A 56,724-nucleotide genomic window follows, 5' to 3' on the forward strand; every position below is an offset into this window, starting at 1 on the left:
ACCAGTGTCAACGGTGTCACCGCTTTCTTCAATGAATTGATGAAGCGGGGGAAAGATATTCGGGACTTGGCCGGAGTTGAAATCGTAGCCATCGGACCGGCTACCAAAGAGGCTTTGGAGCAGAGAAGCCTGCGGATAGCCTTTATGCCGGATGAGTACCGGGCGGAGAAGATTATCGAGGGGCTGGCCAGCCGGGTTTTAGCGGGGCAAAGTGTGCTCTTGGCACGGGCCGAAGAGGCCAGGGATGTTTTGCCGGAAGCTTTGAAAGCGCTGGGCGCGGATGTCTGGGATGTGCCGGTTTATAAAACGGTGTTAGGGGAGAGCAACCGGGAGGATTTGCTGGAACTGCTCGGCGATGGCAAGGTGAGTGCCGTGACTTTTACCAGTTCTTCCACCGTGCGCAATTTCATAAAGCTAATCGAGGGCAATATTTCATTACTGGATGGGGTAAAAGTATTTTCCATCGGTCCGATTACAAGCCAGACCGCGCGGGAATTAGGAATAGAGGTGCACCGGGAGGCTAAGCAATACACGATTGAGGGGCTGACCGAGGCCTTGGTTGAGGGGGTAAAAGCATGATCAGCGTAACCAAGCTTCTATTTGATACGGAGTATTTCGGGGATTCCCTGCGCTATGCCAAGGGTTCGCGGGGAGCGCTGCACGGAACTACGGTCAATTCCGGGCCGGTGGTGGTCTGGAACTCAACCCGTACCTGCAACCTTAAGTGTGTGCATTGCTATATGGATTCAGATTCCCAAAAGTATCAAGGGGAGCTGACCACTCAGGAAGCAAAAGAGTTTATCGACGACTTGGCAGAGTTTAGAGTGCCGGTGCTTCTGTTTTCCGGGGGTGAGCCTTTAATTCGTCCGGATTTCTTTGAATTAGCAGATTATGCAATCAGCAAAGGAATCCGGGTGACGCTGTCCACCAATGGAACCCTGATCACTCCGGAGGTTGCCCGGAGGATTAAGGAGATTGGGGTAGGATATGTAGGGATTTCCCTGGATGGTTTAATGGAAGTGAATGATAAGTTCCGGGGCAAGGAAGGCGCCTTCAAGGCGGCCATGGCCGGGATTCAGAACTGTGTTAAAGTCGGACAGCGCGTGGGCTTGCGCTTTACGATTAACCGCCATAATTTTGAAGAGTTAGATAAAATCTTTGACTTCATCGAGGAGGAAAATATTGACCGGGTCTGTTTTTACCACCTGGTTTATTCCGGACGCGGGAACAAGATGATGGATCAGGACGTGTCTCCGGAAGAATCGCGGGCGGCTATGGATACAATTATCCGGCGCACCCTGGATTATGAAGCCAGAGGATTGAAAAAAGAGATTCTGACAGTGGACAATCACTGTGACGGGGTTTATCTCTACCTTAAGGCTCTGGCTGATGATCCGGAAAAAGCGGAACGTATCAAAGGATTAATCTCTTTAAATGGGGGCAATCGTTCCGGGATCGCCTTCGCCGAGGTGGATCCCTTTGGCAATGTGCATCCGGACCAGTTCAGCCAGCACATTACCTTCGGCAATGTGCGCGAGCGCAAGTTCGGTGAGATCTGGACGGATGTAAGTCACCCGATTCTGGCAGGACTTAAAGACCGCAAGCCTTTGCTTAAAGGGCGCTGCGCCTCCTGCCGCTATCTGGAAATCTGCAACGGGAATTTCCGTACCCGGGCCCAAGCGGCCACCGGAGATTTCTGGGCTTCTGACCCGGCTTGTTATCTGACCGATGAGGAAATCGGATTGAAGGGGGTTAGAGAATGGATTTAATCAGGCGTCCCCGGCGCTTGCGCGCGAATGAAGCGATCCGGAGCATGGTGCGGGAAAACCATGTGCATGTGAAGGACTTAATCTATCCTATGTTTGTCATGCCTGGACAAAATATGCGGGTTGAAGTGTCTTCGATGCCGGGTGTATATCAATATTCCCTTGATGAATTTGTCAGGGCTTTGCAGGAAGTGGTGGATTTGGGCGTACCGGCCATCCTCCTCTTTGGCATACCTGAAAGCAAAGACCCGGTTGGCACGGGAGCCTATCATGATGACGGGATCGTTCAGAAAGCCGTGCGTTTAGCCAAGGAAAAGTTTCCTCAGCTTTATGTGATCACGGATGTTTGCCTGTGCGAATATACGGATCATGGCCATTGCGGGTTGGTGCATGAGGGGAAAATTCTCAATGATCCTTCCCTGGAACTGCTGGCCCGGACAGCGGTGTCACACGCACAAGCCGGAGCGGATATGGTTGCTCCCTCCGACATGATGGACGGCAGGGTGGCGGCGATTCGGCGGGCGCTAGACCGGGAAGGATTTGAAGATATTCCGGTCATGGCTTACTCAGCTAAATTCGCCTCCGGATTTTACGGACCTTTCCGGGAGGCTGCCGGCTCCGCACCCCAATTCGGGGACCGGCGCACTTATCAAATGGATCCTCCGAACGGGAATGAGGCTATGCTGGAAACTGCCCTGGATGTTGAGGAGGGCGCAGACCTGATTATTGTCAAACCCGCCCTTTCGTATGGTGATATCATCTACCGCACAAAGGAGCGTTTTGGCTTGCCGGTTGCCGCCTATAATGTCAGCGGGGAGTATGCCATGATTAAGGCCGCGGCCAAGCAAGGCTGGATCGATGAACAACGGATCGTCATGGAAGCTTTGGTCGGGATGAAACGGGCCGGGGCCGATCTGATCATCACTTATTTTGCCCTTGATGTGGCGCGCTGGCTCAGATTGTAATGGGGGAAGTTAGTCATGATTGTTTCTTGGAATACAACCAATGCCTGTAATATGTATTGTGACCACTGTTACCGGGATGCGGGAGTCAAGGCCAGTGAAGAGTTAAGTACAGCCGAAGCCAAAACTTTGCTGGAGCAGATTGCGAAGGCCGGATTCAAAATTATGATTTTCAGCGGAGGAGAACCGCTTTTGCGTCCGGATATTGTCGAGCTGGTAGCGTATGCAAAATCTCTGGGTCTGCGTCCGGTGTTTGGGACAAACGGCACGTTGTTGACCCTTGACCTGGCCCAAAAGCTGAAAGATGCCGGGGCGATGGGTATGGGCATTTCCCTCGATTCCCTCGATCAAGAGAAGCATGACAGCTTTCGCAAGTATCCCGGCGCCTGGGAGGAAGCGGTCCGGGGCATGCGCAATTGCCGGGAAGTGGGGCTTCCGTTCCAGATTCATACCACCGTTATGGATTGGAACGCAAACGAGGTTGAAAACATCACAGATTTTGCGGTGGCGGAAGGTGCAGTGGCTCATCATTTCTTTTTCCTGGTTCCGACCGGAAGGGCGGTAAGCATCGAAGAGGAGTCCCTGCGTGCCGAGGCTTATGAGGATATACTTCGCCGCATCATGATGAAACAGCAGAGCGTGCCGATTGAACTTAAACCGACCTGTGCTCCTCAGTTTATGAGAATTGCCAAAGAAGTGGGAGTGGATGTGCGTTTCGGCCGGGGCTGCCTAGCGGGCACTCACTATTGCATTATCGGGCCCAAAGGCCAGGTTCAGCCTTGTGCTTATCTCAATATTCCGCTGGGAGATGTGCGGGAGACCCCGTTTGATGAAATCTGGCACAGCCACGAAGTGTTCCAAACCTTGCGTACACTTGATTACAAAGGCGGGTGCGGCTCCTGCCAGTATAAAAAGATTTGCGGCGGCTGCCGGGCACGGGCTGCTTATTATCATGAGGGTGATTATATGGCCGAAGAGCCGTGGTGTCTTTACCATGGCCGGAAGGGGGTTTAAGCTTGGACTCTGTTGATAAGGCCATCCTCAACTTGGTTCAACGCCGGTTTCCGGTGGTATCCCGTCCTTATTCGGCCATAGGGGCAAAGGTCGGGATTGCGGAAATTGAAGCCTATCATCGTCTCCGGGAGATGCGTACCCAAGGATATATCAGAAGATTGGGTGCTATTTTGGATTCCCACCGGCTGGGATATTATAGTACGTTATGTGCGGCCAAAGTTCCGGAAGAAAAGATTCCGGTTTTGACACGAATTTTAGCCGAGATTACCGGAGTGACGCACAATTACCTGCGCGCTCATACCTATAATATGTGGTTTACCTTGATTGCCCCATCTTTAGAAAAAGCGGAAGAAATTCTAAAGGCCGTAAAAGAAGAAAGCCGAGTTCGGGAAATCTATAGTCTTCCTGCCATTCGCTTATTTAAGATTAACGTAGACTTTAATTTTGGTGACTTTAATTCGAGTAATACCTATACCGGTAATTTTCATTCTATCGAGGGTGGTTGCCATGACAACCCAGGTACTTTTCTTAAGCAGCCTTATCCCGTAACGGAAGAAGATATTGCCCTCATCAGGCTTTTGCAGGAGGATCTTCCGCAGGACTTGGCTCCCTTTCAAACTCTGGCTGCAGAGTTGGGTGAGGGCGAAGAGGGGGTGCTGGAGCACACCTGTAAACTGCTCCAAGCCGGTGTGATCCGCCGCTTGGGGGCGGTCCTGCGCCATCAGAAGGCGGGGTTTGTCAGTAATGCCATGGGTGTCTGGCAAGTGGAGCCGGAAAGAGTCGAACAAGTCGGAGCGATCATGTCGGGTTTCCCGGAGGTGAGCCATTGTTATGAACGTCCCTCTTTGCCTGACTGGCCTTATAATGTTTTTACCATGATCCACGGGCAATCCGAGGAAGAATGCCGCCAAGTTATGGCTAAGATTGCGCGCGCGACCGGCGTTACCCGGTATGATGCCCTCTACAGTTTGAAAGAATTGAAGAAAAGCAGTATGAAGTACTTTATCGAGTAGTCAGAATTCAGAATTCAGAATTCGGAATGGGAGGTACATTTTATGTCTTATCATGATGATAAAAGTCGCCAAGCCTTTGCACAAGCTAAAGAGGTCATCCCCGGAGGGGTTAATTCTCCGGTACGGGCTTTCAAATCCGTTGGACGTGACCCGGTCTTTATCGAACGGGGAGCAGGCTCCCGCCTATGGGATATCGATGGCAACAGCTACATAGATTATATCGGCTCCTGGGGTCCTTTAATTGTGGGACATGCTCATCCGCAAGTGGTTGCAGCCATTCAGAAAGCGGCTGAGCGCGGAACCAGTTATGGAGCGCCGACTGAAATCGAGACTGAACTAGCCACGGAGGTCTTGAAAGCCTATCCCTCCATGGATATGATCCGGATGGTGAACTCGGGGACAGAAGCCACCATGAGCGCTTTACGCCTGGCACGGGCTGTGACCGGAAGGACAAAAATCGTAAAATTTGAAGGATGTTACCATGGGCATTCAGACGCTTTGTTAATTAAGGCAGGGAGTGGAGCCTTAACTCTGGGTGTTCCTGATTCGCCGGGGGTGCCTGCCCAGACGGCAGCCACCACGATTTCGGCCGCTTTTAATGATCTGGAAGGGTTGAGAGAGCTTTTCCGCAAAGAAGGGGAGGAAATTGCGGCCGTCATCTTGGAACCGGTGACCGGGAACATGGGGGTAGTCTTACCTGAACCCGGTTTTCTCGAAGGGATAAGGACTTTAACTACAGAGTATGGAGCGCTCTTAATATTTGACGAAGTCATGACCGGATTCCGGGTGAGCTACGGAGGAGCACAAGGCCGTTTTGGGATCGATCCGGATTTAACCTGTCTCGGAAAAGTGATTGGCGGAGGACTACCGGTCGCAGCGTATGGCGGAAAACGCCGCTTTATGGAACAGATTGCGCCCAGCGGTTCGGTATATCAGGCGGGAACCCTATCGGGCAACCCCTTGGCCATGACGGCCGGACTTGCTACCATTAAGCTTCTGCAAAAGCCCGGTACCTATGAAGCTCTAGAAGAGAATACCAACCGCTTGGCTGAGGGGCTTAAGGCGGTTGCAGCCGAAGCCGGGTTCCCGCTGTGGGTCAATGCGGCCGGGGCTATGTTCTCAGCATTTTTCACGGAAACCCCGGTAAAAGATTATGCCAGTGCCTGTACATCGGATACGGAGCGTTTTGGCCGTTATTTCCGCGGAATGCTTGAACGGGGCATCTATCTGGCCGCCAGTCAATATGAAGCCGTTTTCCTCTCGACCGCCCATACGGCCGATGACATTGACTTTACTCTCGAAAAGGCGCGTGAGGTTATGAAGAAACTTTAAGGAGGTTCGGGGCAATGGCGCGTAAACAGGTTTTGCGAAGTCTAATTACTCTCGCTCTGTTAGCGGCGCTGGCTGCTGTCATCATCTTGTCCCAGCAGCATGACCCAACCAACCCCCATAGTTCGATCCCACGTGAACAATGGCTCACAGGCAGCAATGGGCATACCTTTGCAGTCAAAAATAATCAGCAGCCGGCGAAACAGTGTTATCCGTGTCATGAAAAACAAGGTCTGGGTGGGGTAAATTATTGTACGGATTGCCACACAAAATCCGGAATAAGCGTGCAATTACCCAGTATATAAACGATTTATGCAAGGCATTTTACCCTAAAATTTATAAAGAAGTATGTTTTCGGCACTCCTTCCTGGTTTATGGAATAAACTGGAATATACATTTGACTGGGAGGGAATCGGGTGAATGCCGAGGACAGGTTTGCTTTACTCGAACGGTTAGAACAATTGCGCCACTCTAAGGTTTTAGTATACTTTTCTTATACCCCGCTCGATGACCGAATTCTGGTGCCGCTCTACCAACAGCTGAAAGAAATCGGCCCTACGCCTAAAATTGATTTAGTATTGCATAGCTTTGGAGGGGCAGTAGACACGCCGTTCAAAGTAGTATCCCTTATTCGAGAATTTTGCCAGGAATTTGCTGTGATTGTTCCTTTCGTAGCCAAATCGGCTGCATCCATGTTGGTTCTGGGGGCAGATGAGGTTGTTATGGGCCCACTGTCTGAGCTCGGTCCCATTGACCCTTTGGTAAAACACCCGGTTTATAAAGATTTGTGGGTTCCGGTTCAGGCGGTACGGTATTGTATAGAGTATTTGCAGCGCTCGATTAGCAACAGTCCGGACTCGGAAATTGCGACCTTCATTAGTACCCCGATATTAAACAAGCTGGATCCCTGGCTGATCGGGGATTATGAAAAGACCTTAAAAGCTTCGCGCCAGTATGCAGAAGCTTTACTTTCCCGTTATATGTTGAAAGATTCTCCGGAAAAGGTTCCGTTTGTGACAGAAGCTTTAACGGAGGGCTATTTTTCTCATGGTTATCCTATAGGGCGCAGGGAAGCCTATGAACTGGGACTGAAAGTAATTGAAGCGGAAGATGAGTTATGGACTGTAATCTGGCAATTGTATTTAGGGTATGAAGAACTGTTTGACAGCAATGAATAGAGGTTCAACTTGCTTGTACGGTGCCTACGTCCGATAGTTCCAGTGCCAGTGGATACTATCGCCGTAGGCGCTAACAATTGAGAAAATCTATTTTGCATTATTTGCCATTAATTAATTTTTGAAAAAGATATTGCAAGTTTGTCTTAGTTAAGCTAGCATAGAACTAGTGAATTCATGAACTAACTTAAGTCTTAGAAACGTTTTTCAATGGACAGTTAAGGAAAAAATATGTTATAGTGATGACATTGGAGGTGGACGAAAATGCTAGTAACTTTTGGATTTGTAACTCCTACAGTTGCAGTAATTTTACTTGTAATTGCCCTAGTGATTTTTGGACCGGGTAAATTGCCGGAATTGGGTAAGGCCTTGGGTAAAGGAATAAAAGAATTCAAATCCGCAACCGAAGGAGAAACCGGCGGTAAGGAAGAGGTTAAGACGGCAACTAAAGATACCACCAAAGAGTAATATTAGTAGAAACCCTGGGTACCTATGAAGGAATCATGCGACGGCTCTTTATCATGAAAGGGCCGTTTATTTTTTAGCAAAAGGTGGCTTTGCACATTGAAATTTTGCCTGGGGTTTGGATGATTAGCGGGCGATTTATAATGCAGTGACCGGGGAAAAAGGATCTGGTTTATGGAAAAGCCGGTGAGCGGTTTGGATTTCTGTTCTTAGTTTGCTATACTGGATGCAAGGCATAACTTTTCCTAAAGAAAACTTGGTTTGTCCCAAGAAAAGGGGGATACCTATGCGTGTCTTAATCAAACTGTTTGCGACCTTCCGGGAAGGTCGCTTCAAATCTGAGGAATGGGAGCTCGCACCGGGGGCCACGGTCGCGGAGGTTTTGTCCAGGCTTAAGATAAAGCCGGAGGAAGTATCAATCCAGCTCGTGAACGGAAAGGATGCTGCTCTTGGGCAAGTGCTTCAGGATGGAGATGTGATGGCACTCTTTCCTCCGGTAGGGGGTGGCTAAGATGAGCCGTTTTCCTGACCGTTACCGCCGCAATGCTCAAACCATTTCTCCTGAAAATCAGACTAAAATTCAAGCGTCTACGGTTGCTGTCATCGGCTGTGGAGGGCTGGGAGGATATATTGCGGAAGAATTAGCCCGGCTGGGGATTGGACGGTTAATTCTAATTGACGGGGATCGAATTGAAGAGAGCAACCTGAACCGTCAGCTTTTTGCCACCGAGAAGGTGGTTGGAACGCCAAAAGTTGAGTCTGCAGGCAAGCGCTTGCGCGAAGTGAACTCTGAGGTAAAACTGGAGCTTTTTCAGGACTGGTTTAAGGAAGAAAAAGCACAGACTTTGCTTACAGGAGCGGACGTGGTTTGTGATGCGCTTGACTCGATTCCTGCTCGTCTGGAATTGGAGCGCAGCTGCCATGCCCTGAACCTCCCTTTGGTTTTTGCCGGGATTGCAGGCTGGTACGGTTTGGTAGGGGTGAGCTTCCCCGGGGACCAAAGCGTGGCCCGCTTATTCGGACAAGGGGAGCGGGGAGTGGAAACCGTGCTGGGGAACCCGCCGTTTACCCCGGCAGTAGTAGCCAGCCTGGCCGTGGCCGAAGCGGTAAAAACTCTTCTGGGAAAAGAATCGGTATTAAGGCATGCCTGGCTTCAAGTCGACCTCCTTGCCATGGAATTTGAGAAGTTTTACTTGCAGATCTAGAAATATAGAAGGGGTTCATAGGATGGGACAGAAGGATGAGCTATTTGCCGTTAAAACCCTGGAAGAAGCGTTTAGCATGCTTAAGCCGTATGCCGAGCCTTTCTTTAACCGTCGTGAGACAGTGCCTTTGCTTGAGAGCCTGGGTCGTTTAATCAGTGTCGATATTCCTGCGCCTGCCCCCCTGCCGCATTTCCGGAAGTCCACGGTGGACGGTCTGGCGGTCAGAGCGGCCGATACCTTTGGCGCTGGGGAAAGCCTGCCGTCTCTGGTGCAGGTGCATGGGGAAATACATATGGGACAAGCTCCCGCCGGAGAAATCGCACGGGGTCAAGGGATGCTGATTCCGACGGGGGGGATGCTTCCGGACGGAGCCGATGCGGTCGTGATGGTTGAACATCTGGATGACTTCGGCGGGGGGTTGTATGGAGTAACCAGACCCGTAGCCCCGGGTGAAAATCTGATCGACATCGGGGAAGACCTGGAAGCCGGGGAGATCATTCTCAAGCGTTTTACAAAGATTCGCCCTCAGGAGATGGGGCTTTTGGCGGCGCTGGGAATTGCTGAGGTACCGGTGATTCAACGGCTCAAAGTTGGTATTCTTTCGACAGGGGATGAGATTATTTCACCTGAAAGCAATCCCTTGCCGGCCCAGACCAGGGATATTAACGGCTATACTCTCTACGGGCAGGCTCAGGCCGCCGGAGCCGTTGTTAAATATTATGGGATTGTTGGAGATGATGCCGCCGTGATGAGAGTCCGGTTGGAAACAATGCTTGAGGAAAATGACCTGGTATTGCTCTCAGGCGGTAGTTCAGTCGGGGCCCGTGATTTCACAGCCCAATTAATTGATGAATTGGGAGAGCCGGGTCTCTTGTTCCATGGACTGGCTTTGCGTCCCGGGAAGCCTACCATAGGGGGAGTGGTTCGCGGGAAGCTTATTTTCGGGCTTCCCGGGCACCCGGCCTCCGCTATGGTTGTTTTCGCCGGGATGATTGAACCCTGGCTCAGTGGGAGCTGGCTGCGCCAGGAGTCCAGACCTTGGCCGGAATCTGTCTTATCGCAAAACCTTCATTCCGGCAGCGGCAGGGATGAGTTTGTGCGGGTGCGTCTAAATGAGCGTGACGGAGAGTGGATTGCGGAACCGGTGCGCGGAAAATCAGGCTTAATCCGTACCATGGTTTTGGCGGACGCGCTGGTTCATGTGCCTTTGGAAGTTGAAGGGATACAGGCAGGGGAAAGGGTAAAGATTCAGCTTTTACGCTGGAATAGCTGAGGTGGGTGTGATGGACAAAGGGATATACTTGAATAACAAAGCTTGGCAGGAAGCGTTGGAGCTGATGTTTGAAAGCCTTCTGGATACATGCAAACCTCTAAATGAGACGGTGGATGTGCGTCAGGCTTTAGGGCGGATTACCGGTGAAACCGTGCATGCACGCCGGAGCTCTCCCCACTATCCCGCCGCAGCCATGGACGGGTACGCGATCCGGGCCCGGGATACTTTCGGCATTTCTGAACGGCAGCCGCGTTGGCTCAAGTTTGGCGGAGAAGCGGTTCAGGTTGACACCGGGGATGCAATGCCTTCCGGAATGGATGCCGTGATAATGATTGAAGAAATATTAGAAGAGAATAAAGACGGTATCCTGGTGCAAAGTCCGGTGGCCCCGGGGGACAATGTCCGTCCGGTAGGGGAGGATATTGTAGCCGGGGAAGTGATTCTTCCAATTAATCACCGGATCCGCCCACAGGACCAAGGCGCTTTGCTGGCCTCCGGGGTGCTTGAGGTAGAAGTGCGCAGAAAGCCGCGGGTGGGAATATTGCCGACCGGGGATGAGATCCGTTCACCTGAAAGTGATTTGGGGCCGGGGGATATCGCGGACAGCAATTCCACAGTCTTGGCTTCCCTAGTTGAAGAATGGGGAGGAACAAGCAAGATTTGGCCCATCACTCCGGATAGGCTGGAAGAGCTGGAAGCAGCCCTGTTGGAGATGGCAGAGTCCCAAGATATGCTGGTATTTATCGCCGGTTCCTCCCAGGGACGGGATGATTATACCGCCCGCATCATTGAAAAGTATGGAAAGCTTTTGGTTCATGGGGTTGCGATCAAACCGGGCAAGCCGGTGATTTTGGGAGCTATCAAGGGCAAGCCGGCCATTGGGATTCCGGGCTATCCCGTCTCAGCGTATGTAACCGCCCGCCTTTTTCTCGAACCGTGGGTGAAACACCTGCAGGGTCTGGATCCGGATTCTGCCTCCAGAGTAGAGGCGGTTTTAACCAAGAAACTGTATTCCAGTCTGGGCTCGGAAGAATTTGTACGGGTAAAAATCGGGCGAGTCGGCGGGCGCTGGATTGCGGCGCCGATCAGCCGGGGAGCCGGTGTCACCATGAGCCTGGTGCGCGCTGACGGCTTCATTCGCATCCCGCGCCTTGAAGAAGGGTATCATGATGGGGACAAAGTCCAGGTTGAACTTTTGCGTCCTCTTTCGGAGTTGGAGCATACTTTAATCGGGATTGGCTCCCATGACCTTACGCTCGACTTGCTGACAAGCCATTTGCGGCTCCACGGCCGGGGCGGAGCGGTTGCCTCAGCCCATGTGGGAAGTTTAGCGGGACTTTTGGCCCTGCGCAAGCAGGAGGCTCATTTTGCCGGAGTACACTTGCTTGACCCTGCCACCGGAGATTATAACCGCTCCTATCTTGCCCGCTTTCTCCCCGGGCAGGATGTCAGGCTTTTGAATTTGGTTTACCGCACGCAAGGCTTAATTGTACCGAAAGGAAACCCGCGTGGACTTAAGAATCTGAAAGACTTAGCCCGTGAGGACATCTGCTTTGTCAATCGCCAGGGAGGTTCAGGGACCCGGGTTTTGCTTGATTATCTCTTAGAGAAACAAGGGATTGCTAAGGACCAGATTAACGGGTATGACTGGGAAGAATTCACCCACTTAGGAGTCGCGGTCGCGGTTGCTTCCGGTTCAGCCGATGCAGGGCTTGGAATCCAAAGCGCTGCGGCCACGCTCGGTCTGGATTTCGTCCCCATTGGGGAAGAACGCTATGACTTGGCCATTCCAGGGGCCTACCTTGAGGATGAACGCCTTCAAAATATGCTGGCTGTGATCCGGAGTAAGGAGTTTCAGGAGGACGTCCTGGCTCTGGGAGGCTATGATGTGCGGGATACCGGCAAATTTATGGAGTAAATATTAAGAGCTTCCACAGATATTAATGAAGAATTCTATAGGGTGGCTATGCATAACGGGACTGTTCTGACCTCTGATCAAACAGTCCTTTCGCTTTATAAAGGAGCGATTTTATAATAAAAAAATTATTTACATTATAACTATATAGTGATATTATTTTGCCTGGGAGGAATATTCAGTAGGAAGGGGCTTAAGAATGGCTGATTTAGTTTATTTTATTACTTCAGACAAAATCGGGAGTCAGGATGAGGAATTAGGTCAAACGCTGATGAAGAATTTTTTGCTGAAATTAGTTCAAGCCTATCCCAAGCCCACGCATATTCTTTTCGTTGAACGCGGGGTTAAACTGCTTCTGCCGGATTATCCGGCTTTGGTCGCCTTGCAGAATCTCCAGGCTCAAGGGGTCAGGCTTTTGGCCTGTCAGACATGCCTGGATTATTACGGAATTAAGGATCAAATAGCGGTTGGTGAAGTCTCAAATATGTTGGAGATCGTGGAAACTATGACAGAATCGGAAAAGGTGATTACGATTTAATTCGTGAGTCAAAAAACTGTTAAATTAAATTCAAACGCTAGAAGGAAATCAAGACCGGATGTAGAATAATATCTTAATGTAAGCCAGAACTAAAATTTATAAAATAACAATGACCATGGAGGTCTGGCAGGGAAGTGCTGCCTGTTCCATGGCCATTTTTTATTTCAGCCTAATTCTCAATCGCTTATCTTTTCTTAGTTATTAGATTCCCTTGGCAGGGTCTAATATACCTTCTCTTTCACCGCCTGCCTTTTCTCTGAACAGGGTAGGCGGCTTTTTTGTTTTTGCACCGGTTAAAACTATACCTGCATCGGATTATATTTATCCTTTAATTGCTGGACTTCTTTAGCGGGTGCGTCACTGGGAGTATACCAACCTTTTTGGTTTATTACATTGTAAATATTCTCATGAATCATTTGTTCATCAGCCAGGATGTTTTTTAATTGCTGCCGTAAATTCGCACAAGTTGTTTCCGTAATAAAGGTGTTGTAGGCTGAGGTCATATGCTTTTCTGTCGCCAAAAGATCGGTGAGGATTTCTTGTTCGGTTAGAGGTTGGGCTTGAGTTTGCGCTGTTTGCTGCGCTTGTTGAGGTGCCAATATCATTCACCCTTTCATTCATCTTTTTTCATTGCATTTCCTAATGACGGTCCAGAATCTTCTTATTTGCATTTGCTCTTAGTAGACTTAACTAATTATCTTTGGTACTTTAGCGGTTATTGGTGCGAATTGAGGTAAGCCAGGAGTGTTTGATAGTGCTGGCGGTGCTGATCCGCTGCTGAGTTTAATTGGGATTGAACCGCAGGGTCAGTGACTCCCTGGGCCGCTTGAGTATATTTGTGTACGAGTAAGGCTTCGGCTCCCAGCTGATCGCTGAGAATCATCAGATTCTTGGTTGTAAGTTGGGGTGGTTGTTGTGTGTTCACACGAGATCCTCCTTTTTACGGTAAAGTTTGGGCGCATAGTTTTAGAGTGCGTAAAAAGGAGGGATGTCATACATCCGGTTTATATTTAGTTTTCCCATTGATAAGAAAACGTTTTTTCTTTGAAAACTTCAATGGCTTTTGTCTGCGCGGCTGTCGGCAAGCTAATCAGGACAAAGCGGCGGGTGCTGCGTTTACCTGTGATATTTAATCCTCTTAATTCCCCGGTAGCCAGTTCACGCTGGACAATCAGGCGGGATACCAGCGCAATCCCCAGACCGGCCGCTACCGTTTCTTTCACTCCCTGGCTGCTGCTAAAGACAAAAGTGCGTTTAACCCTCAATTGATAATCCCTAATGACTTCGTCACTGAACATGCGTGTCCCGGAACCTTGCTCTCTTAAAATCCACACCTGATCGTGCAAATGTTCCGGCTTCACTTCGAGTTGCCCGGCCAGAGGGTGCTTCGGAGGAACGACCAAAATCATCTCATCTTCCATAAACGGCTCGATCAAAACATCAGTCTGACTTACTTTCCCTTCTACCAGCCCTAGGTTTAATTGGTTGGCCCGCAAGGCCTGAATAACTTCTTCAGTATTTGCGATGATGACTTCAATTTCTACATAAGGGTATTGGGCGGCGAATTCTGCCATCAGGCGGGGAAGAAAATATTCTCCTATGGTAAAGCTGGCGCCGATTTTTAAAGTTCCTTTAACCACATGCCTCAGTTCATCAATCTCTTCTTTGACTTGATCATAAAGATGCAGGATCTGTTTGGACTGTTTGTAGAGAATATGTCCTGATTCAGTGGGCTCCACCTGTTTTGGGGAGCGATTTAAGAGTTTGGTGTTGAACTCTTTTTCCAGATTTCTGATATGAAGGCTGACACTCGGTTGAGAAATGAAGAGTTCATCGGCAGCCCGCGAGAAACTTTTTTTATCCACCACGGTGACATATACTCTGAGGGATTCAACCAATCTTCTTTCCTCCCGTCCACTTTACTCCTTATTTATTTTTCTTATTGGCACAATTAGTAATTTGTATTGTCTTACCTTGGGCTGGATCTATATAATCTGTTTATCAAAATGAAAGCGCGGAGCAAAACAGTGATCACGCTTAAAGTTCGAAGAGGTGGGTGAAGAAATGACTGGATTGAGAAATAAATGGTTAAGTCCGGATTTCCTGTTTGGTTTGCTGTTTACTCTCGTGATTGCAGGAATTGGGACAGGACTGGCCTATTTGCCGGTATTTAACCGCTTAGGGCCGATGTTGTCCGCGATTTTAATTGCAGTGATTTTTCGGAATACGATAGGTTATCCGGAGAGTATGCGTACGGGCATCCAGTTTTCCGGGCGTAGACTCTTACGCATCGCCATCATTCTCTATGGCTTTAAGCTGAATATTGATATTGTCATCCATAAAGGGGGTATGCTCTTAGTACACGGGTTTATTACCATTATTGCCGCCGTCATCCTAACCATGATTTTTGCCAGACTAGTGAAAGCAGAGCATAATTTGTCATTCCTTCTGGGAGTAGGCACCGGGGTTTGCGGGGCGGCAGCCATCGCCGCAGTTTCCCCGATTATTAAAGCCAGTGATGAAGATACTGCCATCGGTGTTGGAATTATAGCCCTAACTGGGACTGTTTTTGCGGTTGTTTATTCGTTTTTGCGTGCGTATCTTCCCCTGACGCCTGAGTTATATGGGGTGTGGAGCGGGATTAGCTTGCACGAAATCGCCCATGTCGCTGCCGCCGCCGCACCAGCCGGGCAGGATGCCCTGGCCCTTGGGCTTTTGGCTAAACTGGGCCGGGTATTTCTTTTGGTTCCTCTGAGCATTCTATTATCCTTATGGATGCGGCGCAAGGGAACGGCTGAAGGGGCACAAAGCGCGCCTTTTCCCTGGTTTTTGCTTGGATTCATTCTCACCAGTTTAATCGGCACTTACTTGCCCCTGCCAAAAACTCTGCTCAATGACATTTCCGTTGCGGCCTCCTTTTTATTAGCGGCAGCCATGGTCGCGCTCGGGTTTAATGTCCACTTGTCCAGCCTGCGCGCCCGGGCGCTTAAGCCGTTTGCCGCGATGTTCGGAGCTTCTGTTATCGTATCCTTAATTTCGTACTATACGCTCTGGTTTTAAGGCCGATTGTGTAATAATCTTAAACCTGGAAAGAATAAGCTATAATGATAAAGTAGTATTCAGGAGTCAGTAGTCAGAATTCAGTAGTCAGTTGTCTGCTGACTCTGGATGAAGGAGTACTTTCGTAACTAATACTCCAGAGTAATTGCGTCAGCCTAGATAAAGGAGCCTTCAAATGTCCGTGAGTGAAGAAAGGGTGGCCGGGGCAACCAGCAACCCCATCCTGATTTTTAGTTTTGTGAAAGAGATTTTGCCCCTGGTAAAAAAAGAACTCGCCCGCTGGCAACTGGCAGCGGAGAGTATACCGGAACAGCGGCTGCGTGAGCAGGCCTTGGCCAGCATTAAAATGAAAGCATTTCATTGTCAAGGCGGGAGCATCTATGCCCTTTACCCCGGAGTGAATTCTAAGAAAACGCTTGAGTTTATTGTTGCCTATCAGACGATCAGCGATTATCTGGACAATTTAGTAGACAGCCTGGAGGTTCGGGATGAGCAAGCATTTGCCCAGCTCCATCTGGCCATGACCGAGGCTTTGGATCCCCAAGCGGACTTATCGGATTATTATCTTTTCTACCCTTATCGGGAGGATGGTGGTTACTTAGCTTCGTTAGTGAGAACATGCCAAATCCACATGAGTTCCGTACCCGCATACAACCATATTAAAACGGAGATTATGTGGTTGGCAAGCCATTATGCCAAGCTTCAGACCTATAAACATTTAGACGATGCCGTGCGCGAGCAGAAAATGTGGGATTGGATTGAGCCGCACTTGCAGCGCTATCCGGAAATATCTATCTGGGAATTTGCAGCGGCAACCGGTTCAACCCTTGGGGTTTTCTGCCTGACGGCAGCCGCTTGTGATCAAAGTATTTCGGCATCTCAGATCCGCAAGATGAAGGATGGATACTTCCCTTGGATCTGCGGATTACATATTTTACTGGACTATTTTATCGACCTAACTGAAGATAGGGAAAGCAATCAGTTGAACTTTGTAGCCTATTATCAAAACCCTGATGAGATGAGGGATAGGCTGAAACTTTTCTTAGTCAATTCATTGGCAGAAGCGGAGCACTTAGGTTATCCCGGTTTTCATCGTACAGTCATTCAGGGCTTATTGGCACTCTATCTCTCTGATCCGAAAACCACGCAATTTGAGATACATAGTATCAGTAAAGCTTTGCTCAGTGCCAACGGCGCAGGAGTGCGGATTTTGCATCGAATGTGTCTGGAATTGCGCCGCCACCATATCATATAGATGCCAGTTCGCTGCAATCCGAATTTACTTTGCAGTCTTCCAACTCTATTTGAAGCTGATTAGTTTGAATCACTTGCTCTGCCAGCCATAGCAGAGCTTTTTTGGCATGCCCCTCCGGGATGGCGGCTAAGGATTCTTGGGCCCGCTTGATTGAATCGACGGCCAGACGGTAAGCCTGATGAAGGCTCCCGGATTGAAGGAGTGCCTGAACTAAGGTTTTGAGGGAAGCTTTATTAACTTTACGGCGGGCGATTAATTCCTGTACCCATGTATCGTACTGTGAATCCTGAAGCAAATAGATGACGGGCAAAGTAAGGTTGCCGCTAAGGAAGTCTTGCCCGATCGGTTTTCCAATGTCTATCGGGTTTCCGATAAAATCCATGATGTCATCTATAATTTGATAAGCCTGACCCAGATAAAGTCCATACACCCTAAGACTTTCTATTTGCTCCTTATTGGCCCCTGCAACGGCAGCTCCCGATTGACAGCAGGCAGAAAGAAGCATGCCGGTTTTTTGGGCGATGCGGCTAAAATATTTTTCGGGATCAGTGGTTTGAATAAACAGATCCGCCGCCTGATCGACTTCACCGTCACACATTTCTTTAATCGCGGTAACCAAAAAGCTCATGCTTGCTTGGAGTTTTGAAGCCGATAGGATTCGGAAAGCTTCGGCAAACAGGTAGTCCCCTGTGAGTACCGCAACTTTGTTGCCATGGAGGGCTTGGACCGTGGGTTTGCCCCTGCGGCTTAGGGAGTTGTCAATTATGTCGTCATGAATGAGAGAAGCCATATGAATTAGCTCTGCAGCGACCGCAGCCAGGATGGTTTCGTTCTTAATGCTGCCGAAACACATGGCGCTTAAAAGAGTGAGCATGGGCCGCACTCTCTTGCCCCCGGCATTGATTAAATTTGCGCAGGAATCCCGGATAACCCCCTGGGCGTTATGGGCAATCTCCTCAAGTTTTTGTTCAACCAGTGTTATTTCAACCACTTCCACCAGGGATTTACTGTGGACAAACTCGACACTTGATGATAGTACAGCCATTCAACTCTTCCTTTATGTTGGATTTTTTGCAGCTTGTAATATTATGCCATTTTAGGTAGGCCTGAATACTATCATTTTGAACACGAGTGCTCGGGATGACATAAACTGACAATGGAATTAAAGAACGGACCGCCTTCTAGACGCTCCGTCTTTATCTACGCAAGTTAAAGTTTGGCTGAAAGTTCTCTTAGATGCTCCGTTGTTTGGATCAAGGATGAAAGGGAAGAGCCGATTTCCTGAATGGCGGCTGAGACATCATTGGTATTACTGCTCAGTTGATCAAGATTAGTGACCATACCGCCGATTAGGTCTCTAATTCCTTGAATAATATTACGGATTTCTTTGGCAGAATCCGCACTGGATACGGCCATTTTCTGAATCTCATTGGCAACGACCCCGAAGCCACGGCCGACTTCCCCGGCCCGGGCTGCTTCAATGGAGGCATTAAGCCCCAGGAGTTTGGTGTTGGTAGCCACGGAGTCTATGTAGTGCACTACTTTTTCAGTTTCCTCTGCCTTGCGCTTGACATTTTGGGAAGAGTCCGAGAGTGTCCTCCCGGCACCGGCCAGATACTGAGAGGAAGAGGCGATTTCTTCGACCGAAGCTGAGATTTGCTGCATGGCTGCGGAAAGGGAAGCCGCGGTATTTTGCAGTTCCTCGCTGATATCTTTCATTTCGGTGGGTACTGCTGCAACCATGCCCCCGATGATTTCGCCGTTGACCACGATTGGATAAGCGGCCGCGAAATAAGGTATACCTAAAGCCTGGGCATTTACCTCCGCGACATAGGGTTTACCGGTCCGAATTACATTATAGGAGCTGGTACCGGGAGCGATCGGGTCTCCGGGTTTAAGTGGAATCTTTAATTTGGTTCCCTGGGTAACAATTAGGTATTTTTCCCGGTCATAGAGGCCAATTGATCCTTTGCCAAAAGTTGCCTGATCAAGTAATGGAACTATTTGTTCAAAGTACTCTAGCATATCAATACCCCCTTAGATTTTATTTTCTATCTGTAGTTAATACGAATTATATTATAATTACCAGTGAAAAGCTGTACAATATGGAAGAAAGTTTACAGGTTTCGGGTTACTTTCTCAACGACTCCGATCAGTTGAAAATTAATAGACTGAATGGGTTCAAAATCGTGATCTGCAGGCAAAAGAATTATGCCCACACCCGTGCGGAAATACCTTTTGCACAGTTCGACGCCATTCAGCCTGGCGATGACTGTTTGACCGTCTTCCGCACTTTCCGTCCTACGGACCAACACTAAGTCCCCATCATGAATTCCCGCATTCATCATGGCATCTCCAAAAATCTTGAGAAAGAAATAATCTGACCCCGAAAGCATACTGCGGGGCATGGTGACATACCCTTCACAGTTTTCGTCAATTTTACGGGGATAGGTAAATGGAATCTGAGCTAGGATAGGGATATTTATAACATCTCCCAATGGTTTACTTAACTTGGATTTCTGTGCCGGAGCATGGGTTATGGGCTCCTCATCATGATTTTCGCTGTTTGAGGCTTGTTCCTGGACCTCAGCGAGTTGCGCCTGGAGCATAAATAACTCCTGTTGGAGCTTTACAAAATCCGCTCGCAAATCTGTTAAATGGAAGAAATCTGCCAACCTCTGCCCGGTAATAGGGGAGATTAAATCATTTTTGCGGCCGTAATCCAGGATGCGGCTAAAATCTTCATAATTCGGTTGACGTTGACCGGTCCGATATTTTTGAATAGTAGTAGGGCTGGGGTGAAGCTCCCCATGGGTAAATTCTCCTAGCGCTTCGGCAAATTCTTTATCCGTCATACGGCCGCGAATCTCTGCGATTGCTGCCGCAATAATCGTTTTTTTATGCACCATCCTACCTATCCTCCAACAATCGCATTTTTTAACATTGTACGAATTGTCAGAATTGTTGTCAAAGAAATTGGTGCGAAAAGTCGTATATTAGGCTTGAAATACCTATTTGCCTTATTAAAAATTCAAAAAGGAATTAAGTTACTCCGTTAGGGGACGAATTCCGTACCGTTTGAACCGGCGCATAAGCAAAGACTGGGTGATACCCAATGCATTGGCGGTTTTGCGGGTGTTGCCGTGTATACGGTAGGCTTCTTCCAAGAGCTCCTTTTCAATCCGCCAGAGCATTTGGGTCATGGATTCCCCCTCAAGCATCTTGACTAATCTTTCTTCAGCGGGCTTCTGCTTGCGGATTCTTTCCGGCAGGTCGGTTACGGAGATTTCATTCATTTTAGCGGTGATGACCAGGCGTTCCACCAAGTTTTCAAGCTCCCGGATATTTCCCGGCCAATCATACATTTGCAGGAGATCAAGAACCTCCGTTGAGAAACGGCGGTTTTGACGGTGCTGCTTGTTAAATTTCGTCAGGAAGTGATAAAGCAGGGGAAATACATCTTCAGGGCGTTCCCTTAGAGGGGGAATGGCAATCGGCACGATATTCAGGCGGTAGTACAAATCCGGCCTGAAGCGCCCTGCGCTGACCATGTCACTGAGGTCGGAATTAGTGGCCGCAATAATGCGCACATCGGCTGTTTGAACTTGGGTATCACCGACGGGTATGAATTTTTTCTCCTGTAAGAACTGAAGCAGTTTAGATTGGAGATGAAGGGGCAGCTCCCCGATTTCATCCAAAAATAAAGTGCCGCCATCGGCTGATTTCACGAGTCCGATTTTGCCCGAGGTATTGGCTCCGGTAAAGGCTCCTTTCTTATACCCGAAGAGTTCTGATTCGATCAATGATTCAGCGATCGCCCCGCAATTAATATGAACAAACGGTTTGTCATGGCGGTCGCTGAGCTCATGAATGCGCTTGGCCAGGACGGTCTTGCCGACACCGGTCTCGCCCGTGATGAGGACGGTGGTGTCGATCATGCTTACTCTTTCGATCAGATCTAACACCGGGAGATATGACGAGCTGTGGCCGACAATTTGATCAATATAATCAACCTTATCCCGATTATTTTTTAGGTCGCGTATCTCTTGGCTGTACTGTCGTAATAGTGCCTCCGCTTCTTCAAGCTGTACAGTTGTCCGGATAGCTTCCGTTATATCGCGCGATTGGGCTACAACTAGGATGATTTTGCCCTGGTCATCACGAATCAGGTTCCCTGTTACCAGATATTTACGGCCGTTATCCATAGATTGGACGGTACTGATGGTTTTCCCTGCATCCAAAGTTAGACGGGTGACGGAAGGGTTAAATATTCCTTCGGCTTCTAAATCTCGAACATTACGTCCGACCACTTCAGCATTGGTTTTGCCAACGATATTTTCACTGATTCGATTGAGCCATAAGGTATTACCCGTTGCATCCGAGATATATACTCCGTCTGAGAGGGCATTTAATATTTTCTGAAATTGCTCAAAAGTGATTTTCTCAGGGAACATCCTTACCCTCCTTTGGTCTTTTTTTACTACCGTAGATGACAATAAGTCAATACTGACCATGGGATATAAGTATTATACAATATTTTATCTTATCGCGCTCATCAAAATAGTTTGAAACTTTTGTTTAGGTTCATCCCCGAATCGATGTCGATTCGAAAATTCAGCGAGCATTATTTTAGCCGGGATATACAATGAATCGAATTAGCTTCAACTCTTAAAATAACGATTCAAACGGGTGAAAAATTGTCTAAAAAGAAGTATTTTATCCCAAATTTTCTACAAAAAAAGATAAATGTCCGGAAAAAAGATGGCATCAAATTTGCAAATGTTCTGAATTGAAAAATTCTTGAGGAGGGATTGTGTTTGAAAAAGACAAAAACTAAAATCTTAGGGTCTGCTTTGGTACTATCGCTGTTAACAGGAACATTTTTAACAGGATGCGGATCCCAAGGCGCGCAAACAAGTGGTGGTACATCAGAAAGTAAAGTCACAGTTGGGGCAGTTTTCCCGTTAACAGGAGGCTCTGCTTATCAAGGGAAGAGTTTTCGCCAAGGAATTGAGCTTGCTCAAGAAGAAATCAATGCCAAAGGTCTGATGAATGGTAAGAAACTAGAAATATTATTCGAAGATGACAAAGGCATTCCGGCGGAAGGGGTTAATGCAGCCCAAAAATTGATTACCTCAAATAAAGTCTCTGCAATTCTTGGAGATTTTAACTCTTCGGTTACGCTGGCAGTGCGCGCTGTCACTGAGAGGGAAAAAGTAGTCCAAATAACCCCTGGATCAACTGCGGATAACATTACTGAACCGGGACATCCCTATATGTTTAGAAATCTTATGCCCAATAACTTCCAGGGTCCGGAACTTGCTAAATATGCAACCAACACCCTGAATCTGAAGAATGTAGCGATCTTGGCCGAAAACACAGACTACGGCCGGACCGGTGCGGATCAATATAAAAAGAAAGCGGAAGAACTGGGTGCCAAAATTATTGCTGTTGAGTTTTACAATCAAGGCGATAAAGATTTTTATCCCCAACTGACAAAGCTTAAAAACTTAAATGCCCAAGGTATTTTTATTTCCGGTTTAATCACAGAAGGCGCCCAAATACTCAAACAAGCGCGTGACCTGGGTATTAAAACCCAATGGTTAGGGCTAGGCGGTTTTACCAATGACGCGTTTCCTAAACTAGCTGAGGGTGCAGCTGAAGGAATGATTCATGTCAGCTACTTCGAAGCGGATGATAAATATTTCCCGCAAGCTAAAGAATTTGTTGCCAATTATAACAAGAAGTATGGCTCCAATCCGGATATGTATGCGGCGAATGCCTATGAGGCGGTGTATATTCTGGCCGAGGCTATCAATAAAGCCGGGGGCGGGGATAGGGAAAAGATTCGCGCGGCGATGACCCAGATTAAAGACCTGCCCGGGATTTGTGGCCCTACGACTTTCGATAGTAATGGACAGGCCGCTAAAGGGTTAGTATTCGTTAAAATTACAGATGGCAAACGCGTACCGATCGGTTCAGACAAAGATACCAAATAAACACTTGGCATGGCCCCTGGGGTCTAATCTATTCCAGGGGCCATTTGTTACCTTGAATATTAAATTTATATCCTTTTTAGATTGGGGTTGTTGCTATTGGTAGAGTTTTTACAGCAAACGATTAACGGCTTGGTTATGGGAAGCAGTTATGTCTTAACTGCTTTAGGCTTAACCCTGATATTTGGCATGCTTGATATGTTGAACTTTGCCCACGGGGAATTGTTAATGGCAGGAGCTTTTATAGCAACTACTCTTGTGGAAGTATTTCACGTATCCTATCTAGTCGCAATTCCCGTTTCCATGTTGGTGGTGGCCATACTTGGAGTAATCATGCATCGTCTGGCTTTCCATCCCTTGCGCAATTCCGAACGTGTGAATTTATTGGTCAGCTCGCTGGGAGTATCGATTATTCTGCAGAATGCCGTTCAGTTGATTTGGGGACCGGACCCGAGAAATTTACCTTCTCCGTTCACTAATTTGCAAATTAGTTTTGGTGGGCTTGGAATTAACCAGCAGCGCTTATTCGTGGTTCTTGTTTCTATTCTCTTAATTATTCTTCTTTATTACGTGATCCAGAAAAGTAAAATTGGGATTGCCATGAGAGCGTGTGCCTTTGATATGGATGTCGCTAAGCTTATGGGGATCAAGGCCAATAACATTATCATGTTCACTTTCGCTATAGGAGCCTCCCTTGCGGCTTCGGCCGGCACTCTGCTAGCCCCTATTTTTAGTGTATATCCCACAATGGGTGTCATGGCAACGGTAAAAGCATTTGTAGTTGTCTTAATGGGAGGGGTAGGGAATATCACCGGTGCCATTGCCGGAGGTTTTATTCTGGGGTTAGTTGAGACGTATGCGGCAGGATACTGGTCGTCTGAGTATAAAGATGTCATTGCCTTTGTCATTATGATTCTCGTCTTACTCTTAAAACCAGCTGGTCTATTCGGAAAACAAGTACAGGAGAAGGTGTAAGATGAAAAAGAATTTACTGTTAGCTTTGCTAGTACTTTTTAGTATTGGTTTTCCACTTTTCATGTCTAATGATTATCTGACCCACATTCTGATCATGGCAGGAATTAACGTGATTCTCGTCTTGAGTTTAAATATCATTTCAGGGTTTGCCGGTCAGATATCACTGGGACATGCCGCTTTTTTCGGAATAGGAGCCTATGCATCCGCTTTGCTTTCAATGCAGGGGCTGCCGGTTTGGATTGCAGGTATCATAGCTGCCGTGATCTCAGCGTTGGCAGGTTTATTAGTGGGTTATCCTGTTTTGCGTTTGCGAGGGCATTTTTTTGCGATAGCGACTCTTGGGTTTGGGGAAATAGTGCATCTTATCATTAACAACTGGGTTAAGGTAACCCGGGGTCCAATGGGCTTAAGCGGCATTCCGCGGCCAGAAAGTATACCGGGTCTCGATTTTAGTCAAAAAATTGATTACTATTTCCTGATCTTACTGCTGGTGATTTTGGTTATATATCTTTCCAATCGGATGCATAAATCTAAAATGGGCAGGGCCTTATCCGCTATTCGTGCCGACGAGATTACCGCCCGTACGATGGGAGTTCATGTTGCCTATTATAAAGTGACAGCCTTCGCTTGGAGCGCCGCGGTTGCGGCCATTGCTGGGGCGGCATATGCCCATTATGTCCTGTTTTTGAGTCCGGAGACTTTCAAGGGGGCAGCTTCTATTAATATTCTGTTGATGCTCTTGATTGGCGGGATTGGAAGCGTCTTGGGTTCAGTATTGGGTGGCTTGTTTATCACGGTCTTGTCTGAGTATTTAAGAGCGTTTGCCCAGTACCAGATGATTATTTACGGTGTCTTAATCGTGTTCGTGGTTATATTTGCGCCTAAAGGATTAAGCGGTTTACTGGCCAAAATGGCGGGTTTGTTTGGGAGGTGGAACAAGCGTGGCGCAACCAATATTAGCAACTGAAAACTTAGCTCTTCATTTTGGAGGGGTAGTGGCCGTGGACAAAGTCTCGATTTCGGTTAAACCCGGACAGATTTTTGGTTTAATCGGTCCGAACGGTGCAGGAAAAACTACGATGTTTAATCTATTGACCGGGATCTACAAACCTACTTCCGGCAAAATGTTTTTTAAAGGAAAAGACATTACGCATCTTCCGACCCATCAAATCACCGAGTTGGGAATTTCCCGGACGTTTCAAAACATCCGCCTCTTAAAAGGGCAAAGTGTATTTGAAAACATTCTGATTGCCACACACTATCATCTTAAATACAATTTTGTTTCTGCATTCTTTTCTACTCCTAAGTATCGTTCACAAGAACAAAAAGCTAAGCAAATGGTAAATGCTCTACTGGAGCAATACCATTTGACTCAATATAAAGATGAAATCGCATCGGATTTACCACAGGGCATCCAACGTAAAGTGGAAATCATCAGAGCGCTTGCCACCGGTGCCGAATTGGTTTTTTTAGATGAACCGGCGGCCGGGCTCAATCCGGTTGAAACCTCCGAGCTTATGGCTTTGATTAAACGCATCAGGGATGAAGGAAAAACCGTCCTTCTGATTGAGCATGATATGAAATTGGTCAAAGGGGTTTGTGATGAAATAGCCGTACTAAACTTTGGACAACTCATCGACCAGGGAACTTATGACCAAGTCACGAAGAATCCTCGTGTTGTTCAGGCATATTTGGGCAGGAGGTATGAGAATGCTCAAAGTCTCTAATTTACGTGTAGCTTATGGAAAAGTAAATGCCTTAAAAGGAATATCCCTAGAAGTTCATCGGGGGGAAGTTGTCACCCTGATCGGTTCAAACGGAGCCGGGAAATCAACTTTACTCAAAACTATTTCCGGACTTGTCCGCCCTAAAACAGGTTCGATTACTTTTGAAGGAGAAGAGATAACAAAAGCATCTCCGGATGCCATTGTAGGACGGGGAATCGCTCATGTTCCGGAGGGAAGGCGTATTTTTACCAATCTCACGGTGATGGAAAATCTCAAAGCCGGTGCGTACTTGCGTAAGGATAAAGAGCAGTTACAGACGGATTATGAAGAAATGTTTTCCCTGTTTCCGATTTTGAAGGAACGAAAAGAGCAGATGGCCGGCACCCTCTCCGGAGGAGAACAACAGATGCTGGCTTTATGCCGGGCCTTGCTCTCCAAACCGAAGTTAATTATTCTGGATGAGCCTTCCCTCGGCTTGGCACCTCTTATTGTAGATCTGGTATTTGATGTCATTGAAAAAGTACGTCAAACGGGGATCACGATTCTTTTAGTTGAGCAGAATGCTCATCTGGCTTTGGAAATCGCGCAAAGGGCTTATGTGCTGGAAACGGGGGAAATTAAGCTTTCAGGAACTTCAGAAAGTTTGTTAAAAGATGAGCGGGTGATCGAAGCTTATTTAGGGTAAAGTGTTTAATCAAAAAGTGAGGAAAGAAATGGGGGTAAAGGATTTTGGTTAAGGTTGCCGCGGTTCAAATGGATCCTAAAATTGGACAATTGGAGCTGAATCTTGAACAAACGCGGGCGTTTGTTCAAGAAGCGGCTCGAGAAGGAGCCAAGTTAGTTGTCTTTCCTGAGTGCTCCTTAACGGGATATTGTTTTGCCAGTGAGGAGGAAGCAAGGTCCAAGGCATTGGTCATAGGAGATCAATGGACAACCCAGCTTCATAAACTGGCCGCTCAATTGGACGTTTATGTTATCGTAGGTTTTGTAGAACTGCTTAGGGAGGATATTTATAATACCTTTTTAGTCGTTGGGCCTGAGGGAGTAAAAGGGCACTATCGGAAAGCGCACTTACCCACTCTGGGAGTGGATAATTTCACCAAGGCCGGAACTGAGACGTTCGAGTTAATCGAAACTTCGCTTGGTAAAATCGGACCGCTGGTATGCTATGATGCCCGTTTCCCGGAACAGTCGCGGATTCTTTCGCTGAAAGGAGCAGATATTTTGGTGCACATCACCAACTTGCCCCTTACAGCCTCAGCTCAAGTTGATTTTCTACTTCCGACACGGGCCAATGAAAACCGGGTTTTTGTTTTATCCTCTGACCGGGTGGGTGAAGAACGCGGATACAAGTTCCTCGGACGCAGCAGCATCTATGGTGTGGATGGAGAAGTGCTGGCCCAGGCCAATAATGTGGATGAAACCATTATTTACGCAGACCTTGATTTCTCCCTAGCGCGCCAAAAAGAAGTTTATTATCCGGCCAGTGAGGGAAAACCGGCGGATCATATAAACTATTTGTTTGGGGCGAGACGTCCGGATTTGTATAAAGATTTATCCGAAGGCTGAGTCAATCACGTAAATATCCAACATCTGTAATTGTCGGTAATCAATATAAATGTGGTAAGAAGAAAGGGATATTATGAAATGATTAAGTCGCTTAGAAGAGAAGATAGAAAAATAGATGAGGCTGTTGCAACTGTGATTTTGGAGCAAGGAGAATACGGTATCCTATCAATAGCTAGTCCAAGCGGAAATGCCTATGGAGTACCGTTAAGTTACGTATATATGAATGGTTCTATTTATTTACATGGTGCATCGGAGGGGCATAAGCACGAGATTATTGAGGAAAACAACGGAGTATCATTTTGTGTTGTTGGAGAGGCAGAACCCCTTCCCGAACAGTTCAGTATGAAGTATCAGAGTGTAATAGTATTTGGGAATATTGTAGAAGTTTATGGTGACGAGAAGCATGAAGCGCTTCTAGGGTTTGTAGAAAAATATGCCAGTCAGTATATAGAAAAAGGCAAGAAATATGTAGAAAGTAGTGAACACAAAGCAAAGGTCATCAAAATTAATATCGAGCACATGTCGGGTAAAGCTAGAAAATAGAACATATTCCCTTAGTTTCGATTGTTCGGAAAGGGATGTTTGCTAAAATCTTCTTTTAGTAGAGAGGAGAGACAATATATGGAACAAGCTTTAATGAAAGTAAACCGTAACCGGTTACAAGAGACAATTGAAACAAGTGCCCAAATTGGGGCTATACCAGGGAACGGCTTGTGCAGGCTGGCTTTAAGTGATGAAGATAAAGAAATACGCGATCTTTTTCGATCTTGGCTAAAAGACAGCGGGCTACAGGTCAGAGTGGATGACTTCGGCAATATTTATGGGCGGCGCGAAGGGAAAAAGAAAGACGCTCCTCCCATCCTTGTAGGGTCACACCTTGACACCCAGCCGATGGGTGGACGTTTTGACGGGATTTTAGGAGTCTTGGGAGCTTTAGAAGTTGTGCGAACGTTAAACGATTTAGAAATTGAAACGGAATTACCGATTGAAATCGTTTCCTTTACCAATGAAGAAGGGGCCAGGTTTGAGCCGCCGATGCTTGGTTCCGGCGGTATCACCGGGATTTTTGATAAAGAATTTATCTATAGTCAGAAAGATAAATCCGGTAAAAGTTTTGTGGATGAGCTAAAAAGGATAGGATATCTCGGGGATGAATCTAACCGGATTCGGAAGGTGCATTCCTATTTAGAATTCCATGTTGAACAGGGTCCGGTGCTTGAACAAGCAAATTCGGCCATCGGAGTGGTAGAGGCTATTCAAGGTATGACTTGGCTGGAAGTAAAGTTAACAGGAGAGGGCGACCACGCAGGACCGACACCGATGAACATGCGTAAAGATGCTTTGGTGGCTGCAGCCAAAATGATTGTGGCCATTCAGCATGCGGCCCGTGAAATCGATGAAATGACAACTACCACAGTAGGTAGGATGGCACTTGCCCCCAATGTGGTCAATTGTATCCCCGGAGAGGTTAGTTTCTCAGTGGATGTTCGTCATCCTGAAGATATCAAACGGCGTCTGGCTGTTGAGCTGGTACGGGAGAAGATTAGTACGATTGCGGCGGCAGAAGGAGTGGAAATCGAGATTAGAGATCTGTGGGAGATCGAAACTACCCCATTTGCTCCACAAATATTAAAACATATAACTGAAGGAGCCAAAGCTTACGGTTATAGTTCTAGACGAATTGTGAGCGGGGCCGGGCATGATGCCAAATACTTAAGTGATATTGCGCCCACGGCCATGATTTTTGTTCCGAGTGTCAATGGCAAAAGCCATTCACCAGAAGAACTCACATCCTGGGAGGATATTGAGCAGGGAGCAAATGTGTTGCTTTATGTGGTTGAGGCTTTGGCCAACGAAAGGTAATCCATGGATTCCTTATAGAAATTAGGAAAGGAGAGTAAGAGTGGGCGAGAAAGTAAATGAACAAATCTTAACGCAGGTACTGGCAAAAATTGATGCTCTATGGGAGGAAGAACTTTCATTCCTGCAAGCTATTGGGTGCTATCCGAGTACACTTGGCAATGAGAAGGCTGTGCAAAATTACGTGGCCAAGTATTTCCAAGAGGAGCTGGGACTTGAAGTAGATAAAATTTTTCCGGATCCTAAAGAAATAGCCGGGCATCCGGGATATTCTCCGGCGGAGTGGTCGTATGAAGGAAGACCGGTGGTAGTCGGACAATGGAAAACGGATAAACCGAAAATTGGAAAGAGTTTAATTCTCCAGGGGCATATTGATGTGGTAAGCCCCGAGCCTTTATGCTTCTGGAATTATGACCCATGGGATGCGACCATTGTTGGCAACAAGATTTACGGTCGCGGGATGCAGGATATGAAAAGTGGGATTGCGGCTATGGTTTTTGCCGTGAAAGCGATCAAAGAGTCTGGGCTTGAATTAGGGGCGGATATATTACTGGAGACGGTTATCGAAGAAGAGTGCACCGGGAATGGTGCTTTGGCTGCGCTGGAGCGTGGTTACGTTGCTGACGGAGCTTTGATTCCGGAACCTTTTGGCATGTCCGGACTAATTGCCCAAGTCGGAGTGATATGGGTGAGAGTAAGGGTAATTGGTGCGGGAAGCCATGTTGAAAGGGCAGACCGTGCTGTCAACGCTATTGAGAAGGCTTATATTCTGGTCAATGCCTTAAAAGACTATGAGAAGCACATCAACGCCAAACCGAAGCATAAGGATTTTGAACATCTTGAGCATCCGCTTAATGTTAATATTGGTCTTATTCGGGCGGGAGACTGGCCCTCGACCGTGGCATCTGAGTGTGTGTTTGAAGCCAGAGTGGGCTTATATCCTGGGCAAGACCCTTATCAGATTAAGGAAGAAGTTAAAGAATGGCTGCTACAGGCTGCCCAAGCTGATAAATGGCTCCGGCAATCTCCTCCGGAGATTACATTTTACGGTTTTCATGCAGAAGGAGCAGCTTTGGATCGAGGATTAGAGATTTTTAAGGAATTGGAGTGGGCTCATAAAACTACCACCGGGGAAGAATTTGAGTTTGGCGTTACCACCGCGACCTCGGATATGAGATTTTATAATTTGTATTATAATATCCCGGCGACCTGCTATGGCCCTTTAGGCGGGAACATGCACGGTGCGGATGAATGGGTCGATCTTGAAAGTGTCAAAGCAGTAACTAAAACTTATGCTGCTTTTATTCTGAGCTGGTGCGGAGTGCACCGCGGTTAAGTTAACAACTTATTCTTGCTGTTGTTCTACTAGGAAATAAAACATAGGCTTGACTTGTTAAGAAAGTTCTGCGGATGGTATAATATGCCATAGGAAACCATTCGATGATGGGTCCGATGGAGGTACTGTTATGAGCCGGCCACACCCTAATAAGATCACGCTTGAGGAGTTTTATCAACTGCGGGAAAAAGTCGATCAGACGTTAGAATTTATTGCCGGAATTGTTTATATGACTCCTTCTCCTTCAACCAAGCATCAAAGAGTTTCCGGAAGGTTACACGCTAAACTGTTTAATTTTCTCGAAGGTAAGGAATGCGAAGTATTTCACGCTCCTTTTGATATTGAATTAAGCCGTTGCTAAATAGTGTGCAAATCTATGTCTTAAATATTGAGGGACAGTATCAACAAGTAGACGCCCTCAAAGAAATCGGTTGGGCAGCTTCTGAAATCTTAGATAGTTTTAGTGTCAATCTTAAAGATCTATTCAAATAAGCAAGTATACAATGTTCTTTGTTTTTTCTACTAGAGATTTTCGGTAGGATGCAGTATAATAATTTCATTATTAAAAAAGGCAACGGTGCCGTAAATGTCTGGATTCCCAGATAATTTACGGCACTTTTTACTTTTTCAGTAGGAGGGCTTGTATGCCGGAACGTCTTCCAAATTACAGCAGTGATAAACCTTCATTGGAACGTGCTGCCCTAGCCTTAGCATTAACCGATACACGGGAAAAAGAGGATGAGTTAAAACAGTTGTTATTTGCTCAAGGCTTGCATTGTGCGGTTACGGAAATTGGCGGCACGGTAGCAACTCTGCAACCGACAGGAAAGCTAACTCACTCCATTATATCTGCCGCAATCAATACCGGTCTGGTTAAAAAAGATTCCAAAGAAATTCATGCTGTGGTTCACGCGGCTTTGGAAGCCAGCAATGGCATCTTTATTCATACCAACAGCAATGCAAGTTTTGCGCTCAAGATTGGGATGACGACCGACAGGAAATGGATTGCTATTGCAATGTTTGGACGATCGTCATTGCACGCACTTTCAGAACATTGCCGCGTAGGACTTGGGTATATGCATTTGTAGCATCAGGAGTCTTCCTAGAGTTATAAAGTGATAAAGTGATAAAGTTAAATGTCATTACAAACTTATGGTTAAGACCATAACATATTAAATGGGTGCCAAATCCGAAGGATTTGGAGTGTCACAGTGATAAAGAGAGAACCCTTATTTATTGCAACTTTAGGGGCTCTCTCTTTTTTCATACAGGAGGAGATAAGCAGTGAAGTAAGTTGATACAGGGATTTTGAAAAATTCATATCTTGGAAATGGACTTGGTGTTACCGTGGCCAGTAATTTGTGAATTAGACAGGAGGAACAACTATGAAGAGATTATGGTCCTTAGTAATCGCACTTATAAGCATGTTAGCACTTCCCGGAACCGTCATGGCGGCAGATACCCCGGCAATCGACACCGGCGATACCAGTTTTATAATCTTTTCCACAGCCTTGGTATTTTTGATGACTCCGGGGTTGGCGCTTTTCTATGGGGGGATGGTACGAAAAAAGAACGTACTCAGTACGATTATGCATAGTTTTATCATTATGGCCGTGGCTTCAATTCAGTGGGTCGTGATCGGCTACAGCTTAGCCTTTGGTCCGGATCATGGAGGACTGATTGGAGGCCTGAACTGGCTAGGACTTGCCGGAGTTGGCATAGATCCGAATCCGGATTACGCGGCCACGATTCCGGCTTTTGTCTTTATGGCTTTTCAGCTGATGTTTGCAATAATCACACCGGCCTTGATTACCGGTTCGATCGCTGAACGCATGAGGTTTTCAGCCTTTCTAGCTTTTATTCTCTTGTGGATGACAGTTGTCTATGCTCCCTTGGCTCACTGGGTTTGGGGTGTAGGTGGGTTTCTACGGACTATGGGAGCGCTTGATTTTGCAGGTGGAACGGTCGTGCATATCAGCTCCGGGGTTTCCGGCTTAGTAGCCGCGCTGGTCCTGGGTAAACGCAAAGGGCTTGGGAAAGAACCGATGGCCCCCCATCAGATTCCCATGACTGTATTAGGGGCAGGATTGCTTTGGTTCGGGTGGTTCGGATTTAATGCGGGAAGTGCGTTGGGAGCTAACGGCTTGGCCAGTGTAGCCCTTGTCACGACCAACACCTCGGCTGCGGCAGCCGCCTTGTCCTGGATGGCTGTGGAGTGGATTCACCGGGGCAAGCCAACTGTACTCGGTGCAGCGAGCGGTGCTGTGGCCGGTTTAGTAGCCATCACTCCGGCCGCCGGGTTTGTCACCCCGCTGTCTTCGATTGTGATTGGGCTAGTCGGAGGAGTGCTCTGTTACTTCGCTGTGAGTGTACTCAAAGGGAAGCTCGGTTATGACGATGCCTTGGACGCTTTCGGTTGCCATGGTGTAGGAGGAACTTGGGGTGCGCTGGCCACCGGAATATTTGCGACGAAGACCATAAATCCCTCCGGAGCGGATGGACTCATATACGGGAACGCTGCTCAACTCGGAATTCAAGCCACGAGTGTGGGGGTAACAATAGTCCTGGCCGTGATTGCAACATTTGTTATTCTGAAAGTTGTGGGAGCCTTTGTCAAACTGCGGGCAACTTCTGAGGAAGAAGAGGCCGGATTGGATTTGTCTATGCATGGTGAAGAAGCGTATCCGGACTTCTTAGGCGGTGGGTTTGTTCCCACACACATTACAGTGTCTAAACAAGTAAAATCAGCCGCTGTTAATCCGGTTACAAGCGGACATCCTGCTCATTAAGTATGAACGAAGTCCTAAAGCCCTTTTGCTCCGCGTTCACCTGTGCGTATACGAATAGCCTCCTCAATAGGAGAAACGAATATTTTTCCATCACCAACTTCACCGGTTTTGGCTGCTTGAATGACGGCCGAAATTATGTGCTCTACCTTTTCGTCCGAAGTCACAATCTCGAGTTTTACCTTGGGCAATAGTTGTGTCCGGATTTCTTGCCCCCGGTAAATTTGGGTATAGCCTTTCTGATTACCACACCCTAACACGTTGCTGACGGTTAATCCGTTAATCCCCAATTCAGACAAGGCATTTTTTACATTCTCGAGTTTTCCGGGTCGGATTATTGCCTCTATTTTTTTCATTGTGATACTCTCCCTCAGTTAGATGCTGTCTACTTTGAGTTTGAAAATACTGAACTTTGGTTTACCTATTATAAACTTAACAAAAACTCAGACATTAATAAAGAGGGGATAAGTATTTGAGCACGTTAAACCGTTGTTTCATCTTATGTATACAGTGTTCTTTTAAAAAATCACTAGCCAAATATCCTTACTTTAAGGTATAATCACTCCAAGAATTGAAGGGTAATTATTAGTAAATCATAAGCCTCTATGGCAATGACGCCATATAAAATCTGGTGTTCCCGGATTTTTATATGGTGTTTTTTATTGCAGAAATTAAACTCAGCGTAAAAGAGAATCCAGTGTTTTTTAATAGACAATACGTGGCCTAGGCCACAGCATATTTGCAGGCATCGAATCCTGGGGATTCGAAGCGCTAGAGTGCTAGAGAGAGCCTTTTCCTGAAATGAACGAGGTTCTCTCTATTTTTATTTTTGTTTCTATTGCTGAAAGGTGGTGGTCAGGTTCTTAAGAAGAGCGAACAACCAGAGAAGCCAGTTGGCGAGACTACTTATTAAAAGGAGGAGTTTAGAAATGAAGATGATTCGATCCATTATCAGGCCAGAGAAAGCGGAAGCTGTTGCTGAAGCGCTGGCGGATGCGGGGCTGACTTCCTTAACTAAGATGCACGTCTTCGGACGGGGGCGTACCAAAGGCATACGCATTGGGGACATCGTTTATGACGAGTTTCCGAAAACCTTATTGTTGATGGTGGTCGAGGATGAGAATCTGGATCAAGCGCTTGACATTATCCTTGAAAACTCGGTAACCGGTACCATGGGAGATGGAAAAATCTTCATCACTGAAGTCGAAGAGGCTTATACCATAAGTATAGGCATGAAGGGGTTGTAAATAATGAAGGAAATTATAGCCTTTATTCGGAGGCATCAAGTTCCTCCTACGAAAAAGGCGCTTGAAAATGCCGGCTTTCCGGCGCTAACTATTCAGAGTGTCGAAGGACGCGGCAAACAGTATGGGATCGGGGGTTGGGCTGCGGAAGTTGACCCCGAACTTAATAAGGTGCTTAAACCGCAACATGCCGATGAAACGCGGATTAACTGGATTCCAAAGCGGATGCTTTCCTTGATCGTCCAAGATGATGAGGTGGAACGTGTTGTCCAAACCATTACCCAAGTCAATCAAACGGGACATGTCGGAGACGGCAAAATCTTTGTTTGCCCGCTTGTGGAAGTGATACGGGTTCGGACCAAGGAAAAGGGCAAGGATGCGGTAAGCTAAATTCTGACTACCTTAAAAAAACAATAAAAGAGTGAGGAGATGTAGAAAATGCGCCAAGTTGCAATTTATGGCAAAGGCGGAATCGGAAAATCCACAACGACCCAGAACACGGTCGCTGCGCTTGCCGAAATGGGTAAAAAGGTAACCATTGTCGGCTGTGATCCGAAAGCAGATTCCACCCGCTTGATTCTCCATAGTAAAGCCCAAGCGACTGTTATGGATCTGGCCCGGGAAAGAGGGACGGTTGAAGACCTGGAACTGGATGAGGTTCTCATGGAAGGATATGCCGGAATCCGCTGTGCCGAGTCTGGGGGGCCTGAACCGGGAGTCGGGTGTGCAGGCCGGGGAGTTATTACCGCAATTAATTTTTTAGAAGAAAACGGGGCCTATACTACAGATACGGATTATGTTTTTTACGATGTTTTAGGGGATGTGGTCTGTGGCGGATTTGCGATGCCCATCCGTGAAAACAAAGCCCAGGAGATTTATATCGTAACCTCGGGCGAGATGATGGCCATGTATGCCGCCAATAACATTTCCAAAGGAATTTTAAAGTATGCGACCACCGGCAGTGTCCGCCTGGGCGGGTTGATCTGCAACAGCCGTAAAGTGGATAAAGAATATGAACTTATCGAAGAGCTGGCCAAGCGCTTAAATACCCAGATGATCCACTTCTTGCCCCGAGATAATCAAGTACAGCGCGCGGAATTGCGGAAAATGACCGTGATCGAATACAGTCCCGAGCATCCTCAGGCCGATGAATACCGGGCTTTGGGCAGGAAAATCGATCAAAATCAGAACCTTAGCATTCCTACCCCTCTGGCCATGGAGGAATTAGAAGAACTGCTCATGGAATACGGCATTTTAGAGGAATAGGAACCCTAGAAAGAAAAAGAGATGAGGAGGGGTCGGAATGAATTCGGTAAGCCAAATGAAAGAAACGGTGGAAGAGATACTCAAGCTTTACCCTGAAAAGGCTCACAAAAACCGGAGCGAACACCTCGCCGTTAAGGATGATGAGTGCAAAGGGTGCGCCCTTAAGTCAAATGTTAAGACAGTACCCGGTGTCATGACTGCCCGGGGGTGTGCCTTCGCGGGTTCTAAAGGGGTTGTGTATGGGCCGATTAAGGATATTATCCATCTTTCGCATGGACCGGTTGGGTGCGGGTATTACTCCTGGGCTACCCGGCGCAATCTCGCTGAGGGCACGCTGGGGGTGGATAATTTCGTACCTTTTCAATTTACTTCTGATTTCCAGGAAAACGATATCGTCTATGGAGGAGATAAAAAGCTAGAACGGATCTTGCGCGAAATTGTCCAGCTTTTTCCCAATGCCAAAGGGATTTCTATTCAATCGGAATGTCCGGTTGGGCTAATCGGGGACGATATCGAGAGTGTGGCGCGGCGATTAGCGGAAGAATTAAAACTTCCCATCATACCCGTTCGCTGTGAAGGGTTCCGGGGCATCAGCCAATCTCTGGGCCATCATATTGCCAATGACAGCATCCGGGATTACATTCTGGGTAAAGCATCCCGAACGGATGTGGGGCCCTACGATGTCGGTCTGATCGGGGATTACAACATCGGTGGTGACGCTTGGGCCACTAAGAAAATCCTGGAAGAGATCGGATTAAAGGTTCGGAATGTCTGGACAGGGGACTCAACTTTGGAAATGATTCAAACCGGTCATCAGGTCAAGCTAAATCTGATTCACTGCTACCGGAGCATGAATTATATTGCCCGCCATATGGAGGAAAAATATCAAATTCCCTGGATGGAGTTCAACTTCTTTGGCCCAACCAAGATTAAAGAATCCCTGATCAAGATCGCCGAGTTTTTTGATGACACCATCCTGGAGAATGCGCGCAAAGTGATTGCCAAGTATGAGCCGATGATGGCTAAAGTCATCGAAACCTACCGTCCCCGCTTGGAAGGGAAAAAAGTGATGCTCTATGTGGGCGGACTGCGACCGCGCCACGTTATTGGAGCCTATGAAGACCTGGGGATGGAGATCATCGGAACCGGGTACGAGTTCGCGCACAGTGACGACTATGAGAGAACCTTTGAAAAAGTTCAGGAAGGCACGTTGATTTATGATGATGTCTCAGCGTATGAACTTGAAGAATTTGCCAAACGCCTGGCGCCCGATCTTATCGGTGCTGGAATTAAAGAAAAATATGTGTTTGAAAAAATGGGACTACCATTTCGACAAATGCATTCCTGGGATTATTCCGGACCCTACCATGGCTATGAGGGATTTCCCATCTTTGCCCGGGATATGGATATGGCCATCAACAGTCCTACCTGGAAGCTGATTCCAAGTCCCTGGAAGAGTTCTATCAACAAGGAGGTGGCAGCAAGATGAGTCCGGCCAATACCGTAGCAGAATGGATCAATACCAAAGACTATCACACTTTGAATTTTGAACGCAAGGACTTAGTGATTAACCCGGCCAAAGCCTGTCAACCTCTGGGTGCCATGCTTTGTGCCCTGGGAGTGGAAGGGTGTCTTCCTTTTGTTCACGGATCCCAGGGCTGCGCTGCCTATTTCAGGAACAACTTATCACGCCATTACCGTGAGCCGGTTTCCGCCGTCTCTGATTCCATGACGGAAGACGGAGCAGTCTTTGGCGGACAACGGAATCTCATTGAAGGCTTGCAAAATGCCCATACACTTTATAAGCCGAAAATGATCGCTGTTTTTACGAGTTGTATGGCTGAAGTGATCGGGGATGATATCAGCGCTTATGTCGATAAAGCTCGCCAAGAAGAGGCGATCCCCATGGATTTCCCGGTGGCTCTGGCTCATACTCCCAGTTTCAAAGGCTCTCATATTACGGGGTATGACAATATGCTCAAAGGGTTCATTCAATCCTTGGCTAAGCCGCGGGATGAAAAAAACCTAAATAACCGTTTATATGTAGTGCCCGGTTTTGATCCCTATCCGGCCAACCTCAGGGAAATCAAGCGTTTGCTGGAGAAAATCGGGGTTCAGTACACGTTGCTCTCAGACTACAGTGATGTGGTCGATTCTCCCAATAACGGCACGTTCCAAATGTATCCCGGGGGAACACCTCTGCCTGAAGTAATTGAAGCCTTAAACGCTGCGGGCTTCTTATTCCTCCAGTCTTATTCCACCACGGCGACCCGCAAATATCTGCAAAATAAAGAAAAGATACCGACCGAATCCGTTCCGATGCCGATTGGGATTTCCAATACCGACCGCTTTTTAACCAAGGTGGCGGAGATGACAGGCAAACCCATTCCGGAGGACATCGAAGCTGAGCGCGGGCGGGCAGTCGATGCGGCGACCGATGCTCACCCCTATATCCATGGGAAGCGCTTTGCTCTCTTCGGCGATCCGGACGTCCTTTTAGGCGTCGTCAGTTTCCTGCTCGATATGGGTGGCGTCCCCGTACACATTATCTCAAGCAATGGCACTCCCATCTTTCGCAAAGAGATGGAAGGGTTGCTCAAAACCAGTCCCTATGGCCAGTCCGCAACCGTGCATGTGGGGAAAGACCTTTGGCATCTGCGCTCCTTGCTCATGAACGATCCCGTGGATTTGCTGATCGGGGATTCGCATGGTAAATATGCGGCTCGGGATGCCGGAATCCCTCTCGTCCGCATCGGTTTTCCGATCACCGACCGGGTAAACCTCCACCGCTCCCCGATCATTGGTTACGAAGGAACGCTCAATTTGATTACGATGATCGCCAACACGTTGTTGGAAGAGAAAGACCGGAACGCGGACACTGCTCACTTTGAGCTATTGAGATAGAGTTAGGGGGGACTCGTATGTTTGTCAAACTATCGAACCTTGATTTAAAAGATAACGGAGAGATCGCAGAGAAAGGTGCACCCAAGCTTTGCATGCGGGCCCTCCCGGGCGAAGGGGCTGAACGCAGTTGCGCTTTTGACGGAGCGCGCGTAGTCCTCATGCCGATTACAGATGCAGCGCACGTGATTCACGGGCCGATTGCCTGCGCAGGCAACTCATGGGACAACAGAGGAGCGCGCTCCTCTGGGTCTCAGCTCTTCCGGCGCGGTTTGACAACCGACCTGCGGGAAAATGATGTCATTTATGGAGGAGAAGAAAAACTACGGCAAGCACTGCACGAAATTGCCGGGAAACATAAGCCGAAGGCGATTTTCGTCTATAATACGTGCGTTTCTTCCCTGATTGGGGAAAACCTTGACCTTGTCTGCCGCCAAGCCCAAACGGCCTTAAGCATTCCGGTGATACCGGTCAACGCTCCGGGATTTCTGGGAGACAAAAACATCGGCAACCGGATCGCCGGAGACGTTCTGTTGCAGTATGTCATTGGCCGGGAATTGGAGCCAAGTATTCCCTATGCGAAAAACCTCCATGCCATTAATTTAATCGGAGAATACAACATTGCCGGAGATCTATGGGGAGTTCTGCCCGAACTCAAAAACCTTGGGATTATCTTACAAACAGCAATTACCGGAGATGCCAAATTTGATGATCTCAGGTCAGCCCACCGAGCCAGTCTAAATGTCCTGGTTTGTTCCAAGAGCTTGACAAATCTTGCGCGCCATATGCAACTCAGATGGGGCATTCCATTTATCGATGCCTCATTTTATGGGGTTGAAGAAACTTCCAATGCCCTCTTAAACATTGCCAAGGCATTGGGAGATCCAGAGTTGCTGCGGCGAACCCGGCAGTATGTCAAGGAGCGGGAGATTTTTACCAGGGCCCAGCTCGCCTCCCATAAAAAGAAACTTGCAGGGAAGACCGCCATTCTCTTTACCGGTGGCATAAAGACCTGGTCCATGGTTTCCACTTTAAAAGAATTAGGAATTCAGGTCCTGGCGGGGGGCACGCAAAATTCCACCCCCGAAGATTTTTTGCGGATGAAAGCGATGATGGATCCCGCGGCCCACATTATTGAAGATACCAGTGCAGACGGCTTTTTAAGACTCATCAAGGACAAGAAACCGGATTTGATTGTAGCCGGTGGTAAAACAAAATACCTGGCCTATAAAACGCGGACCCCATTTTTGGATATCAACCATGGGCGCAAGCTTCCTTATGCCGGATATCAGGGAATGATCACTTTTGCCCAAGCGGTGACCCGAACTGTCTTCAGTCCGGTCTGGGATCTCTTAAAGCATCCATTTGCCGGTGAAAGGGGGAGCAGCTATGAGTAATACGCGACATTACGGAGGAAATCCCCAAAAAAACAGTCCGGCTTTGGGGGCCACGCTCGCCTATATGGGAATCAACGGGCTGCTGGCCATGCTTCACGGTTCTCAAGGCTGTTCGACCTTTATCAGGCTGCAGCTTTCCCGGCATTTTAAGGAACCGATTCCGCTAAATTCGACTGCATTATTGGAGGACTCCGCTATCTTTGGCGGATGGGACCATCTCAAGCAAGGAATTGTCAAATCGATTGATAAATTCCGGCCGCAAATCATCGGAGTAATGAGTACAGGATTGACTGAGACCTATGGGGATGACATGGAAAGCGCCCTGGCGGAATTGCGCCTGGAACGGCCTGACTTGGAAGATTTCCCGGTTGTCTTAAGCCGGACCCCGGATTATACGGGCTCCATGCAGGAAGGGTATCAACAAACAGTCTCATCTCTCCTGGCCACTCTCCTTAAATCTTCTGCCGCCCGTACCATTCACTCATCAAGCCAAAGTACCCTACCGGCTATCGCCCTTTTTCCCGGCGTTCATCTAAGTCCTGGGGATGTCGCGGAATTAAAAGAGATCGTCAGCCTGTTCGGGTTTCAGCCGCTGGTTGTTCCGGACTTGTCCACTTCCCTGGATGGGCATACCGAACTTGAGCCCGTTCCTGTGGTCCAGGGGGGGACTACCCTCACTGAAATCCTGCAGCTTCCTTATTGTAAAGCAGCCTTCTCGTTCGGGCTCAGCATGAACAAAGTCGGACAATATTTTCAGGAAAAGTATCAGGTTCCCCATCTTAACCTCCCCTCCCTCACCGGAGTTGCAGCCACCGACACTTTGGTGCTGGCTTTAGCGGACTTGGCCGAGAAACCGGTTCCAGCCAAACTTCAACACCAAAGAAGTCAACTGCTTGATACCTATGCTGATTATCACGACCAAATCGGGGGCAAACAGATTGCGCTGGCTTTGGAAACAGACTTGCTCTACTCCTTGGCCACGGCTTTGTTGGAAGTGGGGGCGGAAATTACAACGGCATTAGGAGCCACCGAACAAGAAATGAAGCGCTTTCCCCCAACCATCCCGGTTCAGGTGGGGGATTTGGAAGACTTGGAAGAACAGGCAGATGGAAGTAACTTAATCATTGCCAACTCGAATGGGAGACAAGCGGCATCCGCTCTCCGCCTTCCCCATTTAAGAGCGGGGCTGCCCGTGTTTGACCGGGCAGGCGAAAATCTCAAAGTTTGGACCGGCTATCGTGGTACCCGGCAATTTTTAGTTGACGTCTTAAATACTATGGCAAGTTAGGAGGAAGAGTCATGATTAAAGTTGCTTTTTGCAGTGAGGACGAAATCCACATTGATGCCCATTTTGCTCAAAGTTCCAAGGTGATTATTTATGAATTTGATCTCTTAGCGTATTGGGAGGTAGCTGCGATTAGTTTTCCAAATGCAGAGAATAGAGGTTACCCAGACCAGGAAGAAGACAAAGTAAATCAAAGGCTTAAGGTAGTCAAGGACTGTTCTATTCTCTATTGTACAAATATTGGAGGGCCGGCTGCAGCACGGCTTATTCAAAAAAACATTTATCCGTTAAAGGCTGAAGCAGGCACCTTGATCGAAGATGCAGCCCAAAGGCTGCACTACTTGCTCCAAAAAAATCCACCCCGCTGGCTGCAGAAAAAAGGAGGAGGTCTTGGAAATGCACACCTGCATTCAGGAGTTAATTCCTAACTCGATAAGTCCCCGTCTTAACCAAGGCCATCCTTGCTTTAGTACAGGAAGGCATCTTAAGGCCGGCCGCATTCATTTACCAGTGGCACCCGCCTGCAACATCTCCTGCAATTACTGTGTGCGCAAGTTTGACTGTGCGAATGAATCCCGCCCCGGTGTCACAAGTAAACTTGTCACACCTGAAGAAGCATTGGGACTAGTTCGTGAGGCAAAGGAGTCTGCCATCGGGCCATATCTAAATGTCGTGGGCATTGCCGGGCCGGGGGATCCTTTGGCGAACCCAACCACCTTTGAAACCTTGGCTTTGGTGCGGGAGCATTTTCCTGACTTAGCCCTGTGCTTGAGTACCAACGGACTGCTACTCCCGGAAAAAATCAATGACTTGGTGAGCCTGGGTGTTTCCCATCTTACGGTAACGGTTAATGCCCTGAATGAAGACACCGCTTCAGCAATCTATCGTTATATTCACTGGCAAGGGCAGACGCTGATAGGCCATGATGCCGCGCGGGTTTTGTTGGAAAACCAACTGTTGGGCATTAAATTGGCGTCAGAAGCAGGGATGACGATTAAAGTAAATACCGTGGTAATTCCCGGCTTGAATGATTACGGACTGGAGGCTCTGGCTTGGGAAGTCAAGCGCAGAGGGGCACATCTTCTAAACCTCTTGCCTCTGATTCCTCAGGGAAAATTTAGACATCATACCTCCCCAACGCCTCCAGAAATGCTAAACCACCGGCAGCGCCTGGCCTCCATTTTGCCGCAGATGACTCATTGCCAACAATGCCGGGCTGATGCGATTGGCCTGGTTTAAGGGGGAATAACCCGTGTCAGATAATGTCTGGCTTTGTGATACCACGCTCAGAGACGGGGAACAGGCTCCGGGCGTAGCGTTCAGTTACAGGGAGAAAAAAATGATCGCAACCCGGTTGGCTGCTGCCGGAATTGATGAACTGGAAGTCGGAGTTCCCGCTCTCGGTTCAGATGAGCTTGATTTGATCACAAAACTTGCGCATTTGCGCCTGCCCACGCGCTTAAGCACCTGGAACCGGGCCGTTCTATCCGACCTTGAAGCAAGTTTTCGGACAGGGGTACAGGGAGTTGGAATTTCAATTCCCGTTTCAGATCAACATCTTCAACACAAACTAAGGAAAAGCCGCTCATGGGTGCTGGAGAAAATGGGGGAATGTGTCACCCTGGCTAAGAAAGAGGGTAAATATATTTCTTTGGGTCTGGAAGATGCGAGCAGGGCAGATCTTGACTTTCTCTTGGTGATAGCTGAAGAGGCTGAGCGCCTGGGAATTGACCGGATCAGGGTGGCAGATACCTTGGGCATTTTAGATCCACTAGAAGTTTACAATCGCTTTTCCCGGTTGACCGCTCAAATTTCCATCCCGTTTGAATTCCACGCCCACAACGATCTGGGCATGGCGACCGCGAATGCGGTTACAGCCGTTAAGGCAGGATTTAAAGCGGTAAGCGTCACGGTCGGAGGTTTGGGCGAAAGGGCAGGAAATGCACCTCTCGAAGAAGTTGCGGTAGTGCTCAAGCATATTCTTAACCGAACCATTGCCTTCGATATCAGTCAGATTGATGCGCTGTGCTCCCTTGTGAGTTCGATAACACATAGAGCAATACCAAGGGCCAAGCCTATAGTGGGCGCTGATGTCTTCACCCATACTTCATCGGTTCATCTCGATGGAATCCGTAAGGACATTGTCAATTATCAGGCATTTCCTCCTGAAAGCATCGTGCGCCAACATTCAATCGCCTTTGGCAAATACTCGGGAGCGAAAGAACTTGAAGAATTGCTCAACACTGAAGGAATATATTTGGATCAGTATCAGCTGAGGAAACTTCTTATCCGGATCAGGCTGTTCAGCCGACGCACAAGCTCTCCTTTGGGACCGGCAGATATTTTACGCTTAATATAACACTCTTACTGTGCTTGAACCTTAAGCTCCTGGGTGAAAATCCAGGTCTTCTCTTTTATATCCCTTCCTTTAATCACGACCTGATTTCCTTTGACTTCAACGTAGATTCCCCGGATCAAAGACTCTCTCGTGCTTCTGCCGGTGTTATTGGGGTCTGGGACGAAGGTGTAGTGGATAGCTCCGGTATGCACCGTGGTGAAAGGAAGATTTTGCTTGACACTGGTTTGATCCAATTGGCGGTGGGTGTGTGAAGTGAACAGGACAACTTCCGGGTAGGTTGAAAGAATAGTTTTTAACTCTTTGACTACAGAGGGGTCAACTCCAACCCAGCCGTTGGTGTTATCGATATGCTGATGAAGGAAGACGAAGATCGGCTTTCCTTTTTCCCTTTTTTGGGCAAGCGTATCTCTAAACCATTTGAGCTGTTCTTGCGACAGATAAGCTTTGGTTGAATTGGTGAGGTCGGAATTGCCGCTTTCCGAGCCTAAGGATATGAAATGATAACCGTTAACCAAGGTGTCATGGTAAACTTTTTCTTCTCCGGCAAAAGCAAGATATCTGTCAATAAACGCTTTCACGTCTGCACTAGTGTTGATGCGGCCTTGCTCGTAATCAAGATACTCATGGTTCCCGATATTCTTAATGATCGTTTGTGGCAGCCGTGACTTGTTTTTGTTAAGAACCTTGGTGATGGCATCATATTGTTTGGCAGTTCCTTGATCAACAGTGTCCCCGTTTAAAACGAGCGCATCCAGAGCGGGATTTACTTCATTAATATCCTGAATCGCTTTCTGGAAGCTGTCCGTGTTCCCGTGAATATCCCCGAAAACGGCAAAGGCCAGATCTACATCGGGAGGCGCCGGATTTAGGTGCCAAAGCCTTTGCGGGTTTGCGAAGGTGAAAGCGGCTGCTCCGAAAACCAGCAACAAAATTGATATGGGAAAAATGTGTATTAATCTAAGTCTCTTCATACCTTTGTATTCACCTTTTTGGTTTCTTTTTGTTGACGGGGGGTTATCTAAGATTATATCATGATGACATGGCTGGGGGAAAATCTTGTTCACTTCGGCTGCCCGCATGATTTCAATCATGATTTCAATAATTTTTTTTTGAATTTTATGGCGTAATTTTACAGCGTAATTTTAGAGAAAAGATCATCGTTACATGGGTTGACAAACTTATTAGGATTTCATATAATAAATTTTGTCACGCGGTCGTGGCGGAACTGGCAGACGCGCTAGATTCAGGTTCTAGTGGGGGCAACTCCGTGGAGGTTCAAGTCCTCTCGACCGCACCACATCGAGGTTTGAGGTTAGTTTAGCGTTGGTACACGCTGGACTAGCCTTTTTTTGTATGTGAGTGGATCAAAATTTTCACAATATTCAGGATAAAAGGGGCTTCTGTATGATAATCAAGTACTATATAATTTAAGAGGCCTATATATTTGGGTAACGGAATAATAGGGAAGGATGAACATAAATGATTCAAGAAATACCGGCTGCCAAATTAGATGAGGTTGTCGAGTTTATTAGAAAACATTGGACTGAGCTGAGCAAACGCCCGCAGGCCAAGCCGGAAGAGCTTGACTTGGCCTCTTGGAGAGAGCGTTGGCGGGAAAAGCGGGTTCTGGCATACCGGGGGTCCGATGCCAAGATTTATGCTTTATTAACCCTGGATAAGGTGGAACAGGAAATATGGCTTGACCATTTGTTTGTAGAGGAGGCATACAGGGGCCAAGGAATAGGGATAAGGTTTTTACAAATCGTAGAGACCTTTGCTAAGGCGTGGAATTCCAAACGCATTATCTTACGCGGGCGGGAAGAACAAGCGAACTACTTGCCGTATTTCGAACGCAGAGGGTATGTGTTCCATTGTCCCATGGAAGCTAAAGGACAGATTACGGTTGAAAAAAGGCTTTAGGGCTTTAGTTATCGCCGGTTTTGCGCTTGTGCCGTTCGAGCTCTGACGGCTCTAAGGTCATGCTCTGATGACCTAAGAGCTTGGCTACCCCGACAGGTTTTTGTTCGTTTTGGCAATACTCACACCGGCATTTTTCTTCTAAAACATTGGGCTCGTCATAAACTGTGCTGACTCCTTCATAGTTGCGCAGAACGACCCGGTGGGCCCCCATGGAAATAAGGTATTGCGGTGAGAGCGGGATTTTACCGCCTCCCCCGGGGGCATCGAGCACATAAGTCGGAATGGCGAGTCCACTGGTATGGCCGCGTAGGCTTTCCATAATTTCGATCCCTTTGGCGACAGAGGTTCGAAAATGTTCGATCCCGGTAGACAGATCACACTGGTATAAATAGTAGGGACGGACTCTGTTTTTGACTAATTCTTGGACGAGCTTCTTCATAATATTAGGGCAGTCATTAATTCCGCGCAGGAGGACGGATTGGTTCCCGAGCGGGATGCCGGCGTCCGCCAAGCGGGCTAAGGCAGCACGGGCTTCCGGAGTGAGTTCGCGGGGGTGATTAAAGTGAGTGTTAACCCAGAGAGGATGATATTTTTTCAGCATGTCTACAAGGGGCTGGGTAATACGCATAGGGAGCACAACCGGAACCCGGGTGCCGAGCCGGATAATTTCGACGTGGGGTATGGAGCGTAAAGAAGACAGGATATGTTCTACGCGTTCATCGGATAAGGTTAAGGGATCTCCCCCTGAAACCAGGACATCACGGACCTGAGGTGTTGCCCGGATGTAGGCTAATGCTTGTTCTAACTGTGCCTCCGGCAGAGGGTGGTCCGTCTGACCGGCCAGCCGTCTGCGGGTACAGTGGCGGCAGTACATGGAACACTGGTCTGTTACCAGGAGCAATACTCTATCCGGGTAGCGATGGGTTAGCCCGGGAACAGGAGCATCCATATCCTCATGTAAAGGGTCGTTTAAATCAAATTCTCCGACGTGCAGTTCAGCAGAAGTCGGTATAGCCTGTTTGCGGATAGGGCAATTTGGATCCGACGGGTCGATTAGAGACGCATAATAGGGAGTGATCGCCATCCGTAAGGACCGGAGGCAGTGATTAATTCCTGTTTCTTCTTCGGGGGTGAGCGGGATTATGTGCTTAAGTTGGTCTGATGTAGTGATCCGGTGAGCAATTTGCCATTGCCAGTTGTTCCAATCTGCCTCGGAGACACTTGACCATTCCGGGATTTCAGGATGCAGACGCATGCAGTCACCTCATTTCTTTTTACGTGGGAGAATAGCGAGAAAAAATTTTCTGAAGACTTATAGATTAATAGCAGGAAATATTGATTTTAAAGCGAATTAAGATTTAAAAGCGAATTAAGGAGTATACTTCGTCAAGATAAACCATAGATATTCAGTGAATATCATTTAATCATTTGATTATTATTTTTTGTACTTGTTTTAGGTATGTTCCATAATTTAATATGTTTGTCACCCTCATATATACTTGGTAATTGGGCCAAGAGTTTCTACCGGATGACCGCAAATTATCCGACTATGAGAGTATAACCTTTGTGTTTGCTTTCTGGTTGGTGCGGTTCTCCGGTTTTCTATTTTAGTGTATGATCTTTTGAAGCGGAGGTGTAAGAATGGATTATTTCCGGCCATTAAGTATCGAAGAAGCGCTTGGACTTGCCCAACAACCCGGCCGATTGTTTCTAGCCGGGGGAACCGATCTCAGCTTGCACATGAGAGAAGGTAGAATAAATCCTCTTGGCCTGATTGATTTAGGAAAAATTGCGGAACTTAAAGAAATACGGCTTGAAGGAGAATGGTTGGAAATAGGCAGTATGACTACGTTTTATGATTTGGGACAGAGTGACTTGATCCGGAAGCAGGCCAAGGCGTTATGGCAGGCCTGTCAAACCATGGGTTCCCCCCAGATTAGGCACCAAGCCACCATCGGCGGTAACTTGGGCAACTGCTCTCCGGCTGCGGACGGCTTGCCTCCTCTTTTAGCCTTGGGGGCTGAAGTTGAGCTTGTGTCTGCACGGGGAAGAGAGCGGGTGCTTCTGGCAGACTTGCTGAAGCGGACACCGCTGCTTGAATCCGGAACACTGATTAAGGGATTTTTGATTCCGCTTCAGGGTTGGGACAGCGGCTTTGCCAAGCTTGGCCGCCGCCAGGCTCTGGCTATAGCCCGCCTTAGCACTGCTTTTGCCTTAAAAAGGCAGGATGGGGTGGCGTTAGAGGTAAGAGCCGCTTTCGGTGCGGTCGGACGTAGGGCTTTTCTAAGTGAGCCGCTAGCCCAAAGTCTCAGTGGGCGTGTCCTAAACGAATCATGGCTGGAGGATGCCGTGAAGGGTTCACAGAATGCGGTGGCAGAGGCTTTGGGCTCAAGAGCATCTGCACCGTATAAACGGGTCGCGGTAGGCGGAGTGGTGCGTCAGGCCTTGAAAACCATGTTGGGAGGAGGGAATCATGATGGAGATTAAACTGGAAGTCAACCGGAAGCACTATATCCTGGATGTGACTGAAGATGAACGATTGCTTGATGTGTTGCGTAACCGGCTGGGACTGACGGGAACCAAAGAAGGTTGCGGAGAAGGAGAATGCGGTGCTTGTACCGTGATCATGGACGGAAAGACGGTAAATTCCTGCCTGGTGTTGGCCGGTCAGGCGGATGGACGCAGGATCACGACCATTGAAGGGGTTGGCTCCCGGCGTTCTCCTCACCCTGTACAGAAAGCCCTGGTGGAAGTAGGGGCGGTTCAATGCGGTTTTTGCACTCCGGGTATGGTGCTCTCAGCCAAAGCCCTGCTCGATCAGAATCCCAAGCCCACGGATGACGAGATTGCAGTGGGCATGTCGGGCAACCTCTGCCGCTGCACCGGCTACGATAAAATCCTGCGTGCCGTGCGCAAAGCCTCCGAGGAGGTGGCAGAATGACTCAGGTGATTGGAAACGGGAGTATTCGGGAAGATGCCTGGGGTAAAGTGTTTGGAGAGAGTAAATACCCGGCTGATTTCAATCGGCCGGACCAAATCTATGGGGTGGTTATCCGCAGCACCCAAGCCCATGCCCGTATTCGCAGTATAAATGTGGACAAGGCCCGTCTTCCCGGAGTGATAACCATTCTTACTGCCGAAGATATGGTGTATAATAGGCATGGCGTTTTATTCCGGGACCAACCGGTGTTAGCTGAGGAGCGGGTGCGCATGATCGGTGACCCGGTGGCAGCCATTGGGGCGGAAAGTTTAGCGGCCGCCAAACAAGCCGCTGCCTTGGTTGAGATTGATTATGAACCCTTGCCTGCGATTTTTGATCCGGAAGAGGGTATGAAGCCGTCCGCTTTGCCCTTGCATCCGGAGTTATTTCCGGATACAAATATTCTTTATCATTTGCCGATTCGACGCGGGAATATGGATGAAGGCTGGACCCAGGCGGAGGTGGTCGTGGAGCGGGAATACAGCACGCAAATGGTGGATCACGCGTTCCTGCAGCCGGAAGCTGTCTTGGCCTATATCGATGAACGGGGGCATGTGGTTGTACAGGTTGCCACCCAATATGCTCATTATGATCGGGGTGAGATTGCCCATGCCCTTGGGCTTAAGAACAGCAAGGTGCAAGTGAAAACGACAACGGTTGGAGGAGCGTTTGGCGGGAGGGAAGACATTTCCTTGCAGATTATTGCAGCCATGATGGCTTGGAAAACCATGCGCCCGGTTAAGTTTGAAAACACACGGAACGAGTCTTTTTATTCCCATTCCAAACGCCATCCCATGAAGATGTACTATAAAACAGGTGCGGCCAAGGATGGACGCTTAGTTGCCCTTGAAGCTAAAATTATCGGGGATGCGGGGGCGTATACTTCCTGGAGTCCGAATATTTTACGCAAAGCTGCAGTGCACGCAACCGGGCCGTATGAGATTCCTCATGTGAAAATAGATAGTTACGCCGTTTACACCAATAATCCGTATACCGGGGCTATGCGCGGGTTTGGCGCGGCTCAGCCAGTGGTGGCCTATGAAAGTCAAATGGATCTATTGGCGAAAGAACTGGGGATTTCTCAGGTAGAGATCCGGATGCGCAACCTCTTAAAGGTGGGAAGCACAACCGCCACCGGCCAGGTGCTGACCGAAAGCGTGGGAGCGGAGGCTTGCCTGAAGGCAGTGCTCCCTTATCTGACGGGTAAGGAGGGGCGGGTATGAAAAAACGCGGCGTTGGGATCGGGTGCACGTGGTATGGAACCGGGTATGGCAATGGCTTTCCGGATGTTTCCAGTGCTTTCCTGGAGATTCATGATGACGGTTCGGCCACGGTATTAACCGGAGCCATTGATGTGGGCCAGGGGAGCAGTACGGTTTATGCCCAGATTGTGGCTGAAGAATTAGGACTGAAACCGGAAGATATCACGGTGGTTACCGGGGACACAGATGTTGCTCCGGATTCAGGCACTACGGCTGCCACCCGGCAGACGTATAACACCGGGAATGCAGTACTCAGGGCGGTGCGTCAAGCGAAGGGAAAGCTTCAGGCCTACGCGGCCCGGACTTTTTCCTGCACCACCCCGGAGGGAATTGAACTGAAAGACGGGTATATCGGAGTCAAAGGTGACCCGTCCCGCCGCATGCCGCTGGGAGAAATGGTCAGCACGGCCCGCCTTCAAGGTGAGCGCTTTATTAGTGCGGAAAGCTTTACGGCTCAGACCACCCCGGTTAATATGGAAAACGGGCAAGGGGCTCCCTATTGGCCCTATGCCTTTGGCTGTCAAGCGGCGGAAGTTGAAGTGGATACGGAAACAGGAATCGTGCGTGTTTTAAAAATCGTGGCCGCCCATGATGTCGGAAAAGCCATTAATCCCACTCAGGTGGAAGGACAAATTGCCGGAGGAGTTGCCCAAGGATTAGGGTATGCTTTGCTGGAACAGGTGGAGCTTAAAGAAGGGAAGATTCAAAACCCGGCATTGTCCAGTTATTTAATTCCTACGGCCTTGGATGTGCCTGAAATAGAAAGCATCATCATCGAAGAAACGGAAAGCAGCGGTCCGTACGGGGCAAAAGGCTTGGGTGAACCGGCCATGCTGCCGGTCGTAGCGGCGGTCATTAATGCCATCGATGATGCTGTAGGAGTCCGAATTACTTCTTTGCCGGCGACACCGGAAAAAATTCTGGCGGCCCTGGCAGAGAAAGAACCGGAAAGGAGGTGACGATTGGTTAGCGAGTAAAGTTCTCCTGGTTTGGTAATAATTGTTTAGAAAGCGAAATTATCTTTAGGAAATGTGGAACCAAGTAGAAAAGGACACCATTCGTGGAAAAATTTAAGCATTTATTCCAGGGCTAAAAAATCAGGGAGGGTTGTGTATGTCAGCTGCTCAAAGTTCTAACGGTTTATTAGAACGGATATTCCATTTAAGCGAGTACAAAACAAATCCGCGCAAGGAAATCTTAGCCGGTGTGACCACCTTTGTGACCATGGCCTATATTCTCTTTGTCAATCCTAACATCTTAAAAGATGCAGGAATGCCGGTGAACGCGACGTTTGCCGCGACCGCAATCTCAGCAGCAGTGGCGACCTTAATCATGGGGCTTTATGCCAACTATCCGATTGCGCTTGCCCCCGGCATGGGTTTGAATGCTTTCTTCACGTACGCCGTGGTCTTGGGAATGGGCTTATCCTGGCAGACAGCTTTGGGTGCGGTCTTTATTTCGGGGGTCGTTTTCTTCTTAATGACCGTAACCAGGGTTCGGGAATGGATCATTGAGGGTGTGCCCCAGGTCTTAAGATTATCCATTGGGGTCGGTATCGGGCTCTTTATCGCCTTTATCGGGTTAAAAAATGCCGGGATTGTGGTTGCAGACCAAGCGACTTTCGTAAAATTGGGCAACATGAAAGATCCGGGAGTGTTAGTGGCAGTTTTCGGCCTGATTGTTACCGGCTGGCTTATGGCCAAAAAGGTTAAAGGCGGTCTTTTAATCGGGATTTTTGCTACGACGATTGTGAGCATGATCTTTGGAGTCTCTCCAAGACCAACCGGAATCTCCAGTATCATCTCCCCTACCAATCCGGTAGCGGCGGTCGCACCGACATTCATGCAGCTGGATATTTGGGGAGCGCTCCATTATGGCCTAATCTCAATTCTCTTTGCTTTCACTTTTGTCGATCTCTTTGACAACATTGGAACGCTGCTCGGGGTCTCCCGTAAAGCCGGGTTGCTGGATGAAAAAGGGAACCTGCCCCGCGCCGGCAAGGCTTTAATGAGCGACTCAATCGGCACGATGTTCGGGTCAGTCATGGGAACTCCGACGGTTACGTCCTATATTGAGAGCGCCTCCGGAGTGGCTGAAGGCGGCAGGACAGGCCTGACAGCCGTTACCGTAGCCGTACTCTTTGCAATCTCCATCGTCTTCGCCCCGCTGGTTGGATTGATTCCGGGCCAGGCCACAGCACCGGTATTAATACTGGTAGGCGTATTGATGATGAGTGAAATCGTGCATGTGAAGTTTGATGACTTTACGGAGGCCTTCCCGGCTTTTATGACCGTAGTCATGATGCCGCTTACTTTCTCGATTGCCCAAGGTTTGGCCTTCGGTTTCATGTCCTATACCATCATTAAACTGGTCACCGGACGGCATAAAGAGAATAATCCTGTGACCTACACCTTGACAATTCTCTTTATAATCCACTTTATCCTCTCATCCGGTGCTTAATCTGACGTTCTTATTTGCGCTTTTTCTGTAGCTAAGTGCCGCTTGTCCTTGCGGGCAAGCGGCATTATTAAAGTGCGCCGCGCGTGGCAATTAACAACTGTATGAATGAAAGCGGGGGGTGGCTATGCGTACTTTATTTAAAAATGCGACCATTGTCACAATGAATGCAGAGCGCGAAGTAATCAAAGGTAATTTACTGGTGGACGGTTCCAAGATTGCCGCCATCGGGGATGTTGAAGACCCGGCCGCTCAGGTGATTGAGTTAAATGGGGACGTGTTGATTCCGGGCCTTATACAGACGCACATCCACCTGTGCCAGACCTTATTCCGCGGGCAAGCTGATGACCTCGAACTGTTGGATTGGCTCAAGCTCAAAATATGGCCTCTGGAAGGAGGGCATGATCCGGAATCTCTCTATGATTCTGCGCTCTTGGGAATCGGGGAACTGTTTTTAGGGGGAACGACCGCGATTGTGGATATGGAAACCGTTCATCATACGGAACACGCTTTTCAGGCTATACTGGACAGCGGCATGCGGGCAATTTCCGGCAAATGCATGATGGATGCGCCTGATGATGAGATCCCCCAAAGTTTGCACGAGTCGACAGACGCCTCTCTGCGGGAAAGCGTGGATTTATTTGAGAAATACCATGGTCAGGGGAATGGACGCTTAGAAGTTGCCTTTACCCCGCGTTTTGTCATATCCTGCACCGACCCGCTGCTGCAAGAGGTGGCGCGTCTGGCCCAAGAAAAAAAGGCCTTTGTGCATACCCATGCATCCGAGAACCGGGGAGAAATCGAAGTGGTGGAGCGGACCCGCAACCAGCGTAATATTGTGTTCTTAGAGAAAATGGGCTTGACCGGGCCTAATCTTATTTTGGCTCACTGTATCTGGCTGGATGACCGGGAGAAGGACATTCTGGTTCAAAGCCAGACCAGAGTGGCTCACTGCCCCTCATCCAACTTGAAGCTGGCTTCCGGAATTGCTCCTATTCCGGAACTGATGAGTCTCGGTGCTCAAGTATCACTGGGGGCGGATGGTGCACCCTGCAACAATAATTTAGATGCTTTCCGGGAGATGCGGCATGCGGCCCTCATTCAGAAACCTCTCCATGGACCGACCGCGATGCCGGCTCAAAAGGTGTTTGAGTTGGCCACCTTAGGCGGAGCGAGGGCGATAGGGCATGAGCATGACCTGGGCAGCCTTGAAGTTGGAAAGAAAGCGGATTTGGCAGTGGTAAGCCTGGATGGGCTCCATACCTGGCCCCATGAACAAGTTGATATTTATTCCCAGCTCGTATACCAAGCCCAGTCTTCGGATGTACGCCTGACCATGGTTGACGGCAAAATCGTGATGCAGGACCGGAAACTGAACACGATTGATGCTCCCCGCTTAAAGCAGAGCTCGACCCGTAGTTTGAAACGGGTTTTGCAAAGAGTAGGGTTAGACTAAACGAAAAGGGTAGTCAGAAGGGGTGTGGGAAGAATGCCCGGCTGGAATGAGAGAATGGACCAGGCCCGGGGTTTGGCCAAGATTGATCTGGTTTTGCGCCATGCCATGCTGGTTAATGTGCTTTCGGGCGAGATTCACCGCTCCGATATCGGGATTCACAAGGGACAGTTCGTAGGCATTGGCTCGTATACAAAAGCGGAGCAGGAGCTGGACCTTGAGGGAAAATATGTTGTACCCGGGTTAATCGATGGGCACGTGCATATCGAAAGCTCCCAGCTCTGTCCGGAAGAGTTCTGTTCCCTACTCCTGGCTCACGGAGTAACCGGCGCTGTGGTCGATCCGCACGAGATTGCCAACGTGCTGGGGGTTAAAGGGATAAGATATATTCTTAACAGTCTTGCCCCTCTTCCTTTTAACGGCTTTGTGGTGCTCCCTTCCTGTGTTCCGGCCACAGAACTTGAAACGTCCGGGGCCCGGCTGAGTGCGCGGGAACTCAAAGAGTTTGTGGGACACCCGCGCGTCATTGGTTTAGGGGAAGTTATGGATTATCCGAGTGTGCTCTCAGGTCAATCAGACATGGTGGCTAAACTTGAACTCCCCCTGCCCTTGAAAGACGGGCATGCTCCGGGAATTGCCGCAGAAGATCTGAATGCCTATTTCCTGGCCGGAATCGTAACGGAACATGAGTGTTCCACGGCCGCCGAAGCCAGGGAACGTTTGCGCCGCGGTTTTCGGCTGATGCTCCGGGAAGGAAGTGCCGCCAAGAATCTCTTGGATTTGCTCCCGGCCGTGAACAGTGAGAATGCCCAGCGCTGCCTGCTGGTGACCGATGACCGTCATCCTGCAGATCTTTTAATTGAAGGAAGCATAGACCACTTAGTGCGCCTGGCCATAAAAGCCGGGCAGCCGCCGGTAAGAGCGGTGCAGATGGCGACAATCAATGCGGCCCAAGCCATGGGACTTTCCGGACTAGGGGCTGTGGCTCCGGGTTATCAGGCGGATTTTGTGATCCTGAATGAGCTTGAGTCATTTGAAATTAGCGCGGTGTACTGGCGGGGACGAAGTGTGAGCGCAAATGGGAAAAGGCCCATATTCAAACATTACGGGTTAGAGGGCCTGACCGGGAGCGTGCATTTAGGGCCGTGGCATAGAGAAAAGCTGGAAATCAAGGTTCATTCTAAGCCGGCGCAATCCCAGGGACATTCATCAGTTGTCAGATGCAAAGTAAATGTCATTGGAATTCAAGCGCATTCCCTAGTGACCTCGGCCTTGACGGCGGAGCTGCCCGTACTTGAAAACGGATCTATCGTCCCTGATTCTGAACAAGATATCGCCAAGATCGCTGTACTTGAACGGCATCAGGCCAGCGGTCGTATCGGGATCGGGTTTATCAAAGGCTTAGGTTTAAAAATGGGGGCGGTCGCTTCAACCGTGGCCCACGATTCGCATAACCTGGTGGTTGCAGGCATGAGCGACCGGGAAATGGATTTGGCCCTACGGACAGTACTTGAGATGGGCGGCGGGTTGTGCCTGGTCGCCGGGGATAAAGTGATCGGCCAATTGCCTTTGCCCATTGCAGGACTCATGACGGACAAATCCCCGGAAGAAGTGGCTGCCCAGCTCGAACGGCTGCATGCCGCAGGGCACGATCTCGGGATGGCGTCAGATATTGACCCCTTTATGACCTTAGCTTTTATGTCCCTGCCGGTGATTCCGGAGTTGAAGCTCACCGATCTAGGGCTGGTAGATGTGAGCCGCGCGCGCATTATGTCGGTGGTTATCAACTAAGACTTGCTTTACTCACGGAAAAACTGATATAGTGGATAGCGGTAATAAGCATTCATAGAGGTGACAGGATTCATGAACTTAGTTGATCTCACATTAGAAGGATTTACAGAGGAAGTTGCGTCTTCTTCTCCGGCCCCGGGCGGAGGAAGTGTGGCGGCGTATGCCGGGAGCCAAGGGTATGCCTTGGTTGCGATGGTTTGCCGCTTAACCATCGGCAGGGAAAAATTTGCCGCAGTCGAAGGGGAGATGCGTGAGCTGCTCGACATTGCAGAAGACAAGGGAGAGCGCCTGTTATCCCTAGTCGATGAAGATACCCAGGGGTTTAAGGCGGTCATGGATGCCTTAAGCCTGCCCAAGTCGACGGATGAAGAGAAGGCAAAACGCCGGGAAGCCATGGAGAAGGCCACTTTTAAGGCTGCGGAAATCCCTCTGCAGACCGCCAAACTCTGTCTGGAAGGCTTGCGTGAAGTTCCTAAGCTGCTGGACGGGGCAAATCCCAATGCTTTAAGCGATATGGGTGTGGCAGCGCTCATGTTTAAAGCCGGTTTGGACGGAGCGCTATATAATGTGCGCATTAACGCCATCAGCCTTAAAACGGAATTGAATAAGAAAGACCTGCTCAATCTGGCAGACGCCTTTACTATGGAAGGTAATATTTTGGCCGCGGGAATTGCGCAAAAAGTAGCCGCCGGACTCACAGTATAATTAACGGAACAATAACCTCGATGAGGAGGAAGTGGAACCTTTTGATCCGAAGAGGCAGTCTGTGGGAAATGACCGGACACGCCAGGGTAATTACCCTTATAGGTGCCGGAGGGAAAACAACATCTCTGCAGCGCCTGGGACACGAAATTCAGACAAGCGGTCAGGAAGCTGTTCTCACGACCACGACCAAGGTGTGGCCTTTTCTTGAAGCCGACGTCTGGAGAAGCCCTGATCTACCCCCTCCGCGGGTGAATTCCACCGGTCTCTGGTTTTGGTATGCCCAAGAAGAAACTGAGAGCGGAAAGTGGCTGGGACCGGAAATTGGGATCATAGATCAAGCCCTGTCTGATTTTCTTCTTTATGAGGGCGGAAGCAGAGATAAAAACAGTAGCCGTGTGTGGGTCATCGAAGGAGACGGAGCTAAAGAGAAAAGCCTCAAATTCTGGGCTGGGCATGAGCCTCAAATCCCTTCCCGGACAGAGTGT

General features: G+C 48.4%; 58 protein-coding genes, 1 tRNA gene and 1 riboswitch (2 of these 60 only partly in view). Of the genes, 49 read left to right on the plus strand and 10 right to left on the minus strand.

The genetic code is table 11. From position 1 onward, the window contains the following. The 14 genes from cobA to yedF form a co-directional block, all read left to right on the plus strand. A protein-coding gene (gene cobA, locus J0X21_RS07860; protein ID WP_206811643.1) for a uroporphyrinogen-III C-methyltransferase crosses the window boundary here: on the plus strand, positions 1-579 show its final stretch. 936 nt of this gene lie to the left of the window's left edge; only the last 579 of its 1,515 coding nucleotides appear in the window; its start codon lies beyond the left edge, outside the window; the stop codon is at positions 577-579. After that, positions 576-1,769 (plus strand): putative heme d1 biosynthesis radical SAM protein NirJ1, encoded by a 1,194-nt coding sequence (gene nirJ1 / locus J0X21_RS07865; RefSeq protein WP_206811644.1) that lies wholly within the window; start codon positions 576-578, stop codon positions 1,767-1,769. Before cobA ends, nirJ1 begins: the two co-directional genes overlap by 4 nt. Next, positions 1,760-2,731, plus strand: coding sequence for a porphobilinogen synthase (hemB, locus tag J0X21_RS07870; protein ID WP_206811645.1), 972 nt, complete (start codon positions 1,760-1,762; stop codon positions 2,729-2,731). Before nirJ1 ends, hemB begins: the two co-directional genes overlap by 10 nt. 15 nt (positions 2,732-2,746) lie before the next feature. After that, the gene (gene nirJ2 / locus J0X21_RS07875) at positions 2,747-3,742 is read left to right on the plus strand and encodes a putative heme d1 biosynthesis radical SAM protein NirJ2 (RefSeq protein ID WP_206811646.1); all 996 of its coding nucleotides are present in this window, start codon (positions 2,747-2,749) and stop codon (positions 3,740-3,742) included. A gap of 2 nt (positions 3,743-3,744) precedes the next feature. Continuing rightward, positions 3,745-4,755: a siroheme decarboxylase subunit beta gene (ahbB, locus tag J0X21_RS07880; protein WP_206811647.1), complete on the plus strand. Its 1,011-nt coding sequence runs from the start codon at positions 3,745-3,747 to the stop codon at positions 4,753-4,755. A gap of 42 nt (positions 4,756-4,797) precedes the next feature. Beyond that, positions 4,798-6,087, plus strand: coding sequence for a glutamate-1-semialdehyde 2,1-aminomutase (gene hemL, locus J0X21_RS07885; RefSeq protein WP_206811648.1), 1,290 nt, complete (start codon positions 4,798-4,800; stop codon positions 6,085-6,087). Positions 6,088-6,101: 14 nt separating this feature from the next. Next, positions 6,102-6,389 carry a hypothetical protein gene (locus tag J0X21_RS07890; protein WP_206811649.1) on the plus strand — a complete coding sequence of 96 codons (288 nt, stop codon included), beginning with the start codon at positions 6,102-6,104 and terminating at the stop codon, positions 6,387-6,389. Positions 6,390-6,500: 111 nt separating this feature from the next. After that, on the plus strand, positions 6,501-7,262 hold the full coding sequence (locus tag J0X21_RS07895; RefSeq protein WP_206811650.1) for an SDH family Clp fold serine proteinase: 762 nt from the start codon (positions 6,501-6,503) through the stop codon (positions 7,260-7,262). Positions 7,263-7,523: 261 nt separating this feature from the next. Next, the gene (gene tatA, locus J0X21_RS07900; RefSeq protein WP_206811651.1) at positions 7,524-7,727 is read left to right on the plus strand and encodes a twin-arginine translocase TatA/TatE family subunit; all 204 of its coding nucleotides are present in this window, start codon (positions 7,524-7,526) and stop codon (positions 7,725-7,727) included. A 283-nt stretch (positions 7,728-8,010) separates the two neighbouring features. After that, positions 8,011-8,235 carry a MoaD/ThiS family protein gene (locus tag J0X21_RS07905; RefSeq protein WP_206811652.1) on the plus strand — a complete coding sequence of 75 codons (225 nt, stop codon included), beginning with the start codon at positions 8,011-8,013 and terminating at the stop codon, positions 8,233-8,235. Between the two features lies 1 nt (position 8,236). Beyond that, entirely contained in the window at positions 8,237-8,929 is a 693-nt protein-coding gene (locus J0X21_RS07910; protein ID WP_206811653.1) for a HesA/MoeB/ThiF family protein, read from the plus strand. Positions 8,930-8,951: 22 nt separating this feature from the next. Continuing rightward, on the plus strand, positions 8,952-10,202 hold the full coding sequence (locus tag J0X21_RS07915) for a molybdopterin molybdotransferase MoeA (protein WP_206811654.1): 1,251 nt from the start codon (positions 8,952-8,954) through the stop codon (positions 10,200-10,202). Between the two features lie 10 nt (positions 10,203-10,212). Next, the gene (locus tag J0X21_RS07920) at positions 10,213-12,120 is read left to right on the plus strand and encodes a molybdopterin biosynthesis protein (protein ID WP_206811655.1); all 1,908 of its coding nucleotides are present in this window, start codon (positions 10,213-10,215) and stop codon (positions 12,118-12,120) included. A 196-nt stretch (positions 12,121-12,316) separates the two neighbouring features. Beyond that, entirely contained in the window at positions 12,317-12,655 is a 339-nt protein-coding gene (yedF, locus tag J0X21_RS07925; protein WP_206811656.1) for a sulfurtransferase-like selenium metabolism protein YedF, read from the plus strand. A gap of 299 nt (positions 12,656-12,954) precedes the next feature. Here the strand turns inward: yedF and J0X21_RS07930 are convergent, their stop codons facing one another. The 3 genes from J0X21_RS07930 to J0X21_RS07940 all read right to left on the minus strand — a co-directional run bounded on the left by J0X21_RS07930 (position 12,955) and on the right by J0X21_RS07940 (position 14,553). After that, complete coding sequence (locus J0X21_RS07930) at positions 12,955-13,254, minus strand: spore coat protein (RefSeq protein ID WP_236006141.1); 300 nt, start codon at positions 13,252-13,254, stop codon at positions 12,955-12,957. A gap of 116 nt (positions 13,255-13,370) precedes the next feature. Then, on the minus strand, positions 13,371-13,580 hold the full coding sequence (locus J0X21_RS07935) for a ferritin family protein (RefSeq protein ID WP_206811658.1): 210 nt from the start codon (positions 13,578-13,580) through the stop codon (positions 13,371-13,373). Positions 13,581-13,665: 85 nt separating this feature from the next. Continuing rightward, positions 13,666-14,553 carry a LysR family transcriptional regulator gene (locus J0X21_RS07940; RefSeq protein ID WP_206811659.1) on the minus strand — a complete coding sequence of 296 codons (888 nt, stop codon included), beginning with the start codon at positions 14,551-14,553 and terminating at the stop codon, positions 13,666-13,668. Between the two features lie 166 nt (positions 14,554-14,719). Between J0X21_RS07940 and J0X21_RS07945 the strand changes: the two genes are divergently transcribed. After that, positions 14,720-15,715 carry a YeiH family protein gene (locus tag J0X21_RS07945; protein ID WP_206811660.1) on the plus strand — a complete coding sequence of 332 codons (996 nt, stop codon included), beginning with the start codon at positions 14,720-14,722 and terminating at the stop codon, positions 15,713-15,715. Positions 15,716-15,890: 175 nt separating this feature from the next. Beyond that, the gene (locus tag J0X21_RS07950; protein WP_206811661.1) at positions 15,891-16,970 is read left to right on the plus strand and encodes a tetraprenyl-beta-curcumene synthase family protein; all 1,080 of its coding nucleotides are present in this window, start codon (positions 15,891-15,893) and stop codon (positions 16,968-16,970) included. Here the strand turns inward: J0X21_RS07950 and J0X21_RS07955 are convergent. From J0X21_RS07955 to J0X21_RS07970, 4 genes are all read right to left on the minus strand, one after another. Then, the gene (locus tag J0X21_RS07955) at positions 16,963-18,015 is read right to left on the minus strand and encodes a polyprenyl synthetase family protein (protein WP_206811662.1); all 1,053 of its coding nucleotides are present in this window, start codon (positions 18,013-18,015) and stop codon (positions 16,963-16,965) included. The two genes, J0X21_RS07950 and J0X21_RS07955, sit on opposite strands and share 8 nt — an antisense overlap. Positions 18,016-18,179: 164 nt before the next feature. Next, complete coding sequence (locus tag J0X21_RS07960) at positions 18,180-18,995, minus strand: methyl-accepting chemotaxis protein (protein WP_206811663.1); 816 nt, start codon at positions 18,993-18,995, stop codon at positions 18,180-18,182. Positions 18,996-19,087: 92 nt separating this feature from the next. Continuing rightward, positions 19,088-19,879, minus strand: a complete 792-nt coding sequence (locus tag J0X21_RS07965) for a LexA family protein (RefSeq protein WP_206811664.1) — start codon at positions 19,877-19,879, stop codon at positions 19,088-19,090. 138 nt (positions 19,880-20,017) lie between these two features. After that, positions 20,018-21,424, minus strand: coding sequence for a sigma-54 interaction domain-containing protein (locus J0X21_RS07970; RefSeq protein WP_206811665.1), 1,407 nt, complete (start codon positions 21,422-21,424; stop codon positions 20,018-20,020). A gap of 363 nt (positions 21,425-21,787) precedes the next feature. Here J0X21_RS07970 and J0X21_RS07975 point away from each other — a divergent pair, with 363 nt between their 5' ends. The 12 genes from J0X21_RS07975 (at position 21,788) to J0X21_RS08030 (ending at position 33,222) form a co-directional block, all read left to right on the plus strand. Next, a complete protein-coding gene (locus tag J0X21_RS07975) occupies positions 21,788-22,969 on the plus strand; it encodes an ABC transporter substrate-binding protein (protein WP_206811666.1) in 1,182 nt (393 codons plus the stop codon). Positions 22,970-23,065: 96 nt separating this feature from the next. Further along, positions 23,066-23,941, plus strand: coding sequence for a branched-chain amino acid ABC transporter permease (locus J0X21_RS07980; RefSeq protein WP_206811667.1), 876 nt, complete (start codon positions 23,066-23,068; stop codon positions 23,939-23,941). Position 23,942: 1 nt separating this feature from the next. Further along, on the plus strand, positions 23,943-24,908 hold the full coding sequence (locus tag J0X21_RS07985; RefSeq protein ID WP_206811668.1) for a branched-chain amino acid ABC transporter permease: 966 nt from the start codon (positions 23,943-23,945) through the stop codon (positions 24,906-24,908). Continuing rightward, positions 24,883-25,668: an ABC transporter ATP-binding protein gene (locus tag J0X21_RS07990; protein WP_206811669.1), complete on the plus strand. Its 786-nt coding sequence runs from the start codon at positions 24,883-24,885 to the stop codon at positions 25,666-25,668. Before J0X21_RS07985 ends, J0X21_RS07990 begins: the two co-directional genes overlap by 26 nt. Next, on the plus strand, positions 25,652-26,353 hold the full coding sequence (locus J0X21_RS07995; protein WP_206811670.1) for an ABC transporter ATP-binding protein: 702 nt from the start codon (positions 25,652-25,654) through the stop codon (positions 26,351-26,353). Before J0X21_RS07990 ends, J0X21_RS07995 begins: the two co-directional genes overlap by 17 nt. 44 nt (positions 26,354-26,397) lie before the next feature. Beyond that, positions 26,398-27,237 carry a carbon-nitrogen hydrolase family protein gene (locus J0X21_RS08000; RefSeq protein WP_206811671.1) on the plus strand — a complete coding sequence of 280 codons (840 nt, stop codon included), beginning with the start codon at positions 26,398-26,400 and terminating at the stop codon, positions 27,235-27,237. 78 nt (positions 27,238-27,315) lie between these two features. Further along, positions 27,316-27,780 carry a pyridoxamine 5'-phosphate oxidase family protein gene (locus J0X21_RS08005; RefSeq protein ID WP_206811672.1) on the plus strand — a complete coding sequence of 155 codons (465 nt, stop codon included), beginning with the start codon at positions 27,316-27,318 and terminating at the stop codon, positions 27,778-27,780. A gap of 78 nt (positions 27,781-27,858) precedes the next feature. Next, entirely contained in the window at positions 27,859-29,100 is a 1,242-nt protein-coding gene (locus tag J0X21_RS08010; RefSeq protein WP_206811673.1) for a Zn-dependent hydrolase, read from the plus strand. Between the two features lie 40 nt (positions 29,101-29,140). Next, positions 29,141-30,433 (plus strand): ArgE/DapE family deacylase, encoded by a 1,293-nt coding sequence (locus J0X21_RS08015; RefSeq protein ID WP_206811674.1) that lies wholly within the window; start codon positions 29,141-29,143, stop codon positions 30,431-30,433. A gap of 130 nt (positions 30,434-30,563) precedes the next feature. Next, entirely contained in the window at positions 30,564-30,794 is a 231-nt protein-coding gene (locus J0X21_RS15675) for a Uma2 family endonuclease (protein ID WP_236006142.1), read from the plus strand. Between the two features lie 283 nt (positions 30,795-31,077). Beyond that, positions 31,078-31,521 (plus strand): HutP family protein, encoded by a 444-nt coding sequence (locus J0X21_RS08025; RefSeq protein WP_206811675.1) that lies wholly within the window; start codon positions 31,078-31,080, stop codon positions 31,519-31,521. Positions 31,522-31,818: 297 nt separating this feature from the next. Continuing rightward, positions 31,819-33,222, plus strand: coding sequence for an ammonium transporter (locus J0X21_RS08030; RefSeq protein ID WP_209011342.1), 1,404 nt, complete (start codon positions 31,819-31,821; stop codon positions 33,220-33,222). A gap of 14 nt (positions 33,223-33,236) precedes the next feature. On the opposite strand, the gene J0X21_RS08035 is transcribed toward J0X21_RS08030, so the two are convergent. After that, positions 33,237-33,575: a P-II family nitrogen regulator gene (locus J0X21_RS08035; protein ID WP_206811676.1), complete on the minus strand. Its 339-nt coding sequence runs from the start codon at positions 33,573-33,575 to the stop codon at positions 33,237-33,239. Positions 33,576-34,148: 573 nt separating this feature from the next. On the opposite strand from J0X21_RS08035, the gene J0X21_RS08040 reads away from it, so the two are divergent. Genes J0X21_RS08040 through J0X21_RS08085 form a run of 10 tightly spaced genes read left to right on the plus strand, consistent with a single transcriptional unit; the run spans position 34,149 to position 43,671 of the window. Beyond that, positions 34,149-34,466: a P-II family nitrogen regulator gene (locus J0X21_RS08040; RefSeq protein WP_206811677.1), complete on the plus strand. Its 318-nt coding sequence runs from the start codon at positions 34,149-34,151 to the stop codon at positions 34,464-34,466. A gap of 3 nt (positions 34,467-34,469) precedes the next feature. Next, complete coding sequence (locus tag J0X21_RS08045; protein ID WP_206811678.1) at positions 34,470-34,853, plus strand: P-II family nitrogen regulator; 384 nt, start codon at positions 34,470-34,472, stop codon at positions 34,851-34,853. Positions 34,854-34,901: 48 nt separating this feature from the next. Further along, positions 34,902-35,729 carry a nitrogenase iron protein gene (gene nifH, locus J0X21_RS08050; RefSeq protein ID WP_206811679.1) on the plus strand — a complete coding sequence of 276 codons (828 nt, stop codon included), beginning with the start codon at positions 34,902-34,904 and terminating at the stop codon, positions 35,727-35,729. Between the two features lie 37 nt (positions 35,730-35,766). Further along, positions 35,767-37,218: a nitrogenase molybdenum-iron protein alpha chain gene (gene nifD / locus J0X21_RS08055; protein WP_206811680.1), complete on the plus strand. Its 1,452-nt coding sequence runs from the start codon at positions 35,767-35,769 to the stop codon at positions 37,216-37,218. Next, a complete protein-coding gene (nifK, locus tag J0X21_RS08060; RefSeq protein ID WP_206811681.1) occupies positions 37,215-38,633 on the plus strand; it encodes a nitrogenase molybdenum-iron protein subunit beta in 1,419 nt (472 codons plus the stop codon). Before nifD ends, nifK begins: the two co-directional genes overlap by 4 nt. 17 nt (positions 38,634-38,650) lie before the next feature. Continuing rightward, the gene (gene nifE / locus J0X21_RS08065; RefSeq protein ID WP_206811682.1) at positions 38,651-40,027 is read left to right on the plus strand and encodes a nitrogenase iron-molybdenum cofactor biosynthesis protein NifE; all 1,377 of its coding nucleotides are present in this window, start codon (positions 38,651-38,653) and stop codon (positions 40,025-40,027) included. Then, positions 40,020-41,315 carry a nitrogenase iron-molybdenum cofactor biosynthesis protein NifN gene (gene nifN, locus J0X21_RS08070; RefSeq protein ID WP_206811683.1) on the plus strand — a complete coding sequence of 432 codons (1,296 nt, stop codon included), beginning with the start codon at positions 40,020-40,022 and terminating at the stop codon, positions 41,313-41,315. Before nifE ends, nifN begins: the two co-directional genes overlap by 8 nt. An 11-nt stretch (positions 41,316-41,326) precedes the next feature. After that, on the plus strand, positions 41,327-41,740 hold the full coding sequence (locus J0X21_RS08075; protein WP_206811684.1) for a NifB/NifX family molybdenum-iron cluster-binding protein: 414 nt from the start codon (positions 41,327-41,329) through the stop codon (positions 41,738-41,740). Then, positions 41,709-42,551 carry a radical SAM protein gene (locus tag J0X21_RS08080; RefSeq protein WP_206811685.1) on the plus strand — a complete coding sequence of 281 codons (843 nt, stop codon included), beginning with the start codon at positions 41,709-41,711 and terminating at the stop codon, positions 42,549-42,551. The genes J0X21_RS08075 and J0X21_RS08080 overlap by 32 nt, the downstream gene beginning before the upstream one ends. Positions 42,552-42,564: 13 nt before the next feature. Next, complete coding sequence (locus J0X21_RS08085; protein ID WP_206811686.1) at positions 42,565-43,671, plus strand: homocitrate synthase/isopropylmalate synthase family protein; 1,107 nt, start codon at positions 42,565-42,567, stop codon at positions 43,669-43,671. Positions 43,672-43,676: 5 nt separating this feature from the next. Here the strand turns inward: J0X21_RS08085 and J0X21_RS08090 are convergent, their stop codons facing one another. Beyond that, a complete protein-coding gene (locus J0X21_RS08090) occupies positions 43,677-44,642 on the minus strand; it encodes a metallophosphoesterase family protein (protein WP_206811687.1) in 966 nt (321 codons plus the stop codon). 239 nt (positions 44,643-44,881) lie between these two features. Here J0X21_RS08090 and J0X21_RS08095 point away from each other — a divergent pair. Next, positions 44,882-44,968 (plus strand) — tRNA-Leu (locus J0X21_RS08095). 182 nt (positions 44,969-45,150) lie between these two features. Next, entirely contained in the window at positions 45,151-45,591 is a 441-nt protein-coding gene (locus tag J0X21_RS08100; RefSeq protein ID WP_206811688.1) for a GNAT family N-acetyltransferase, read from the plus strand. Between the two features lie 4 nt (positions 45,592-45,595). On the opposite strand, the gene kamA is transcribed toward J0X21_RS08100, so the two are convergent. Next, a complete protein-coding gene (gene kamA, locus J0X21_RS08105; RefSeq protein ID WP_206811689.1) occupies positions 45,596-46,846 on the minus strand; it encodes a lysine 2,3-aminomutase in 1,251 nt (416 codons plus the stop codon). A gap of 214 nt (positions 46,847-47,060) precedes the next feature. Next, a riboswitch (purine riboswitch) is annotated at positions 47,061-47,161 on the plus strand. Positions 47,162-47,232: 71 nt separating this feature from the next. On the opposite strand from kamA, the gene J0X21_RS08110 reads away from it, so the two are divergent. The 9 genes from J0X21_RS08110 to yqeC form a co-directional block, all read left to right on the plus strand. Next, positions 47,233-48,078: an FAD binding domain-containing protein gene (locus J0X21_RS08110; protein WP_206811690.1), complete on the plus strand. Its 846-nt coding sequence runs from the start codon at positions 47,233-47,235 to the stop codon at positions 48,076-48,078. After that, complete coding sequence (locus J0X21_RS08115; RefSeq protein ID WP_206811691.1) at positions 48,065-48,532, plus strand: (2Fe-2S)-binding protein; 468 nt, start codon at positions 48,065-48,067, stop codon at positions 48,530-48,532. The genes J0X21_RS08110 and J0X21_RS08115 overlap by 14 nt, the downstream gene beginning before the upstream one ends. Further along, positions 48,529-49,794, plus strand: coding sequence for a xanthine dehydrogenase family protein molybdopterin-binding subunit (locus tag J0X21_RS15910; RefSeq protein WP_206811692.1), 1,266 nt, complete (start codon positions 48,529-48,531; stop codon positions 49,792-49,794). The genes J0X21_RS08115 and J0X21_RS15910 overlap by 4 nt, the downstream gene beginning before the upstream one ends. Continuing rightward, positions 49,791-50,792: a xanthine dehydrogenase family protein molybdopterin-binding subunit gene (locus J0X21_RS15915; protein WP_206811693.1), complete on the plus strand. Its 1,002-nt coding sequence runs from the start codon at positions 49,791-49,793 to the stop codon at positions 50,790-50,792. Before J0X21_RS15910 ends, J0X21_RS15915 begins: the two co-directional genes overlap by 4 nt. 154 nt (positions 50,793-50,946) lie before the next feature. Further along, a complete protein-coding gene (locus J0X21_RS08130; protein ID WP_206811694.1) occupies positions 50,947-52,293 on the plus strand; it encodes an NCS2 family permease in 1,347 nt (448 codons plus the stop codon). 124 nt (positions 52,294-52,417) lie between these two features. Further along, positions 52,418-53,746: a 5'-deoxyadenosine deaminase gene (locus J0X21_RS08135; RefSeq protein ID WP_206811695.1), complete on the plus strand. Its 1,329-nt coding sequence runs from the start codon at positions 52,418-52,420 to the stop codon at positions 53,744-53,746. A 33-nt stretch (positions 53,747-53,779) separates the two neighbouring features. After that, complete coding sequence (gene ade, locus J0X21_RS08140) at positions 53,780-55,534, plus strand: adenine deaminase (RefSeq protein ID WP_206811696.1); 1,755 nt, start codon at positions 53,780-53,782, stop codon at positions 55,532-55,534. Between the two features lie 72 nt (positions 55,535-55,606). Further along, complete coding sequence (locus J0X21_RS08145) at positions 55,607-56,239, plus strand: cyclodeaminase/cyclohydrolase family protein (RefSeq protein WP_206811697.1); 633 nt, start codon at positions 55,607-55,609, stop codon at positions 56,237-56,239. 41 nt (positions 56,240-56,280) lie between these two features. Further along, positions 56,281-56,724 carry the 5' portion of a selenium cofactor biosynthesis protein YqeC gene (gene yqeC, locus J0X21_RS08150; protein WP_206811698.1) on the plus strand. Its footprint extends 339 nt past the window's final position, so only the first 444 of its 783 coding nucleotides appear in the window; it begins with the start codon at positions 56,281-56,283; its stop codon lies off the right edge, out of view.

It is taken from the genome of Paradesulfitobacterium ferrireducens, assembly GCF_017310645.1.
Classification (GTDB): Bacteria; Bacillota; Desulfitobacteriia; order Desulfitobacteriales; family Desulfitobacteriaceae; genus Paradesulfitobacterium; species Paradesulfitobacterium ferrireducens.

What these genes read in the sequence shown, in the direction of transcription:
- J0X21_RS08110 (WP_206811690.1), top strand. Translation starts at nt 47,233, where the DNA reads ATGGATTATTTCCGGCCATTAAGTATCGAAGAAGCGCTTGGACTTGCC.
- J0X21_RS08130 (WP_206811694.1), top strand. Translation starts at nt 50,947, where the DNA reads ATGTCAGCTGCTCAAAGTTCTAACGGTTTATTAGAACGGATATTCCAT.
- J0X21_RS08090 (WP_206811687.1), bottom strand. Translation starts at nt 44,642, where the DNA reads ATGAAGAGACTTAGATTAATACACATTTTTCCCATATCAATTTTGTTG.
- J0X21_RS08030 (WP_209011342.1), top strand. Translation starts at nt 31,819, where the DNA reads ATGAAGAGATTATGGTCCTTAGTAATCGCACTTATAAGCATGTTAGCA.
- J0X21_RS07945 (WP_206811660.1), top strand. Translation starts at nt 14,720, where the DNA reads ATGACTGGATTGAGAAATAAATGGTTAAGTCCGGATTTCCTGTTTGGT.
- nirJ1 (WP_206811644.1), top strand. Translation starts at nt 576, where the DNA reads ATGATCAGCGTAACCAAGCTTCTATTTGATACGGAGTATTTCGGGGAT.
- J0X21_RS08100 (WP_206811688.1), top strand. Translation starts at nt 45,151, where the DNA reads ATGATTCAAGAAATACCGGCTGCCAAATTAGATGAGGTTGTCGAGTTT.
- tatA (WP_206811651.1), top strand. Translation starts at nt 7,524, where the DNA reads ATGCTAGTAACTTTTGGATTTGTAACTCCTACAGTTGCAGTAATTTTA.
- J0X21_RS07955 (WP_206811662.1), bottom strand. Translation starts at nt 18,015, where the DNA reads ATGGCTGTACTATCATCAAGTGTCGAGTTTGTCCACAGTAAATCCCTG.
- J0X21_RS07920 (WP_206811655.1), top strand. Translation starts at nt 10,213, where the DNA reads ATGGACAAAGGGATATACTTGAATAACAAAGCTTGGCAGGAAGCGTTG.
- J0X21_RS08115 (WP_206811691.1), top strand. Translation starts at nt 48,065, where the DNA reads ATGATGGAGATTAAACTGGAAGTCAACCGGAAGCACTATATCCTGGAT.
- hemL (WP_206811648.1), top strand. Translation starts at nt 4,798, where the DNA reads ATGTCTTATCATGATGATAAAAGTCGCCAAGCCTTTGCACAAGCTAAA.
- J0X21_RS08040 (WP_206811677.1), top strand. Translation starts at nt 34,149, where the DNA reads ATGAAGATGATTCGATCCATTATCAGGCCAGAGAAAGCGGAAGCTGTT.
- J0X21_RS08045 (WP_206811678.1), top strand. Translation starts at nt 34,470, where the DNA reads ATGAAGGAAATTATAGCCTTTATTCGGAGGCATCAAGTTCCTCCTACG.
- ade (WP_206811696.1), top strand. Translation starts at nt 53,780, where the DNA reads ATGCCCGGCTGGAATGAGAGAATGGACCAGGCCCGGGGTTTGGCCAAG.
- J0X21_RS07970 (WP_206811665.1), bottom strand. Translation starts at nt 21,424, where the DNA reads ATGTTCCCTGAGAAAATCACTTTTGAGCAATTTCAGAAAATATTAAAT.
- yedF (WP_206811656.1), top strand. Translation starts at nt 12,317, where the DNA reads ATGGCTGATTTAGTTTATTTTATTACTTCAGACAAAATCGGGAGTCAG.
- nifN (WP_206811683.1), top strand. Translation starts at nt 40,020, where the DNA reads ATGAGTAATACGCGACATTACGGAGGAAATCCCCAAAAAAACAGTCCG.
- J0X21_RS07960 (WP_206811663.1), bottom strand. Translation starts at nt 18,995, where the DNA reads ATGCTAGAGTACTTTGAACAAATAGTTCCATTACTTGATCAGGCAACT.
- nifD (WP_206811680.1), top strand. Translation starts at nt 35,767, where the DNA reads ATGAATTCGGTAAGCCAAATGAAAGAAACGGTGGAAGAGATACTCAAG.
- J0X21_RS08005 (WP_206811672.1), top strand. Translation starts at nt 27,316, where the DNA reads ATGATTAAGTCGCTTAGAAGAGAAGATAGAAAAATAGATGAGGCTGTT.
- nirJ2 (WP_206811646.1), top strand. Translation starts at nt 2,747, where the DNA reads ATGATTGTTTCTTGGAATACAACCAATGCCTGTAATATGTATTGTGAC.
- nifH (WP_206811679.1), top strand. Translation starts at nt 34,902, where the DNA reads ATGCGCCAAGTTGCAATTTATGGCAAAGGCGGAATCGGAAAATCCACA.
- J0X21_RS08075 (WP_206811684.1), top strand. Translation starts at nt 41,327, where the DNA reads ATGATTAAAGTTGCTTTTTGCAGTGAGGACGAAATCCACATTGATGCC.
- J0X21_RS15910 (WP_206811692.1), top strand. Translation starts at nt 48,529, where the DNA reads ATGACTCAGGTGATTGGAAACGGGAGTATTCGGGAAGATGCCTGGGGT.
- J0X21_RS08135 (WP_206811695.1), top strand. Translation starts at nt 52,418, where the DNA reads ATGCGTACTTTATTTAAAAATGCGACCATTGTCACAATGAATGCAGAG.
- J0X21_RS08035 (WP_206811676.1), bottom strand. Translation starts at nt 33,575, where the DNA reads ATGAAAAAAATAGAGGCAATAATCCGACCCGGAAAACTCGAGAATGTA.
- kamA (WP_206811689.1), bottom strand. Translation starts at nt 46,846, where the DNA reads ATGCGTCTGCATCCTGAAATCCCGGAATGGTCAAGTGTCTCCGAGGCA.
- J0X21_RS08010 (WP_206811673.1), top strand. Translation starts at nt 27,859, where the DNA reads ATGGAACAAGCTTTAATGAAAGTAAACCGTAACCGGTTACAAGAGACA.
- J0X21_RS15675 (WP_236006142.1), top strand. Translation starts at nt 30,564, where the DNA reads ATGAGCCGGCCACACCCTAATAAGATCACGCTTGAGGAGTTTTATCAA.
- J0X21_RS08080 (WP_206811685.1), top strand. Translation starts at nt 41,709, where the DNA reads ATGCACACCTGCATTCAGGAGTTAATTCCTAACTCGATAAGTCCCCGT.
- J0X21_RS07910 (WP_206811653.1), top strand. Translation starts at nt 8,237, where the DNA reads ATGAGCCGTTTTCCTGACCGTTACCGCCGCAATGCTCAAACCATTTCT.
- J0X21_RS07995 (WP_206811670.1), top strand. Translation starts at nt 25,652, where the DNA reads ATGCTCAAAGTCTCTAATTTACGTGTAGCTTATGGAAAAGTAAATGCC.
- J0X21_RS07950 (WP_206811661.1), top strand. Translation starts at nt 15,891, where the DNA reads ATGTCCGTGAGTGAAGAAAGGGTGGCCGGGGCAACCAGCAACCCCATC.
- J0X21_RS07890 (WP_206811649.1), top strand. Translation starts at nt 6,102, where the DNA reads ATGGCGCGTAAACAGGTTTTGCGAAGTCTAATTACTCTCGCTCTGTTA.
- J0X21_RS07985 (WP_206811668.1), top strand. Translation starts at nt 23,943, where the DNA reads ATGAAAAAGAATTTACTGTTAGCTTTGCTAGTACTTTTTAGTATTGGT.
- J0X21_RS08025 (WP_206811675.1), top strand. Translation starts at nt 31,078, where the DNA reads ATGCCGGAACGTCTTCCAAATTACAGCAGTGATAAACCTTCATTGGAA.
- nifK (WP_206811681.1), top strand. Translation starts at nt 37,215, where the DNA reads ATGAGTCCGGCCAATACCGTAGCAGAATGGATCAATACCAAAGACTAT.
- J0X21_RS07965 (WP_206811664.1), bottom strand. Translation starts at nt 19,879, where the DNA reads ATGGTGCATAAAAAAACGATTATTGCGGCAGCAATCGCAGAGATTCGC.
- J0X21_RS15915 (WP_206811693.1), top strand. Translation starts at nt 49,791, where the DNA reads ATGAAAAAACGCGGCGTTGGGATCGGGTGCACGTGGTATGGAACCGGG.
- nifE (WP_206811682.1), top strand. Translation starts at nt 38,651, where the DNA reads ATGTTTGTCAAACTATCGAACCTTGATTTAAAAGATAACGGAGAGATC.
- J0X21_RS07915 (WP_206811654.1), top strand. Translation starts at nt 8,952, where the DNA reads ATGGGACAGAAGGATGAGCTATTTGCCGTTAAAACCCTGGAAGAAGCG.
- J0X21_RS08145 (WP_206811697.1), top strand. Translation starts at nt 55,607, where the DNA reads ATGAACTTAGTTGATCTCACATTAGAAGGATTTACAGAGGAAGTTGCG.
- J0X21_RS07905 (WP_206811652.1), top strand. Translation starts at nt 8,011, where the DNA reads ATGCGTGTCTTAATCAAACTGTTTGCGACCTTCCGGGAAGGTCGCTTC.
- hemB (WP_206811645.1), top strand. Translation starts at nt 1,760, where the DNA reads ATGGATTTAATCAGGCGTCCCCGGCGCTTGCGCGCGAATGAAGCGATC.